Origin of the sequence: Streptomyces sp. NPDC029216, from assembly GCF_040648015.1 — a bacterium.
Lineage (GTDB): Bacteria > Actinomycetota > Actinomycetes > Streptomycetales > Streptomycetaceae > Streptomyces.
This window is the reverse complement of sequence record NZ_JBEZWL010000008.1, coordinates 1-54,971: the sequence shown is the minus strand read 5'-3', so window position 1 is coordinate 54,971 and position 54,971 is coordinate 1. Positions and strand designations below refer to the sequence as shown.

Below are 54,971 nucleotides of genomic sequence, written 5' to 3'. Positions count from 1 at the left end.
TCCGGGACCTCCTCCGGCGTGCCGCCGAAGAGGGTGCGGTCCAGGGACTTCAGCGCCTCCATCTCGTCGTGGTACGCCGTCACGTAGTCGGCCACCGGTACGGCGGCCAGCCCCACCGCCCAGTCGTCGGGCCGCGTGCCGAGGCCCAGCAGGGTCAGGTAGCCGCCCCAGGAGCCGCCGGACAGCACCAGCCGCGCCGGGTCCGCCAGGCCCGAGGACACCGCCCACTCGCGGACCGCGGAGATGTCCTCCAGCTCGATCAGGCCGACCCGGTGCTTGAGGGCGTCCGTCCACTCGCGGCCGTAGCCCGTGGAGCCGCGGTAGTTGACCCGGACCACCGCGAAACCGTGGTCCAGCCAGGCCGCCGGGGTCGCCGCGAAGGCGTCCGAGTCGTGCCAGGTGGGCCCGCCGTGGATCTCGAAGATCGTCGGGAAGGGGCCCTCGCCGTGGCCCTCGGGCCGCTGCGCGAGCGCGTGGATCCGCCCGCCCGGGCCCTCCACCCACACGTCCTCCACCGGCACCGAGCCGGGCGGCCGGAACCCGGGCGGGTCCAGCACCACCCCGCCCGCGGTCGACCGTACGGCGGCCGGCTCGGCGGCCGAGGACCATTGGTACTCCACCGTCCCGTCCGGGCGGGCCGTGGCCCCCGACAGCGAGCCCGGGGGCGTGTCCACCCGTACGAGTTCCCGCGCGGCCAGGTCGTAGCGCCACAGCTCGTCGCGCGCCTCGAAGCTGTGCTCGATGAGCAGCGCCGTCCCGTCCGGGTACCACTCGGCGCTCACGTCGCCCGGGAGGTCGATGGCCAGGTCCTCCTGGGCGCCGGTGGCCACGTCCCACACCATCGGCTCCCAGCGGCCGCGCCGCTGGTGGCCGACCAGCAGCCGGGTGTCCCCCGCGACCGGGGCGAAGCCGAGCACCTCAAGGCCCAGCTCCTCGGTGCCCCCGCGCGAGTCGTCCAGTTCGGCGACGGTGGCCCCGTCGAGGGTGACCACGCGCAGCGCCGAGTGCATCGCGTCGCCGTGCTCGGTGTGCTCGATCGCGATCAGGGTCCCGTCGCGGGAGAGGTCGCCGACGCCCGCCGACTCGCGGTGCCGGTAGATGACGGCCGGGTCCCCGCCGCCGGGCCGGACGACGTGGATCGTGGTGCCCTCCTCGTCGGTGGAGCGGCCGACCACCGCCGTGCCGTCGCGGCCGATGGCCAGCCCGGCGGGGTAGGAGGGCTCCAGACCCGGCGTGGCGGGCTCGTCGGGTCCGCCCGCGAAGGGCTGGCGGACCCAGGTGCCGAACTCGTCGCCGTCGGTGTCGGAGAACCACCAGAGCCACTCGCCGTCGGGCGAGAGGGTCCCGTCGGTCGTGCCGTTCGGGCGGTCGGTGGCCTGGCGCTGCGTGCCGGTGGACCGGTCCCACGCGTAGAGCTCGTAGGTCCCGGTGGCGTTCGAGACGAAGAGCGAGCGGTCCGGGGCGTCCTCGGCCCATTCGGGGAGCCCCACGCGCGGGGCCCGGAACCGCTTCTCCCAGTCGGGCATCTCGGAAGCGGGGGTCCCGCCGGGGGTCAGATCGCTGTCGCTGGTCATGCCGTCCATTCTTGCCCGATGTGCCGCCGGGATGCCGACTGCTCCGAACGGGCGCATGGTGGAGTGCGTACTTCGACGCTTCCCGAGAGGGGTGTTGATCATGGCCAAGAAGGCTCGCACCGGTCACCACAGCCATCAGGACTCCGAGCAGGCGATGGCGAAGAACACGGCGGCCGAGGCACGTGCCAAGGCCGCGGGCAGAGACGCCCAGTCCCTCTCCGCGAAGACGCGCGGCATGCACCAGAAGGCACAGGCCAAGCGCGGCTGAACCCTCGGCACCTACCGTCCGCGTTTCACGTGAAACGTGGAGTGTGTGCGCCTAGCCTGGCGGCATGCGGATGATCGTCCGGGGCGCCCGGCTGTTGCACGAGCACGGCCTCCACGACGTGGAGGCCGCCGAGGACGGCCGCATCGCGCGCGTCCTCCCGTACGACGACCAGAAGGAGCCGCCCGCGACGGGCGTGCTCATCGAGGCTCACGGCGGGCTGCTCAGCGCCCCCTTCGTCGAGCCCCACATCCACCTGGACACCGCCCTGACCGCCGGGCAGCCGCGTCCGAACGCCTCCGGCACCCTCTGGGAGGGCATCGCGTGCTGGAGCGAGCGCAAGCGGACCCTGACCCGCGAGGACGTGATCGCGCGGGCCACGCAGGTGCTGCGCTGGCAGGCGGCCCAGGGCGTCCTGCACGTGCGTACGCACTGCGACGTCACCGACCCCTCGCTGACCGCCCTCGACGCCCTGCTGGAGGTCCGCGACCGGGTACGGGACGTCATGACCCTGCAGATCACGGCCTTCCCCCAGGAGGGCATCGTCTCCTTCCCCGACGGCGAGGCGCTGCTGCGCGAGGCCGTGGCGCGCGGTGCGGACGTCGTCGGTGCGATCCCGCACTTCGAGGACACCCGTGAGGACGGGGTCGCCTCGCTGCGGACCGCCTTCGCACTGGCGGAGGAGCACGGGCTGCGGGTCGACGCCCACTGCGACGAGATCGACGACGAACAGTCCCGCTTCATCGAGGTGCTCGCCACCCTCGCGCTGCGCACGGGGCTGCGCGAGCGCGCCACCGCCTCCCACACCACGGCCATGGGCTCCTACAACGGGGCCTACGCCTTCAAACTCCAGCGGCTGCTGTCACGCGCGGGCATCAACCTGGTCGCCAATCCCTTCGCCAACCTCAACCTCCAGGGACGCTTCGACGCCTACCCCAAGCGGCGCGGCCTCACCCAGGTCAAGGAGATGCTGGGTGCCGGGGTCAACGTGGCCTTCGGCCACGACGACGTGATGGACCCCTGGAACGCGCTCGGCACGGCCAACCCGCTCCAGACCGCCCTCGTCGGCCTGTACGCCGCCCAGCTCACCGGGGCCGACGAGATCCCGCTCGCCTTCTCGATGGTGACGGAGCGCGCGGCCCGCGTCCTCGGCCTGTCCGCCTCCGAGTACGGGATCACGGAGGGCGCCCCGGCCTCCTTCGTCCTGCTGCCGGCCCCGACGCCCGAGGAGGCGATCCGCCGTCAGGTCCGGCCGCGCTACGTGGTCTCGCGGGGCACCGTCCTCGCCGAGACCCCGCCCGCCCCGACCCGGCTGTGGTGGCCGGGGGACGAGGGGCCGTCACCCGTCGACTTCACCCCGTCCCTCTAAGGTGCGGTGCATGACGTGGACCCTTCACAACCTTGACTCCGGCACGGCCCGCCGCGCCTTCGAGATCGCCTCGGAGTACGCGGACGCCGCCCTGCTCAACCACTCCGTCCGCTCCTACGCCTTCGGCGCCGAGTACGCCAGGCAGCACGGCCTCGCGTACGACGCCGAACTCCTGTACGTCAGCGCCCTGCTCCACGACCTGGGCCTGACCGCGCCCTTCGACAGCCACACCCTCCCGTTCGAGGAGGCCGGCGGCCACGTGGCCCGGATCTTCACGGCGGGCCTGGGCTGGGAGCCGGCCCGCCGGGCCCGCGCGGAGGAGGTGATCGTGCTGCACATGCGGGACGACGTCACCGCCGCCGAGGACGTCGAGAGCCACCTCCTCCAGGTGGGCACGAGCGCGGACGTCTCGGGCCTGCGCGTCCCCGACTTCGACCCCGCCTTCATCGCCACCCTGCTGGCCGCCTACCCGCGCCTCGGCTTCGGCCCGTCCTTCCTCGCCCTGGTAGAGGACCAGGCGGCCCGCAAGCCCGCCTGCGCGGCGGCCGGCTACGTCGCGGGCGGCGCGGCGAAGCGCATCGCGGCCAACCCGCTGGACGCCTAGGGGGTGTCCGGTCGAGAGGGCCGCCGGGACGTCACCCGGCGGCCGCCCGTCTAGATCCCCCGCTCGATCATGTCGATCACGCCCTGCCCCGCCTCGTGCGCCTGTTCCGGGGAGACCCCGCGGAGGGGGCCGTCGATGATCAGCGAGGCCAGGCCGTGGACCGCCGACCAGGCGAGGAACTCCGCCCCCGGGCGCCGGCCGGACGGCAGGACGCCGGTGTCGACCAGGCCGTCCAGCGCGGCCCCGAGGAGCTCGAACGGGGTGAGCCCGCCCGCGCCGGCGGCCGTGGCGTCGGCCGCGTAGGTCATGTCGGCCGGGACGTGGAAGGCGGTGCGGAACCAGCCCGGCTCGGTCACCGCGAAGCGGATGTAGCCCGTCCCCACGGCGCGGAAGCGGGCCCGGGCCCGGGCGGCCGGGTCCCCGCCGGCGGGCAGGGCGTCGATCTCCGCCTCCATCGCGAGCGCCACCCGGGCCATCGCGGCCTGCGAGGCCCCGTGCACCAGCTCCCCCCGGTCGGCGAAGTGCCGGTAGGCGGCGTTGGGGGACACCCCGGCGCGCCGGGTGGCCTCGCGCAGCGAGACGGCGTCCGGGCCGCCCTCGCGGGCCAGCTCCAGGGCGGCGTCGAGCAGCGCGTTGCGCAGGTTCCCGTGCCGGTAGGTGCTGCGCTTCGGGGGTGTCGGCGGGTCGGCTTCCGCTGGCATGGGTCCTCGATTCCTCATCACATGTGGACGGCGTCAACTTCCAGGTATAGCCTACGGGGCGATGTGGACGCCGTCCACATGCTGGACCGTGGACCACAGGGGGTTCGTTCATGCAGCAGGCCGTGTCCCGCGACGGGACCGTCATCGCCTACGACCGCACCGGCCGGGGGCCCGCCCTGGTGATCGTCGGCGGCGCGTTCCAGGTGCGCGCTCACCCGAGCTGGGTCGAGCTCGCCGACCTCCTCGCCGAGCACCACACCGTCGTGCGCTACGACCGCCGGGGACGCGGCGACAGCGGCGACACCGCCCCCTACGACGTGGCGCGCGAGGTCGAGGACCTGGCCGCCGTCATGGCCGAACTGGAGGGCCCCGTCCGGGTGATGGGCATGTCCTCCGGCGCCGTCCTCGCCCTGGAGGCGGCCGCCAGGGGCCTGCCGATTGCGGAACTGGCCCTGTACGAGCCCCCGTTCGTCGTCGAGGACAGCCGCCCGCCGCTCCCCGCCGACTACATCGAGCGGCTGGACGCCCTCGTGGCCGAGGGCCGCCGCGAGGAAGCCGTCACGTACATGCTCACCACCGCCGTCGACGTCCCGGCCGAGCACGTCGAGGCCATGCGGCAGGCCCCCCTGTGGCAGCACTTCACGGCCCTGGCCCACACCCTCCCCTACGACGCCCGCGTCGTCGGCGACACCATGTCCGGGCGCCCGCTCCCGCAGGACCGCTGGGCCTCCGTGGACATCCCCGTCCTGGCCATCGGCGGCGGCGCGAGCGACACCTGGCTCCAGGCCGGCGCCCGCGCCCTCGCCGACCTGCTGCCGACCGCCGCGCACCGCACGCTGGACGGCCAGACCCACGACGTGGACCCTGCCGCCCTGGCACCCGCGCTCGCGGAGTTCTTCGGCCGCGCTCAGGCCCGCTGACCCGCCGGCTCCGCCCCCACCCGGCGCCCGCGCCCCATGGGCAGCAGCTCGGCGGTGATCAGCGCGGCCACCGTGGCCAGGATCACCACCGGCGTCATCCCCGGGCTGCCGGTCAGCAGCAGCGCCATCACCGCGCTGCTGACCGGCAGCCGCAGCACGCTGGCCCCGGCCGCGGCCAGCCCCGCCGCCACGGCCGGCACCACGCCCAGACCCGGCAGCGGCGCCGCCAGCACCCCGGCCGCGGCCCCGAGGAACAGGGCCGGGAAGATCGGGCCACCGCGCAGGCAGCCGAGGCACAGCGCGTACGCGACCGTCTTGCACAGCAGTACGGCCACCAGCACGCCGATCCCCCAGGCCCGCGGGTCCCCGACCAGCGAGGCCATCGTGGCCTGGCCGGAGGAGGCCACCTCCGCCGGGTTCCGGCCGGTGACCAGGGCGTAGACCGCCGCGCACACCCCGGCGCCGAGCGCGCACAGCGCCGTACGGGCGACGGTCTGCCGCGTGACGAAGGCCGCGACCCCCTGCCCGGCGGTCACCGTCAGCCTCAGGACCACCGCCACCACCACCGCCAGCAGCAGCCCCCACCCCACGTCCGCCGCGTCCAGACGGGGAACCGCCTCGGGCATCTTGACGGTCAGGCCGCCGGTCTTCAGGCCGGTCCACCGCCCGAACCCGGTGAACACCAGCGCCCCCAGCCCGCTGGACAGCAGCGCGGGCAGCATGACGGCCACCAGCTGCGGCCCGCCCACCCCCACCACCTCGATCAGCAGCACCGCCGCGATCAGCGGGCTCCCGAAGATCGCCGAGATGGCCGCGGCCGCGCCCGCCACCCCCATCAGCACGCTGGCCTGCGGCGTCCCCGGCCCGCGCGCCAGGTCCCGCAGCAGCAGCGCGAGCCCGCCGCCCAGGGCGATCAGCGGGGCCTCGGGCCCGAGCACCGCACCGAGCGGCAGGCTCGCCACCGCGGCCAGCACCACCCCGGGCAGCCCCTTGGTCGAGGCCCCGCCGACGGCCAGCCCGGCCGCCGGAACGTGCCCGCCCGCACCGGGCAGCCGACTCGCCACCCAGCCCACCACGACCCCCGCGACCAGCAGCAGCGGCAGCGGCCACCACCACGGCGGCGCGTCCCGGCCCAGCGCGTGCGGCAGGCTCTCCCACAGCAGGTGCTGCAGCTCGTGCAGCCCGGCCAGGAACCAGAAGCACACCAGCGACACCGGAATGCCGACCAGCGCACACAGCGCCAGCGTCTTGCGGTACGGCGGCGTCTTGAGCAGCCCCCGCAGCAGTTCCGCCTCCCCCGCCTGCGTCGCGGTCATGGCCCACTCCTTTCGGGCTGCCGGGACAGCCCGGTCCGCACCGCGCCGCCCCGTCGGCCGGCGCGATGGCCCCGAACCCCACCGTCGCGAACAGCACGAGGAACAATGGCGTAGCCCATGCCCGCTCCTCTTCGCCGGCCGCCTGACCCCCTCCGGGCATTGCAACACCCCGACGCCCCGCCCGCACCTCGCGCACCACCACACCGGTCGCACGGACACGCACAACAGCGAAGGGCCTGATCCACTGATGTGGATCAGGCCCTTCGCTGTCAAACACTGTCGGGGTGGCGGGATTTGAACCCACGACCTCTTCGTCCCGAAGCAATCCAGGCAGGGGCCGAGTCAGGGGGCGCTGTGCCATTGACCAGCGACGACAGTCCGCGTGTGTCCGTCGTCGTCCGGCGTTGTACGCCTTGGTTGTCACGCAGTTAGACACTCACCGAGGCCGAGCCGTCCCGCCGGCCGGGGCCTCTCTCGCGCCCGCCTACTGCTGTCTGCTTTACGGAGCAGAGGTGCTGCACACGTTCGGACCGCCAACCGACCGCCGCCCCGACCCCGCAATCATCCGGGAGAACCGGGAACCCGATATCACCCCCAGGGCAGGCCGGCAGCTTGCTCCACGCGCACCCACGCGACATCGCTCGTAGGATTATAGATATGAGAATCTTCGAGGATCGCACCCCTAATAAGCGAACTCATGAAGTGTTCGGCATATCTAATAAGGTCCTGCTGGACTCATACGTGGACCGAGGGGAACTCGATGAGGAAATTCAGCGCCTTTTGATGCGCCACACGCATATCGCTCTCCGTGGTGCATCAAAGTGCGGAAAGTCCTGGCTTCGACAGAAAGTGCTCCCTAACGCGATTGTTGTCCAATGTCGACTAGGCGAGACTGTGGATGATATTTATCGCGAGGCTTTGGGTGAGCTTGGCATACGACTGGAGGTTAACAGTACCAGCCACACAAACTTTGTGGGGAAGGCTGAGGCGAGCGGCGAGGTAGGGATCAAGCTGCTAGCGAAGGTGACTGGAAAAGCCGGGATAGAGCGAGGGAGAGGAAAGCAATCCACAACTAAGCCAGTCAGTGCGGATGTAGAAAGCCTGCGCTTCGTTGCCGAGATCCTGCGCGAATCTGGCCGTCGACTCGTGATTGAGGATTTCCATTACTTGCCAATAAAAGAGAAGGCGAGGTTTTCGGGTGACATAAAGGCGCTGTGGGATCTCGGCGTGTTCCTCATAGTGGTGGGAGTGTGGAACCAGCAGAACATGCTGATCTACCTGAATCCTGATCTGTCGGGGCGAGTTCACGAGACATCAATCGTATGGGGTGAGGAAGATCTGGACAAGATATTCCAGTTTGGCGGCAGGGCCCTCAATGTAGAATTCACGCACGCTCTACGCGATCATGCGATCGAAATTTGCCACGGAAATGCGGGAATTCTCCAAGCCTTGATCCTGGGAACGTTGGACAGGGTCGGGGTGGACCGAGCCCAGGAGCATCACCGAGTAATCAGCGATATCGGCGATCTGGAACAGGCAGCCCAGAGCTACGCCGACCAGCTCCACCCGCTCTATCAAGAATTTGCGCGCCGAGTGGCAAATGGAATCAGAGCTCGGAAGAATTCAACGAGCATCTACGCTCACGCTATGGCGGTGATCCTATCGGCGAGCGACCAGGAACTCATCCAAGGCCTGAATCTCAACCATATTTACTTGGACGCTCACGCTCGCGAGTCGCGTATCACAAAGCAGAATCTCCAGCGCGCGCTTGAACGCATCGAGTCTCTGCAAGTGGATGCTTCTGACGGAACACGCCTTGTATTGGCTTACAATGTCGCCACTAAAGACGTCACCGTTGTTGATCGTCAGCTCCTCCTCTACCGCCAATATTCAACTATAGGCTGGCCCTGGGAAGATCTAATATCTGAGGCAAAGGAGACTGGTGAACAGTTTGACGAGGGGGGTGAGCAATCCTAACTCCCAAAGTCGGCCTGGCGTGATCATGCCTTTCAAAGCCAGACGTATCACCAGCCCCAATTGCGCGACGCATTGACCGCGAAAGACGCGCCGCGTCTCCCGCATCACCGGCCTATCTCGCCAGAGGCTCCACGATGGCCCGCTTAACACACCACAACCCCTGGATGTGAAGTACCGGAGGAGCGGTGGTTGGGCCCTGCCGACCCGGCAGTCGCGCCAGCTCTATGTGTTCGTCCACGGGCGTCAAGGTAGCCCGGCGGTTGTCGGAGCGGCTTTGGTGGGAGCAGCCACGGTCACCTGCCCCCTGCCTGCACCACCGCTGCCCTCCCCACGCTCGCCACGACGTACCGGCACCCGCGTACGGCGCCCCCGCCATACCGGAGTCGGAGCCCCCCGCCGGAGGCATCAGTCATGACAGGCAGCCGACCGACCAGGCCCCCCATCAAGCCCTTAGCCATTGGCACGCGGCTGGCGCACCGGGCTGGAGCGGGGCGCAGACAGGAGCGCAGGCCCGGGGTGACGGGCGGAGTAGGGCAACTTTCGGCGCAGCCGCTTATCGCGCAGGAGCAGCGACGAGCCTGCTGGTGAAGCCCTTGTCGCACAGGCGTTTATAGGCGGCGAGCACCGGGGCCGGTACCGGCAGGTGAACCATGAACCCCTGATCCGGGTAGAGCTGGAGTCGCTGGAGGGCGCCGACGAGCATGTCGATGACCAGCTTCGGATCGCCGATTGAATCGACGTACTCCGTAAACGTCATCGGCGTGGACGCGCTGATGACCTCCACCTCCGGCCAGAGCTTCCGCGTAGTGGCGTATGCGCGCCGCTCTTCGTACGGCTTGCTGATCAGCAGTACGGATTGGATGGGGCGGCCGGCGTCCTCCAACAGGGCCCGGGTGAGTCGGATGTTCTCCCCGGTGTTGCGGGCGTTGGGCTCAACGAGGACGTCCTCAGGCGGGACGCCCAGTTCCAGCGCCCGCTCGCGGTAGTGGACGGCCTCACCGCGCGGCATCCTGGCGCGGGTCGTCGGGCTGGTGGCGCCCGTGAACACGATCAGGGGCGCCATGCCGCGCTTGTACAGGTCGACCGTCGTGTCGGCCACGCCGAGGTCGTGGCTGCCGAGGCCGACCGCGACTGAGCAGGGGCGCGGCTCGTGGTGCATCTGGTGGAAGTCCCAGATGAGTTCCGCGTCCGCCCACGCCTGCTCAGAGATCACTTTTGTTCGCCACCCTCAGCCGAGTCCGGGACTTTGAACTCATACTCCCAGGCGAAGCGCGACGCGGCGTGCACTCCTATGGCGAACTCGACGACCGTCCCGTCTGCCGTGTAGGTCGTGCGGTGCAGCTCTACCACCGGCTCGCCCGTGGGCAGCTTGAGCAACTTGATCTCATCGGCCGTGGGGACGCGGGCGAAGATGCGTTCCTTCATGTGGTCGATCTCGTAGCCTGCGTCGTAGAGAACGCGGAAGCCGCCGCCGCGGCCTGCCGGCCCCGGCGTGGGGTCCACGATGCGTGTGCCCTCGACGTGTTCGGGGCGGTAGTAGCTGGTCAGGGTGTGCGTAGGCTGCTCCCCTTCCTTCACCAGGCGGGCACGCGCATATACCTGAGCGCCTGCGGGCAGTCCGTGTGCTTCGGCCACCGGTGCCGGTGCTTCCATGAGGCTGACCGATTGGGTCTGCTCCCCGCGCTGGTAGGCGCGGCCTGATGCGACCCGGTCGGCAATGAACGCGACTTCGTCCCCGTCACGCCACTTTGCTTTGTCGTAGCGACTGATCCCGATGCGCTTCAGGGGCATCTGCGCACGAACCATGGTTCCGACGCCGCGCGACGACGTGACCAGCCCTTCGGCCTCAAGAGCCTTGTAGGCCGCGTGGACGGTTGCCTTGGAGCCTTCGCCTGCCTCTACGAGATCGCGGATCTGAGGCAGCAGTTGGCCAGGGGTGTAGTCGCCGTTCCTGATCTGCTTGGCCAGCTTGTCGGCCAGCTCTCGCCACTTCGGTGCCACCGGGCACTCCTCTCGACATGGCCAGTTTCCCACAGTCCTAGGACATTGACAGTCCTAGGACTGAAGTGTCATGGTCTTCCCAGAGCCGGTCAGTCCTAGGACAGGTGGCTCTTGGGGAGGCCGCTTGGCCTGCCCAAACGATCCACAAGGGGCCCGGGTCAGATCGGGCCGAGGGAGCCGGATCCCTGGTCAACCGGACGGCGGGTCTCTGCCTACAAGCGGGAGCGCGCTCCCGGAAAGAGGCCGCAATGCAAGTGATCAACCCTCCGTCGTGCAACTTGCGCGACGGCCGGTTGCCTCCTCCGCCCGTCTTGTACGGGCGGGGTCGAGGGGAGCCGGAGCACTTCTCCCTGCTTCACCCCAACGCAGTGCAGCCCCGGTGCTGGAACACCGGGGCTGCTGTTGGGTCCCGTTCCTCTACCGAAGGAGCAAGACCCGTGGAGTTCATCGCTGCACTTCAGAGCCGTGTTACCCCGTGGTCGGACGGCCTGGAGCCGTCGGACGAGGAGCTGGACGCGATCGAGGTCGAGATGCCGGTCATCTCGGCCGAGGTCGAGTTGCTCGACGTACAGATTGCCCTGCTGGACCGGCCGGTCTCGGAGCTGGACGAGCGGCGGATCCGCCGGGCCCGCCGGCGCCTGCTCGCCGCCCACCGGGCCCTGGCCGCCAAGACCGCGACCGCCTCCCACCCGGAGGTTGGAGCGTGAAGAACATCCTCCGCCGCCTGGCCGCCCGCTTCCGCTCGACCCCGCCCATTCCGCCTCCTCCGACCGGTCTGCCGGACGAGTGGGGGGAGGACTGGTGGGAGCCGTCGTGGATCTGGGAGCCGGGCGACCTCGACGATGAAGAGGTCGACCGGTGAACGTGGCAGGCAAGCGGCTGCTGGTGCTGGCACTGGTGGCCGTGGTCGGTATGGCGTTCCGGGTCTCCTGGAACGCGCTGCGGGACATCGCCACCGCGATCGGCGCGGACGCTACGGCGGCGACGCTGTACCCGTTTGTGGTCGACGGCCTGATGGCCCTCGCCCTGGTCGCCGCGCTCGTGCTCACCGGTGCTGCCCGCCAGTTCGCGCTGCGGGTGCTGGCCGCGTACACGATCGCCTCACTCGCCCTCAACTACGTGCACGGCCTGGTGCCGGAGCTGCATGGCGGATCGGTCGACTGGGGTCGACTGGCCGACTGGAACCCGGCGAACTGGGCACTCGTCCTGCTCGCCACGTCGTTGCCGGTCGGCTCGATCTACTTCGGCTCCGATCTCGTCGCCAAGGTCCTCCACCACCGGCCCCCGATCGAACCGACTCTGGAGAAATCGGCGCAGATAGATGTAAATCGGTCGATGGCTGAGCAGGGCGAACCCCAGATCGAGGCCACCAGCCCGCCCCCGGAACTGGAACCCGCGCCGGTCGACGCGATCGAGGTGGACGAGCCGATCGAGGTCCCGGTGCCGGTGACTGTTGCGGCGGAAGTGCCGCGCCTGCGTCGGGCGACCGGTCGGGTGCCGGATGCGGCCCGATCGACCCGACCGGTCCGCACCCCGGGTGAGCTCTTGGCTGAGGCGCGCAGCATCACCGAGGCGTGGCCGGTCGAGGACTTGACCGGTGAGCGGATCCGCAAGGCCCTGCGTACGTCCCCGGCCAAGGCCCGGGTGCTGCGGGAGACGTTGAAGGCCGAGCGGGCCAACGATGCTGCCGCTGAGGCGGTGGCCTCATGACCCTGTGCATCGATCCGACCGGCGCCCGGTACGGGCTACCCACCTTCCCGTGGCGCCTGGCCCCCGACGGGCTCGCCACCCGCCGGCAGTTGCGGGCCCTGGGGCTGCGGCCCGGGGGTCAGGACATCGCGGGTCAGGTCCTGCGACCGCGCTACCGGCGCGGGCCGCTGGCCGCGTTCCTGTACCGCGTCGACCGCGCGAAGCCGGTGCGGCCGATGACCCCGGCCAAGGCCGCCGCGCTGGCCAAGGCCAACACCGCGCGCCGCACCTGCCCCGCCTGCCGCACCGATGCCGGATACGTCATCCCGGCCTCGCTCGGCATGTGCGTCCCCTGCGCCTACCCCGATGCCCAGCACACCGCCTGACCCGCTAGCTGGAGGAATCACCGTGTTCGCCGAGATCGCGTTCCTGCTCTACGTCGGGCACCTGCTGGCCGACTACCCCTTCCAGACCGACCACCAGGCCGCCCACAAGGCCGGATGCGGGAGGGAAGGCTGGACGGCCAACCTCACCCATGCCGCCACGCACGTCCTGATCTGCGCCGTGATGCTCACGCTCGGCACCACCGCCCTGGGGTGGCATCTTCCCCTCCTGCCCGCCGCGGCCGCCGTGCTGTGGATCGGCGCCACGCACGGCTTCATCGACCGCCGCTGGCCCGTCGCCGCGTGGATGCGGATCGCCCGCCAGTCCGGGTGGGCCGCGCATGGCGGTGCCGCTCACGTCGACCAGACCGCGCACGTCCTCGCCCTGACCCTCGCCGCGCTCTTCCTCTCCGTCTGACCTCGAAGGGACCCACCATGGCCAGCTACAACCTTCCCGTCCGCTACCGCTCCGAGGGCGGCGCCATCGTCGTCGCCGACATCCTCCACGCCGAATGCGGAGGGTGCGGCGCCACCAACTACCGCAACAGCAGCGAGCGCATCAAGTGGGCCCAGGACCACGCAGAGAAGTGCCGCGCCCTGCCCCGCCGCTGACCCCTGCCGACCCGAGAGGAGCACGCGGGATGAGCCACCTTCCCGAACCGATCCACCCCGCCACCGTGGTCCGGCTCCCGGACGGCACCCACGCCTACGCCGACCAACTCCCCACGGCGTACGCGGGACCGCAGGTCGTGCACCAGCACATCCACCAGGCCCCGCCCGACCGGACCGTCCAGCGCATCGCGCTCGGCTCTGGCGTCGGCGCGGGGGCGGTTGCGGCCGGGGTGTACTTCGGCCCGCTGCTGGTCGGCGCGCTGACCGCGATCGCCGCGAACATCGCGTTCCTGGCCTTCCTTGCCCTGGTGCTGGGCTGGGGCGTCCACACGGTCGTGAAGTCCGTCGGTGACGCCGATGGCACGCAGGCCGCGAAGAACATCCGCACCGCCGCCCGCCGCCGACGCTGACGGTTGCCCGATCCACCCGCCCGCGTGGCGGGTGGTGAGGGGAGCCGGACAGACCGGTCTCCGGAAGGAGCCCCGTGATGGCGCAGGACCCGAAGTTCACCGCTCGTGAGATCGCCCAGATCGGTTGGTACACGGCCCGGATGGCCAAGCGCGGGATTGCCGGGGAGAACGTCTACCTCGGCGACCTGCAGCGCAAGGTCGAGCGGATCATCGACGGCGCTCGCGAACGCGAAGCCCGCGAGATCGCCGACGCGGCGGCCGCCGAGAAGGCCGCCCGCAAGGCCGCCGCGAAGGCGAACGCGCAGGCCAGGAACCGCAAGTAGCTGTGCCCCCGGGGCGGCCGCCCTCTCGCCAAAGAACGCCGGCCGCCCCGGGCCCTACCCACCCGCTTTCCAGCGAGAGCAGGAGTTCTCAGCATGACCGACAACGTCGTCCCCCTCTTCAAAGACCCCCCCACCGGCACCTACACGATGCCCGGCGACAACCCGCCCGGCCCTGCCCCCACCGCACCGGCGAAGGTCCGACCGGCGCGGGTGTGGAAGCGCACCGCTCGCGGCCTGCGTACGGCCATCACTGACGAGCGGACCCGCACGGCCGCACGACTGGTGGCCCGCCACGGCCTGTACGTGGCGGGCGGCACGCGGATCGTGGCCAAGCGGACGTGGGACGGACGCACCGCTTCCCGCTACGAACGGATGATCCGCGCCGCTGAAGCCGCGGGGAACTTCGAGGAGGCCAAGGAGTGGGAGGACCGCCTCACCCGCTACCGGGCCGCCCGCCACCACCGCCGCATGGACCTGATCAAGGCCCCCAAGGACATGGCCATGAGCGCCCTCTACGGGGCGGGCCTCACCGTCGGCGGGCTGCTTCTGCTCGGGATCGTGCTGGCCATAGCCAACAAGGACATCACCTGGGTCGTCGGCCCGATCAGCGCGGTGATCGAGGCGATCCGCTGGGTCGTCTATGTCGGCACCGTCGTCTGGGGACCGGCCGTCACCGTCGGCCCGTGGCTGGCCTTACTCGCCCTGTGGCAGGTCGGCCGACAGAAGCAGACCGCCCCCGCCTGGGCCATGCCCGCCCAGCAGCGCGACACCGCAGGCGCCCCGATCACCCCCTCGATCGTCGTCACCGCCCTGCGCGACCTCGGCATCGCCCCGCTCCGCAACGCCATCAAGGAGATGGGCGACGTCGGAGCGGCGATGCTCAGCCCGATCCGCATCGCCGGATGCGGCGTCGAAGTCGACGTCACCCTCCCCTCCGGCGTCTCCACCGCCGAAGTCCAGGGCCGCCGCCGCAAGCTCGCGGAGAACCTGGCCCGGCATGAGCACGAAGTGTTCATCACCCTTCCGACGGCGGCCCGCACGGTGCGGCTGTGGATCGCCGATTCCGGCGCGCTGGATGAGCCGATCGGCCCGTCCCCGCTGGAGACCGACGACACCCTGACCGCGAACTACCGCACCGGTAAGGCGCCATGGGGTCAGGACCTGCGCGGCGACGGGGCACTGATCAGCCTGTATCAGCGGATGCTGCTGATCACCGGGCTCTCGAACCAGGGCAAGACCGCAGCCCTGCGTGCTCTCGCCCTGTGGCTGGCCCTGGACAAGACCGTCGAGTTCCGCATCGCCGACCTCAAGGGCGTCGGTGACTGGGCCATGTTCGACGGCTTCGCCACCACCCTCATCCAGGGGCCCACCGACGATCACGTCGTCGACGCGACGGAGATGCTGGAGGCCGGCGTCGCGGAGATGGAACGGCGGATCCAGGCCCCGCCCGGCACTGTCTTCCCGCCGCTGGTCCTGATCGTGGATGAGGCGCAGGTCGCGTTCATGTGCCCGGCTGTCGGCGACGACAAGCGCCCGTACGGCGGCTCGAAGGCCACCTCCCGGTACTTCATGGCCGCCCGCAAGATCCACAACCAGGGGCGAGCCGTGGATGTGCTGCTGTGGGAGGGCACGCAGGACCCGACCGACCAGAACCTCCCCAAGCTCGTCCGCGAAGGCGCCCACACCCGCGTCTCCCTCGCTCTGGGCACGGAGTCGCAAGCCCGCATGGCCCTTGGGGACAAGGCAGTCGACGGCGGCGCCGCACCCCACCTGCTCCGCCAGGGCCTGGACAAGGGCACCGTGGTCGTCGCCTCCGACGGCATCACCATCCCGGCCGGTCAGGCGTCCATCACCGTGCGCACCCACTACATCGACACCGACACCGCCGGCGTCATCGCCGACCGGGCCAAGGCCCTGCGGTCGGGCGTCGTCACCGCGCACAGCAGCCCGGACGCGGACGACCATGACCCGCTCGCGGACATCCTCACCGTCCTGGGCACCGAAGCCCGACTCCCCACCCACGACGTGCTGAAGCGGCTCGCCACGCTGAACGGCAAGGCGTACGGCTCGTGGTCGTTCATCGACCTCAAGCGCGTCCTGGACGGCACCGGCGCCGAGGCCTACAAGTCCGACGGGCGCATGGTCATCGGCCGCGAACGCGTCCTGCGCGCTCTCACCAACCGCCCCGACACCGGTTCCGCTTCTGCCGCCGAGTAGAGGGATCCGATCACGCACCGGTCAGGGAGGCAGGGAGAACTCCCTCACCCCCTCCCTGACCCACCTCCCTGTGCCTGACCTGCACAGATGATCTGCCAGGGAGGCAGGGAGGCTCCGCAGGTCAGACCCCCGAAACCCCCCTCCACAGCCCTCCCGCCTGGGGGTGGCCAAGCCTCCCTGCCCAGCAACCAGCAGGGATTCCGCTTCACCGCTGACATGCCGAGAGCGGCCCCCACTCACGCCAATGACTGGGGCCGCTCTCGTCCAGCACGCTCAAGAACTGGAGAGACCAGCATGACCCACCCCACCGACATCCGGCGAGCACACGGCAACGACCGGCCGTTACTCCTGGACCTGTACTCCTGCGCCGGCGGCGCCGGCACCGGCTACTCCCGCGCCGGATTCGACGTCGAGGGCGTCGACATCCGCCCCCGCCCGAACTACCCCTTCACCTTCCGCCAAGGCGACGCGCTGACCGTCCTCGCCGCCCTGATCGACTCCGGCGAGATCCGCCGCTACACGATGGCGCACGCCTCCCCGCCCTGCCAGGCCGGATGCGCGCTGACCGTCGGCACCAACCGGGCCATGGGCTGGGGCGGCGATCACGTCGACCTGGTGGCCGCCACCCGCACCCTGCTCGACGCGTCCGGCCTGCCGTATGTGATCGAGCAGCCCAACGGCAAGGCCGCCATCCGCAAGGATCTGTCCCTGTGCGGGGAGATGTTCGGCCTCGGCGTGCTCCGCCACCGCAACTTCGAACTCGGCGGCTGGACCACCGTTCGACCGACCCACCCCAAGCACCGCGGCCGGGTGCGCGGCTGGCGGCACGGCAAGTTCCACGACGGCCCGTACGTCGCCGCATACGGCGCCGGCGGCGGCAAAGCCACCATCGCGGAGATGCAGGCCGCCATGGGCATCACCTGGACCGACACCCGTGAGGAACTCACCGAGGCGATCCCCCCGGCCTACACCGAATGGATCGGCCGCTCCTTCCTCACCCGCGCGCTGACCGAGGCGGTGGCCGCATGATCACCGCCACCGGACACCTGCGCACCGCGCTCTGGCTCGCCGAACTCGGCCTGCCCGTCCTGCCTCTGCGCGCTGGCAAGCAGCCGTTCGGGAACTGCCGCGCCTGTACCCGCTCCGCGTGCGGCGACCGGCCGCACATGCTCGCCGCCGGACCCTGCGCCTGCCCCGCTCCCTGCCACGGCTGGGGCGCCGCCACCGCCGACCCGGCCGTTCTCACCTCCCCGGCATGGGCCGGAGCCTGGCGGCAGGCCGCGGCCGTCGCCTACCACCCCGGCGGCGCCGGACTCACCGTCCTCGACCTCGACGACGCCGACGCGGTCGCATGGGCCCGCCAGACCCTGCCCGCCACCAAGACCGTCGCCACGACGCGCGGGGAGCACTGGATCTACCGAGGCGCCATGCGCTCGGTCAACGGGGTCCGGAAGGGTGTCGACATCAAGTCCACGCTGGCCTACGCGCAGTGGCGCGGCCCCGGCACCGGGACGATGACCGTGCTGCCGGATGCCGTGCGCGCGCTGGCCGTGAAGGAACCGACCCCCGTCCGGCCGGCGCCCTGCTCCGTCACCATGCCCGCGTTCGCCCGTGCCGGTCAGTGCCCCCATCGCTCGCCCGCCTATCTCGAGAAGGGCATCGCCATGGCGGAGCAGCGCATCAAGGAGGCGTCCGACGGGATCCACAGGGCCGTGTACCGGCTGTTCCTCGCCGTTCTGTCCGCGCATGGCCGGTGCGGATGCCTGACCGAGGCACACGTCGACCGGCTGTTCACCGCCGCGCAGGCCAAGGGCGAGTCCCTGCGGCACTGCGAGACCGCCTGGACCAACGCCCGCACCACACTGGGGATGTAGCGATGCCTGAGGACGAGAAGACCCCGGCCCGCCAGATCATCACCGACTACGCGCAGGCCCATTTCCGGTACTTCCGCACCGGCGACGGCACCGTCTACGCGCAGAAGAACGCCCACCCCGTGGCCCGCCCGATCCGCTCCCAGGGCACCACCGGCAGCCACCGCCAAGAACTCATGGTCGGCCTCTTCAACGACGGCCACGGCGTATTCAACGGCAGCGCACTCAAGGAGGCGTTGGACTTGATCGAAGCACTCGCGCTCCACCAGGACGTACAGCCCACCCACATCCGCGTCGCCCCCGGCTACGACGGCGCCACCTGGCTCGACCTCGGCCGCGACGACGGCCAGTCCGTCCGCATCCACCCCACCGGCTGGGACATCCTCACACCCGACCCACGAGAGGTGTCCTGGCGGCGCACCCAGCTCACCGGCGAACTCCCCCTCCCCGAGAAGGACACCGACGGCAAGGGCATCGACGCCCTGCTGCGGCTGTGCAACTTCGCCGGCGCCGAGAGCGAGTGCCTCGCCATCGCATGGCTGATCGGCTGCCTGGAGCCGTCCGTGCCCGTCCCCGCCCCGTTCCTCACCGGCCCCCAGGGCGCCGGCAAGTCGACCGGCGGACGGATGCTGGTGCGGATCATCGAAGGCATGAGCGGCGACCTGCGCCGCGCCCCGAAGGACGAGGAGAACCTGATCACGGCCGTCGCGGCCGGATGGGTCACCGCCCTCGACAACCTCTCCCACCTGCCCCCGGACCTCTCCGACCTGATGTGCTGCATCGTCACCGGCGCCGAAAGCATCAAACGCGCCCTGTTCACCGACGGCGACGTGGTCCGCTCCCGTTACCGCCGCCCTCTCCTCCTCACCGGCATCGACGTCGGCGTCGTACGCCCCGACCTCGCCGAACGCCTCCTGCCCCTGCGCCTGGAACGCCCCCGCGTCCGCCGGACCGAGGCCGAGCTGTGGGCCGAGTTCGCCCAGGTACTGCCTGTCATCCTCGGCTCGCTCCTCGACCTCACGGTAAAGGTGCGGGCCACCGACGCCGACATCCCCAGCGACCTGCGCATGGCCGACTTCGCCCACCTGTGCGCCCAGCTCGACACCGCCACCGGGCTTGGCGCGCTCGCCGCGTACCGGGCCAGCCTCGACGACCTCAACGACGACGTCATCGAAGGCGACCTCCTCGCACAGACCGTCCTCAAGCACGCCGCCACCCTCGACCCCGGGGCCGAAGTCCGGATGACGTCCACCGAGTGGTTGCATGCCCTCACGCAGCTCTACACGGGCGAGGACTTCCGCGCTCTGCCCAAGGGCTGGCCCACCACCGGGAAGGTCTTCTCCGACCGTCTCAAGCGGCTGCAGCCCACCCTGGCCGCACGCGGCGTCCTCGTCGACTGGGGCCGCACCAGGACCGCCCGCTACATCGAGATCGCCCGACCGGCAGCCGCACCGCCCGCCCAGCAGGAAGCCGTGTTCTAACCGGCGCCACCGCGACCGGTCCCGGTACAGGCAAGAGGAGCACCCGCCACCGGGCGCGCGTGCTCCTCTTGTTGTTCCGGCGGCTTGCCGCCGCCAAGAGGTCGCGCCGCGCAGCGGCTCCCTCTTCACGCTCGAAGACGCACCGCACAACCAACAGACACCACCCCCCTCTTTTTCCTAAGAAGAGAGACGCTGCGTCACCCGAGTCACCACCGCGCCCCAGACGGCTCGTGACCTGCGACAACACCGGTGACGCAGACAGCCGATCGCTACGTCACCACGCGTCACCCGTGTCACCGGCTTGCCTCACGCCGGTGACGGTGACGTAGGCCGATGACACGCGACCGGCCTCTTACGTCACCGAAAACCGCAGGTCAGGCAAGCGAATGACACACACGACGCGATGACGCAGAAATCCGCACCTCGGACAGGAGCGGACGTCCCCCGCCACGGGATCGCTACGCCCACGGCCAGCAGGACACCGTCAGCCGCAAGCCTCGGAGGAGAACCAGTGAGTGCCACGATCACGCCGCCCGTGGAACCCGCCCTGCTCAAGGTTGAAGCCGCGATGCACGCCTTGAGCATGAGCCGCACCGTCATCTACGAGCTGATCCGCTCGGGCCGCCTTCGCGCCGTCAGCGAAGGCCGAGCCCGCTTCATCCCCCGATCCGCCATCAACGAGTACGTCGCGCTCCTGGAGCGCGAGGCAGGAGAGAGCAAGTGACCAAGCGCCGCAGCAGGGGAGACGGCGGTCTCCACTGGGACGAGAAGCGGCAGCGGTGGATCGCCACCGTGACCCTGGGATTTGACGCGAGCGGGAAGCGCGTCGTGCGGAAGGGGAGCGGCAAGACCAAGACCGAGGCCAAGGCCAAGCTCAAGGAGGTGCTCCGCGACCACGAGGACGGGTTGGCCGTCGCACCCACCAACTACACCGTGGCGAACGCGGTGGACGACTGGCTCATGTACGGGCTGGCCGGCCGCGACGCGAAGACCGTGGCCACGTGCACCTCGCTCAGCCGGATCCACGTTGTCCCCGCACTCGGCGCCCGGAAGCTCCGGGAGCTGAGCGGGGAGGACGTCGACAAGTGGCTGGCCGAGAAGGCCAAGACGCTCAGCACGCGCACGCTTCAGGCGATCCACTCGTGCCTGAACCGGTCCGTGAAGCGGGCCATGGTTCGGGACAAGGTGAAGCGGAACATCGTGGACCTGTGTTCCATCCCGACCGGGCAGCCCGGCCGGCCGTCGAAGGCGCTCCGGCTCGCCGAGGCCGAGGCGGTGCTGAAGGCGGCCGAGGGGACGTCCGCGTACGCGTACATCGTGGTGGCCCTGCTCACCGGCGCGCGGACGGAAGAGATGCGGGCGCTCACCTGGGATCACGTCTTCCTGAAGGGGGACCCGGACGCTTCGCCACCCGTCCCGCCACACATCGCGGTGTGGCGGTCGGTCCGCTCCACCGGGGACACCAAGACCAAGAAGTCGCGCCGGACGATCGCCCTGCCGGCCAGGTGCGTGGATGCGCTCTGGCAGCAGTTCGAAGATCAGGGATGGGACCGGCTCGCCGCCGGTGATCAGTGGACGGAGAAGGGGCTCGTCTTCTCTTCCGCGACGGGGACGGAGCTGGACTCCACCAACGTCCGGCGCGCCTTCCGGCAGGCGATCACCGGAGCCGAGGGGGTCGACGCGAAGGATTGGACCCCGCGAGAGCTGCGGCACAGCTTCGTCTCGCTGCTGTCCGACAAGGGGGTCCCGCTCGAAGAGATCTCCCGGCTCGTCGGGCATTCCGGGACGGCTGTCACCGAGGCGGTCTACCGGAAGCAGATCCGGCCCGTGATCCAGACCGGGGCGACGGCCATGGACGAGATCTTCAAGGACGCTCGGAAGCCGTAGTCACTCAGTTAGTCACTCAGTTAGTCACTCAGTTAGTCACCCAGACGCAGAGAGAGCCGGTGCAGATTGCTCTGCACCGGCTCTCACCTGGTACTTCTCTGTCGGGGTGGCGGGATTTGAACCCACGACCTCTTCGTCCCGAACGAAGCGCGCTGCCAAGCTGCGCTACACCCCGATTGTCACCCTCGGCGTTTCCGCCTGGCGACATCGATTACTTTAGCGGACCCGGCGCCGGAGACGAAATCCGGTTTTCACGGCGGGCCGGCCGGGGCCCCGCGGAGGGTGCTAGGCCTTCGGGGCCAGGGTCAGGAGGGTCGCCTCCGGGGGGCAGGCGAAGCGGACCGGGGTGAAGCGGTTGGTGCCGCAGCCCGCCGAGACGTGCAGGTAGGAGCGCTCGCCCTGGGTCTCGTACGTGGACAGGCCCTTCACGCGCTTCGTGTCGAGGTCGCAGTTGGTGACCAGGGCGCCGTAGAAGGGGATGCACAGCTGCCCGCCGTGCGTGTGCCCGGCGAGGATCAGCGGGTAGCGGTCGGCGGTGAAGGACTCCAGCACCCTCAGGTACGGGGCGTGCACGACGGCGATCGAGAAGTCCGCGTCCGCTTCCGGGCCGCCCGCGACCCGCTCGTAGCGGTCGCGCTTGATGTGCGGGTCGTCCAGACCGGTGAACGCCAGCTCCATGCCGTGCAGCTTCAGCCGGGCCCGGGTGTTGGTCAGGTTCAGCCAGCCCGCCGCGTCGAAGGCGTCACGCATCCCCTCCCACGGGTTGTGGACGGCGCCGACGACCGGCTTGTTGCCGTTCAGCCCGTGCCGGCCCTGGGCCTTCTCGATCAGGTAGCGCCCGGGGTTGCGCAGCCGCGGCCCGTAGTAGTCGTTCGACCCGAAGACGTACACGCCGGGGAACTCCATCAGCGGGCCGAGCGCGTCGAGGAGCTCCGGCACGCCCTCGGTGTCGGAGAGGTTGTCGCCGGTGTTGACGACGAAGTCGGGGCGCAGCCCGGCCAGGGACTGGAGCCAGGCGCGCTTCTTGCGCTGCCCGCCGACCATGTGGATGTCCGACACCTGGAGTACGCGCAGCGGACGGGCCCCGGTGGGGAGCACCGGCACGGTGACCCGGCGCAGCCGGAAGGAGCGGGCCTCGAATCCGGCGGCGTAGGCCACTCCCGCGGCCCCCGCCGCAGCGATTCCGGCGGTGACCTTCAGGGGTACTCCGTAACGCGCGCGCATGGCCCCATGGTCGCAGACGCGGAAAACCGATGGGCGCCGCAGCCCCCGCACCTGGCAGACTCAAGGGCATGACCACGCTCAAGGCCAAGCTCCAGGAAGACCTCACCACCGCCATCAAGGCGCGCGACGAACTCGCCTCGTCCACCCTGCGCCTGACCCTCGCCGCCATCACCAAGGAGGAGGTCGCGGGCAAGGAAGCGCGCGTGCTCTCCGACGAGGAAGTCCTCAAGGTGATCGCGAAGGAGGCGAAGAAGCGCCGCGAGGCCGCGGAGGCCTTCGCCCAGGGCGGCCGCGACGAGCAGGCCGCGCGCGAGACCGCGGAGGGCGGGTTCCTCGACACCTACCTGCCCAAGCAGCTCGGCGACGACGAGCTCGCCGCGATCGTGGCGCAGGCGGTCGAGGAGGCCAAGGCGGCCGGGGCCGAGGGGCCGCGGGCCATGGGCGCCGTCATGAAGATCGTGAACCCGAAGGTGGCGGGTCTGGCGGACGGCGGCCGCGTCGCCGCCGCCGTCAAGAAGCAGCTTTCGTAAGTCGTCGAGCACGTGGGAGGGCCCCGGCCGGATGATCCGGCCGGGGCCCTCCCCTTCTTCACGTCCCGCTACTGGGTCTCGTTGCCGCCGATCAGGCCCGGGGTCACGGGGAGTCCCGGGATCGGGTTGGTCGGCGGGTCGATGGTGGTGTCGCCCGCGCCGCCGACGGCCGTGCCGGGGCGGGTGTCGCCGGGCTTGCCGTCGCCGGGCTTGGGCTTGCCGGGCTTGCGCGGGATCGCCGGCGGGGTGTTGCCCCGGCCGCCTCCGTTGTTGCCGCCGCCCGCGACCGAGGGCTCGGGGATGTGGACGTTCGCGAAGGCCGGGGCCTCGCGGCCGGACAGGGCACCGGAGACGGCGTCCTTCCAGATCGGGCCGGGCAGGCCGCCGCCGAAGACCTTCGGGTAGTACTGGCCGCCGATGGTGATGTCCTCCATCGTGATCTTCTTCGCGCCGCCCGAGCCGACCCACACCGCGCCGGACAGGTTCGGGGTGTAGCCCACGAACCAGGCGTTGTAGCGGTTGTCGGTGGTACCGGTCTTGCCCGCGTTGTCGCGGTCGGTCAGACCGGCCTTCTCACCGGTACCGGAGTCGACCACTCCGCGCAGCAGGGCGTTGATCGTGTCGGCGGTGTCCTGGGACATCGCCCGGTCGCACTTGCTCTTCGGCACCGCGAGCGCCTTGCCGTGGGCGTCGGTGATCGACTCCAGGGCGATCGGCGTGCAGTACACGCCCCGGTTGGCGAAGGTGGCGTACGCGTTGGCCATCGTCAGCGGGGACATCTCGGCGGAGCCGAGCGCGATGGACGGCTCCTCGGGGAGCTTGACCCCGCTGGCCGGGACCACGCCGAGCTTCTGCGTCATCTCCGTCACCGGGCACAGCCCGATCTCCGAGATCATCTGCACGAAGTAGGTGTTGATGGACTTCTCCATCGCCGTCTTCAGCGCGTACGGGCCGTACTCGTCGGCGGTCTCGTTCTCGGCGGTCTGCAGCTTGCCGCCGGCCAGCGGCAGGTTCTGCCACGCCGGCGAGCCCTCGCAGCGCGGCACCGGGCTCGGGTACTCCATCTTGTTCGGCGCCGAGTAGACCTTCGTCGGCTCCATGCCCCGCTCCAGGGCCGCGGCGGCGATGAAGGGCTTGAACGTGGAGCCCACCTGGAAGCCGAAGTTGGAGCCGCCCATCCGCTTGTCGACGGAGTAGTTGATCTGCGTCTCGTTCTTCCCGAAGCCGTACGGCTTGGACTGGCCCATCGCCAGGACGCGGCCGGTGCCCGGCTGGACCATGGTCACGGCCGTGGCGATCGAGTCGTCCTGGTTGACGTGGTCGCGGATCGAGTTGTTCGCGGCGTCCTGCGACTGCGGGTCCAGGGTGGTGCGGATCGTCAGGCCGCCCTGGTTCCAGATCTTCGCCCGCTCCTCGCGGGTCTTGCCGAAGACCGTGTCGGACAGGAAGGTGTTGCGCACGTAGTCGCAGAAGAAGCCCGCGCCCTTGACGGCCGTGATGCAGCCGTTCTTGGGGCGGGTCACCTTCAGGGTGACCGGCAGCTTCTTCGCCTCGTCCGCCTCCGCCTGCGAGATGTCCTTGACGTCGGCCATCCGCTGGAGGACGACGTTGCGGCGCTTCATCGCCTCCTGCGCGTCGTTCACCGGGTCGAACCGGCTCGGCGACTGGACGACGCCGGCCAGCAGGGCCGACTCGTCCAGGGTGAGGTCCTTGGCGGGCTTGCTGAAGTAGCGCTGGGCGGCGGATTCGATCCCGTACGCCGCCTGCCCGAAGTAGGTGATGTTGAGGTAGTTCTCGAGGATCTTCTTCTTCCCGAGCTCCTCCTCGACCTGGATCGAGTACTTCAGCTCGCGGATCTTGCGGCCGAGGCTCTTCTCCTGGGCCTCGCGCACCTTCGTCTCGTCGTCGCCGGCCTCCTCGACGAAGACGTTCTTCACGTACTGCTGCGTCAGCGTGGAGGCGCCCTGCGCGGCGCCGCCCTCCTGCGCGTTGCGGTTCACCGCGCGCAGGATGCCCTTGAGGTCGACGGCGCCGTGCTCGTAGAAACGCGAGTCCTCGATCGCGACGATCGCCTTCTGCATGTAAGGCGAGATGGCCGTCAACGGGACGACCTGCCGGTCCCGCGAATAGACCGTGGCGATCAGGCCACCCTCGGCGTCCAGAATGGTGGTCCGCTGGCTCAGCGGAGGCGTTTTGAGATTGGCCGGGATCTCATCGAAGCCCTCGACGGTGCCCTTGGCGGCGAGGCCCAGCGCACCGGCGCCCGGGATCGCGATGCCGGCGAGAACGACTCCGGAGAGAACCGACAAACCGAGGAACCTGGTGGCCTGCTGCGGCCCCGTGAGCCCTGCGCCCGAGCGCTTCTTTCCCATGGAGGGCAGCCTACGTTCTCATTCGCCGGACACGCGCGAATGCCTTGGCCTAAGCTGTCCCCAACTGTCACAGCAGTGTGGTGCGACATCAACCCCTCGGCTTGATTTTCACCCCTCCCGAATGGGGTGGATGCATGTCCGAATCTCGCCCTTCGCTCCGACGGCCGCTCACCGGCGCTTCCCTGATTTCACCCGAATCGTCGGAATGGCCGGGCATGTCGCCGGATCACTCCGTCGGGTGATCTGCCGCTTACCCATAGTCCGTTCGGACCATTCAAGATTGGGCCCGTCGGGGGTGTTGCGCCGTCCCCGCCTTCCGTAACGTCCTCAACTGGCAGCGGTGAATATGCCGCTACCGCCGTGGGGGAGCCTCGATTCGGGAGAGGACGGCACCGGGATGGGCTGGGTAACCGACTGGAGTGCGCAGGCAGCCTGCCGCACTACCGATCCGGATGAACTGTTCGTTCAAGGAGCGGCACAGAACAGGGCCAAGGCGGTGTGCACCGGATGTCCGGTGCGGACCGAGTGCCTGGCCGACGCGCTCGACAATCGTGTCGAGTTCGGCGTGTGGGGCGGAATGACCGAGCGGGAACGGCGCGCCCTGTTGCGCAGGCGTCCCACCGTCACCTCGTGGCGACGGCTGCTCGAAACCGCTCGCACGGAGTACGAGCGCAGTACCGGCATCCTCACCGTGGATGTCGGCGCGGAGATCGACGTGGCGTACGAGACCTACGCGGCAGCCGGGTAACCACCCGGGCGCCGCGCCGGCACCACTCGTACGTACGGTCAAGCTCCGGCCGGAACCTCGGCCGCGAGTCGCTCTCCGATGGCCCGCAGCCCGGCGAGGTCGTGTACATCGCCGGGCAGGGCGGCCACTTCGGCCACCGCCACCTCGGGATGCAGCGAGGTGAAGCGGTCGCGCGTGCGCTGCTCGCGCGCGATCACCTGCATCCGCTCCGCGTGCAGGCGCAGCAGCCCCGCCGTGATGGCGTCCGCGTCGCCCGGACCGTCGGTCTCTTCTGCGTCTTTCGCGTCTTCCGCGCATTCCACGTCGTCCACGGCGGGGGAGCCGTCGCCGGCGGCGTCACGAAGTCCAGCTTTCCCGGACTCCTGATCGACAATGCCGCCTTCTTCAAGATTCTCTGCGGCCGCCAGGGCCCGCTCCGCCGACAGCTGCCGCGCGTCGCTCCCGTGCACCCGGTTCAGCACCAGGCCGGCCAGGGGCATCTTCTCCGCGGCCAGCCGTTCCACGAAGTACGCCGCCTCGCGCAGCGCGTCCGGCTCGGGTGCCGCGACCACCAGGAAGGCCGTACCCGGCGCCTGCAGCAGCCGGAACGTCGCGTCGGCGCGCGTTCGGAAGCCGCCGAACATCGTGTCCATCGCCGCCACGAACGTCTGCACGTCCTTCAGCAGCGAGGCGCCCATCAGCTTGCTGAGCGTGCCCGTCATCATCGACATGCCGACGTTCAGGAACTTCATGCCCGCCCGCCCGCCGACCTTCGCCGGCGCCATCAGCACCCGGATGAACTTCCCGTCCAGGAAGGACCCGAGGCGCTTCGGTGCGTCGAGGAAGTCCAGCGCGGACCGGCTCGGCGGCGTGTCCACGACGATCAGGTCCCAGTCGTCCTTCGCCCGAAGCTGGCCCAGCTTCTCCATCGCCATGTACTCCTGCGTGCCCGCGAAACCGGCCGACAGGGACTGGTAGAAGGGGTTCGCCAGGATCGCCCGCGCCCGCTCGCGGTCCGCGTGCGCCTCGACGATCTCGTCGAAGGTCCGCTTCATGTCCAGCATCATGGCGTGCAGTTCACCGCCGTCGCCGTCCACCCCTTCGACCCTGCGCGGGGTGTTGTCCAGCGAGTCGATCCCCATCGACTGCGCCAGCCTGCGCGCCGGGTCGATGGTCAGCACGACCACCTTCCGCCCCCGCTCGGCCGCCCGTACGCCCAGCGCCGCGGCCGTCGTGGTCTTGCCGACCCCGCCCGCGCCGCAGCACACGACGATCCGGGTCTTCGGGTCGTCCAGCAGCGCGTCGACCTCCAGGTGCTGCGGCGCGTCCAGGCCCATGGTGTTCCCGCCCTCGCTCATTCGGCGTCCGCCTGCTTGCGCAGCTCCGTCGCCAGCTCGTACAGCCCGGCCAGCTCCATCCCCGAGCCGAGCAGGGGGAGTTCGTACGTCGGCACGTCCAGACCCGCCAGCACCGCGCGCTGCTCCCGCTCCAGCTCGACGCGGCTCGCGTGCTCGGCGGCCTGAGTCAGGAGCGGCTCCACCAGCCGCTCGGCCAGCCCGCCCCGCCGCGCCCCGCCGAGCCCGGCCCGGGACAGGGCCTTGGCGATCTCGGGGCGGCGGCCCTCCGCGGCCGTGCGCAGGGTGTCCTCGTCCAGGTGGTGCGGGCGCACCATGTTGACGACGACACGCCCGAACGGAAGTCCGGCCGCGCGCAGTTCCTCGATGCCGTCGGCGGTCTCCTGGACGGGCATCTCCTCCAGCAGGGTCACCAGGTGCACCGCGGTGTCCGGGGACTTGAGCACCTTCATGACGGCCTGCGCCTGGTTGTGGATCGGCCCGAACCGGGCCAGCCCCGCCACCTCGTCGTTGACGTTCAGGAAGCGGGTGATCCGCCCGGTCGGCGGCGCGTCCATGATCACGTGGTCGTAGACGAACCGCCCGGCCTTGTCCTTGCGCCGCACCGCCTCGCACGCCTTGCCGGTCAGCAGGACGTCCCGCAGGCCGGGGGCGATGGTCGTGGCGAAGTCGATGGCGCCGAGCTTCTTGAGCGCCCGCCCGGCCGACCCGAGCTTGTAGAACATCTGGAGGTAGTCCAGCAGCGCCCGCTCCGCGTCGATGGCGAGCGCGTACACCTCACCGCCGCCGCCCGGCGCGACGGCGATCTTCCGCTCCTCGTAGGGGAGCGCTTCCGTGCCGAATAGCTGTGCGATGCCCTGTCTGCCCTCGACCTCCACGAGTAGAGTCCGCCTGCCCTCGCGCGCGAGGGCCAGCGCGAGTGCGGCGGCGACCGTGGTCTTGCCGGTGCCGCCCTTGCCGCTGACCACCTGGAGCCTGCTCACAACCTCCGAGCCTAACCACTCCCGCTCAGGCGTTACGCTCGCCCCCATGACCAAGAAGTTCGAATACGCGACGGTCCCCCTGCTGGTCCACGCCACCAAGCAGATCCTGGACACCTGGGGCGAGGACGGCTGGGAGCTCGTCCAGGTCGTGCCCGGCCCGAACAACCCCGAGCAGCTCGTGGCCTACCTCAAGCGGGAGAAGGCATGAGCGGCGCCGTCGAGGCCCGGATCGCCGAGCTCGGCCTGACCCTCCCCGAGGTCGTCCCGCCGCTGGCCACGTACCAGCCGGCGGTGCGCTCGGGCGCGTACGTGTACACCGCGGGCCAGCTCCCGATGGTGCAGGGCAAGCTCCCGCTGACCGGCAAGGTCGGCGCGGAGGTCTCGGTGGAGCAGGCCAAGGAGCTGGCGGCGACGTGCGCGCTGAACGCGCTGGCCGCCGTGAAGTCCGTGGTCGGTGACCTGGACCGGATCGCCCGCGTGGTGAAGGTCGTCGGCTTCGTCGCCTCGGCCCCCGACTTCACGGGGCAGCCCGGCGTGCTGAACGGGGCGAGCGAGCTGCTGGGCGAGATCCTCGGGGACAAGGGCGTGCACGCCCGCAGCGCGGTCGGCGTGGCGGTCCTCCCGCTGGACGCCCCGGTCGAGATCGAGATCCAGGTGGAACTCACCCCGGACGCCTGACCCCGAACGCCGGCGCGGCCCTGCACGGCCCCGCCGGCGTTTCAGGCGGGGCCCCGCGCAGCGCCCCGGGTCAGGGGGGCCTCGAACATCGGGCCGGATGGCCGTAGCATCCGGCCATGCCGAATGGTCAGCACGGTCAGCCCTCGCCCGAGCCCCCCGCCGGAGGCCAGTGGTACCCCCCGGAGTGGCCCGCCCGCATCCGCGCCCTGGCGGAGGGCACCCTCACCCCGGCGCAGCCCAAGCGTGCCGCCACGGTGATGCTGCTCCGCGACACGCCCGCCGGCCCCGCCGTGCACATGCTGCGCCGCCGCGCCTCGATGGCGTTCGCCGGCGGCGCCTACGCCTACCCCGGCGGCGGGGTCGACCCCCGCGACGAGGACCACCGCATCGGCTGGGCCGGCCCGGACCAGGAGGCGTGGGCGGCCCGCCTCGGCACCGACGCCGCCACTGCCCAGGCCATCGTCTGCGGCGCGGTCCGCGAGACCTTCGAGGAGGCCGGCGTACTCCTCGCAGGGAAGACCCCCGACACCGTCGTCGGCGACACCACCGGGGACGACTGGGAGGCCGACCGCGAGGCCCTCGTCGGCCGCGAGCTGTCCTTCGCCGAGTTCCTCGACCGCCGCGGCCTGCTGCTGCGCTCCGACCTGCTCGGGGCGTGGGCCCGCTGGATCACCCCCGAGTTCGAGCCCCGCCGCTACGACACGTGGTTCTTCGTCGCCGCCCTCCCGGAGGGACAGCGCACCCGCAACGCCTCCACCGAGGCCGACCGGACCGTCTGGATCCGCCCCCAGGACGCCGCCGCCGGGTACGACGCGGGCGAGCTGCTGATGATGCCGCCCACCATCTCCACCCTGCGCTCCCTGGAGCCGTACGGGGCCGCCGCCGACGCCCTCGCGGCGGCCGGCGCGCAGGACCTCACGCCGGTCCTGGCCGAGGCCTCGCTGGAGGACGGCGTGGTCGTGCTCAGCTGGCCGGGCCACGACGAGTTCACCAAGCGCGTCACCCTCGGAGGAGGCCCCGTATGACCGACGCAGCGGCCCTGCCCGGCCAGCCCCGCGGGATGGTCGTCTCCGGACCGGCCACCGCCCGCGCGGTCAACGTCCTGGCCCCCAACCCGTCGGCCATGACCCTGGACGGCACCAACACCTGGCTGGTCTCCGAGCCCGACTCCGAGCTCGCCGTCGTCATCGACCCGGGCCCCCTGGACGAGGCGCACCTGCGCGCCGTCATCGCCACCGCCGAGCAGGCCGGCAAGCGGATCGCGCTGACCCTCCTCACCCACGGCCACCCCGACCACGCCGAGGGCGCCGGCCGCTTCGCCGAGCTGACCGGCACCAAGGTGCGCGCCCTGGACCCCGCGCTGCGCCTGGGAGACGAGGGCCTTGCCGCCGGGAACGTGATCCGCACCGGCGGCCTGGAACTGCGCGTCGTCGCCACTCCCGGGCACACCGCCGACTCCCTCTGCTTCCACCTGCCCGCCGACGGGGCCGTGCTGACCGGCGACACCGTCCTGGGCCGCGGTACGACGGTCGTCGCGCACCCCGACGGCCGCCTGGGCGACTACCTGGACTCCCTGCGCCGCCTGCGCTCCCTCACCGTCCACGACGGGGTGCACACCGTGCTCCCGGGCCACGGGCCGGTCCTGGAGGACGCCCAGGGCGCCGTGGAGTACTACCTGGCCCACCGCGCCCACCGGCTGGCCCAGATCGAGACGGCGGTGGAGGACGGCCTGGTCACCCCCGAGGCCGTCGTGGCCCACGTCTACGCGGACGTGGACCGCTCGCTGTGGCCGGCCGCCGAGTGGTCCGTCCGCGCGCAGCTTGAGTACCTTCGGGAGCACGGACTGATCCCGGGGGGACCTGAATGAACACGCTGTACCTGCTGCTTGCCCTGCTCGCGGTGGCCGGATGGATCACCTCCACGGTGAACCTGCGGATGCGCGCCCTGCAGGACAGGGCCGACCGGCTGGAGCGGCGGCTCGGCCTGGTCCTGGACCACCTGGGCATCGAGGAGCCGGAGCCGGCCGGGCTGGACGGGGTGCGCGCGCTGATGCGCGAGGGCCGGACCGTCTCGGCCATCAAGGCCTACCGGCAGATCACCGGCGCGGGCCTGGCGGAGGCCAAGCAGGCCGTCGAGTCCCTGGACCTGGAGCCCGCCGGCCGCTAGGCCGTGCCTTTCGGATCAGGCCGGATCAGGCCGGGCCCGGTCGCGGGCTCTTCGTGCCGTGCCGGGCCTCGTACTCCCCGGCCAGCCACGGCCCGAGGTCGTCGAGGTAGCGGCGCAGCACGGCCGGGTCCTCGACGGGGGCCAGCGCCACGGAGGCGGCCTCCCGCACCTGTGCGGCCCGCTGCGGGTAGTAGCGGCCGAAGACCTCCGCGGACTCGGCGAGGTCGCTGGTCCAGCCGCCCCACTCGGGCATGACCAGCGTGAAGGCGGTCCGCACCAGGTGCCGGGAGAAGAACCGGCTCATCCTGCGGAACTCGGCGGGCTCCGAGGCCGCCTCGAACCGGGCCCGCCACCGGGGCAGCAGGACGGCGAGGTCGCCGTTGGTCTCCCGGGCGAGCAGGCTGTCGGGCCGGTACCGGGGCAGGTGCTCGGCCAGGTCGGGGCCGAGCAGCGGGGTGCACAGGCAGGCCAGGAACCAGCCCAGGTCGTAACGTTCCTGCTCGCTCAGCAGCAGCTCCTTGCCGTACAGCAGGATGCCGACGCCGTCGATCTGCGGGAAGTCCTGGTCGAGCCCGCGGCCCAGCACCTCGGCCGTGTCCCGGTCCTCCTCGGCGGGCTCCCGGTGCAGGGCGAGCAGCAGGTCGAGGTCGGACCGCCCGGGCCGGGCCGTCCCGCGCGGCACGGAACCGTACAGGTAGGCGCTGTGCAGCCGGTTGCCGTACGCCTCCGCCAGCCGGCCGCGCGCGGCGGCGACGGGCCCCGCGAACTCGGGCTGGATCCGCCCGAGGGACCCCTCCCGCTCGAAGTACCCGTCCGCGTCCAGCCCTCTGTGCCCCATGAGCCCTACTGTGCCCGCCGCACGGCCCGGCGCAGTGCAGGTACGGCTCGCGCGGCGCACACGCGGAGGGGCCCCGTCCGACACCCGGACGGGGCCCCTCCGCGAAGGTTCGTCAGCGCGAGCGCTTGGCGAGCCGCTCGACGTCCAGCAGGATCACGGCGCGCGCCTCCAGGCGCAGCCAGCCGCGGCCCGCGAAGTCGGCGAGGGCCTTGTTCACGGTCTCGCGCGAGGCGCCGACGAGCTGGGCCAGCTCCTCCTGCGTCAGGTCGTGGACGACGTGGATGCCCTCCTCCGACTGCACGCCGAAGCGGCGCGACAGGTCGAGGAGCGCGCGGGCCACGCGGCCCGGGACGTCGGAGAAGACCAGGTCGGACATCTGGTCGTTGGTCTTGCGCAGGCGCCGGGCGACGGCGCGCAGCAGCGCGGTGGCGACCTCGGGCCGGGCGTTCAGCCAGGGCTGGAGGTCGCTGTGGCCGAGGCCGAGGAGCTTGACCTCGGTCAGGGCGGTGGCGGTGGCGGTGCGCGGGCCCGGGTCGAACAGCGACAGCTCGCCGATCAGCTCGCCGGGGCCGAGGACGGCCAGCATGTTCTCGCGGCCGTCGGGGGAGGTGCGGTGGAGCTTCACCTTGCCCTCGGTCACGACGTACAGCCGGTCACCGGGGTCGCCCTCGTGGAACAGGGCGTCACCGCGTGCGAGGGTCACCTCGCCCATGGAGGCGCGGAGCTCCGCGGCCTGCTCGTCATCGAGCGCCGCGAAGAGCGGGGCGCGCCGCAGAACGTCGTCCACGAGTCTCTCTCCTATGTCGACCGGCCAGTGGGGACCGTTCCCCATTTTGCCGGACGGCTCAAACAGTGCGATCAATCACAAGGATGCCGGACGGACGGGCGTGCTGTGCGGCGAGAGGCCGATCGGGGTGGTGTTACCTGAGGTCCGGGCGGGGTGTCAGCGCCCGGGCTTAGGCTGGCCGGGTGTCCAATAAGCCGGTGAGAGCACAGGCCAAGGGGTCCGCGGGAGTGACGGCGGCCCATGATTCAGCCGTGGGCGAACAAGCCCCCGCGGCGGCGTCCGAAAAGGGCCGACCTGCCCCCCAGGGCAAAGCTTCGGCCAAGAAACCGGTGAGGCCCGCCCAGGCCGCCGCCCCTGCCAGGGCCGCCAAGCCCGAGTCCCGCCTCGCGATGGTCCGCCGGGCCCGCCGGATCAACCGCGAGCTCGCCGAGGTGTACCCGTACGCCCATCCGGAGCTGGACTTCCGCAATCCCTTCGAGCTCCTGGTCGCCACCGTCCTGTCCGCGCAGACCACCGACCTGCGCGTGAACCAGACGACCCCGGCCCTGTTCGCCGCCTACCCGACCCCCGAGGACATGGCGGCGGCCGTCCCGGAGGAACTGGAAGAGATCATTCGGCCGACCGGGTTCTTCCGGTCGAAGGCGAAGGCCCTCCTCGGCCTCTCGCAGGCCCTGCGCGACGACTTCGGCGGCGAGGTGCCGGGCCGTCTGGAAGACCTGGTCAAGCTGCCCGGCGTCGGCCGCAAGACCGCGAACGTCGTCCTCGGCAACGCCTTCGGGGTTCCCGGGATCACCGTCGACACCCATTTCGGACGGCTGGTGCGCCGCTTCAAGTGGACCGAGCAGCACGACCCGGAGAAGGTCGAGGCGGAGATCTGCGCGATCTTCCCGAAGAGCGAGTGGACGATGCTCTCGCACCGCGTCGTCTTCCACGGCCGCCGGGTCTGCCACGCCCTCAAGCCCGCCTGCGGCGCCTGCCCCATCGCCCCGCTCTGCCCGGCCTACGGGGAGGGCGAGACGGACCCGGAGAAGGCGAAGAAGCTGCTGAAGTACGAGAAGGGCGGCAAGCCGGGCCAGCGGCTCTCCCCGCCCCCGGACTACCCGGGCCTCCCGGCCGCGCCCCTGGGGGCCCGTACGGAGCCCTGAGCGGGGCGCGGGTGCCACCCGGGGGCGCGGCGCGGCCGCCCCGCGCCCCCTGCGGAACGAATCGGTACCCGGCCCGCGTTCAGCGGACGGGGAGAACACGGACAGGGGTTGCCTATGACGCGCGGTACACAGGACGAGACCACGGCCGCTGCCGGCGGGGCGGAGGAGCTCATGCTCACGGCCGCCGGCCTGCCCGAATGGCTCGGCCCCGTGGCGGAGGCCGCCCGGACGGTCCGGCCCCGCCAGCTCAGCCGTTTCCTGCCCCCCGAGGACGGCCGGGGCCGCCAGTCCGCCGTGCTGATCCTCTTCGGGGAGGGCCCGCGCGGCCCGGAGATCCTGCTCCAGGAGCGCGCCGGCACCCTGCGCTCGCACGCCGGCCAGCCCTCCTTCCCCGGCGGCGCCCTGGACCCGGAGGACGGCGACCCGCACACCACCGGCCCGCTGCGCGCCGCGCTGCGCGAGGCCGAGGAGGAGACCGGCCTGGATCCGGCGGGCGTCCAGCTGTTCGGCGTACTGCCCCGGCTCTACATTCCGGTCAGCGAGTTCGTCGTGACCCCGGTCCTCGGCTGGTGGCGCGAGCCCTCGCCGGTCGGCCCGGTGGACCCGGCGGAGACGGCCCGGGTCTTCACGGTGCCCGTGGCGGATCTCACGGACCCCGCCCACCGGGTCACGGTGGTCCACCCGCGCGGCCACGAAGGGCCCGGATTCACCGTGGAATCGGCCCTGGTCTGGGGTTTCACCGCGGGGGTCATCGACCGGATCCTGCACTTCTCGGGCTGGGAGCGACCGTGGGACCGCTCACGTCAGGTCCCGCTCGACTGGCACGCATGAGACGGTGACCCTCGTGAACGTGCTGGACATCCTGTTGCTGGTCGCCGCCGTGTGGTTCGCGATCGTCGGTTACCGCCAGGGCTTCGTCGTCGGCATCCTGTCGGTGATCGGCTTCCTGGGCGGTGGCCTCATCGCCGTGTCCCTGCTCCCCCTGATCTGGGACCGGGTGACGGACAACGGCACCCAGGTGTCCACCACCGTCGTGGTGATCGCCGTGGTGGTCATCATCGTCTGCGCCTCGATCGGCCAGGCGCTGACGACCCATCTGGGCAACCGGCTCAGACGTCACATCACCTGGTCGCCGGCCCGCGCGCTCGACGCGACGGGCGGGGCGCTGGTCAACGTCGTCGCGATGCTGCTGGTGGCCTGGCTGATCGGCTCGGCACTGGCCGGTACCTCCCTGCCCACGCTGGGCAAGGAGGTCCGCAACTCCAAGGTGCTCCTCGGCGTGTCGCGGGTGCTGCCCGCCCAGGCCAACACCTGGTTCTCGGACTTCAGCTCCACCCTCGCCCGCAACGGCTTCCCGCAGGTCTTCAGCCCGTTCTCGAACGAGCCCATCACCGAGGTGAAGCCGCCCGACCCGGCGCTCGCCCGCAGCGCCGTCGCCCAGCAGGCCAAGCTCTCGATCGTGAAGGTCGTCGGCACCGCGCCCAGCTGCAGCAAGGTCCTGGAGGGCACCGGCTTCGTCTTCGCGCCCGGCAAGGTGATGACCAACGCCCACGTCGTCGGCGGGGTCGTCGAGCCCACCGTGCAGATCGGCGGCGAGGGCAAGCTCTACGACGGCAAGGTCGTCCTCTACGACTGGGAGCGCGACATCGCCGTCCTGGACGTGCCCAAGCTGCGTGCCCCGGCCCTGGAGTTCACCGACAAGGACGCGACGAGCAGCAGCGACGCGATCGTCGCCGGCTTCCCGGAGAACGGCGCCTACGACGTCCGCTCCGCCCGCGTCCGCGGCCGGATCAACGCCAACGGCCCGGACATCTACCACCGGGGCACCGTCCGCCGCGACGTCTATTCGCTCTTCGCGACCGTCCGCCAGGGCAACTCCGGCGGCCCGCTGCTCACGCCCGAGGGCAGGGTGTACGGGGTCGTCTTCGCGAAGTCGCTCGACGACCCGAACACCGGGTACGCCCTGACGGCGGACGAGATCCGGGACGACATCCGCATCGGCAGGATCGCCGACCGGCGGGTCGACACCCAGGGCTGCGCCCTCTGACCCCGGGCCCGGCCCGGGGCCGGGTTCCGCCCGGGGTCCGGGTCGGCCCGGGGGCCGGAGGCGGCGCGCCGCTACATCCGTGGATGGCGCAGCCGCGCCGACACCCAGCGGGCGCGGCGGCGCAGGATGCGCGGGATCCCGAGTCGGGGGTCGTGCCCTTCCCGGGCCGCCCCCCTGTCGTGCGTGCCCGGCACCGTGGCCGAGCGGCGTTCGCGTGCGGTGTCACCGTGGTCGTGCGTCCAGCCCATACAACGAGCTGTGCCCGGCCTCCAAGGTCGGTAACCCCGTCCGGGGCGGCCAATTGGCCTATGCGCCGGGCAATTGAACGACCGTAAGACCGGCGCGCGAATAAACTGCGGGCCGTCAGGAACCGGACACCGTGCCGTCACGTACTGGCCAAAGGCCCGTCAGATGCCGCTGAGAGGCCCTCAGGGGCGGTCGGGCTCCGGGTCCTTGAGCCAGTTCACCAGCTCGGCGGAGAAGGCGGCCGGGTCCTCCTCGTGCGGGAAGTGCCCCAGGCCGTCGAAGAGCCGCCACCGGTACGGGGCCTCGACGTACTCCCCGGAACCGGCGGCGCTCCGCGTCCGCATCACCGGGTCCAGCGATCCGTGCAGGTGCAGCGTCGGCACCCGTACGGGCCGCTTCATCCGGCGGTAGAACTGGAGTCCGTCCGGACGGGCCATCGAGCGCATCATCCAGCGGTAGGGCTCGATCGAGCAGTGCGCGGTGGACGGGATGCACATCGCCCGCCGGTACACGGCGAGCGCGTCCTCGTCCGCGCTGTCCTCCTGGAGCCGCGGCCCGGACCAGTCGCGGATCAGCTGCTCCACGAGGGCGCCGTCGTCGGCGACCAGCTGCCGCTCGGGGATGAACGGCCGCTGGAAGCCCCAGATGTGGGAGCTCGCCCGGGTCTGGCCGAGGTCGCCCATCATGGCCGAGCGCCAGCGGCGCGGGTGCGGCATGGAGGAGACCACCAGCCGGCGCACCAGCTTGGGCCGCATCACGGCGGCCGTCCAGGCGAGGTAGCCGCCCAGGTCGTGCCCGACGAGGGCGGCGTCCGGCTCGCCGAGGGACCGGACGACCCCGGTGATGTCGAGCGCGAGGTTCGCCGGGTCGTAGCCGCGCGGGGTGCGGTCGCTGCCGCCCACCCCGCGCAGGTCCATGGCGACCGCGCGGTACCCGGCGTCCGCGAGGGCGGTCAGCTGGTGCCGCCAGGTCCACCAGAACTGCGGGAAGCCGTGCAGCAGGAGGACCAGCGGCCCGTCGCCGAGCTCCGCGACGTGGAACCGGGCGCCGTTGGCGGCGACGTCCCGGTGGGTCACCGCCCTGCCGTCCGGCAGGTCGATCCGTACCGCCGTGGCAGCGGTGGGCGGAGTGCTGGAGTCCGGCGAGGGGGCTGTCATGAGGACGAGCGTGCCACACCCACGGCCTGGTCACTCAACGGCCGCGGATGCGGCTTGACGGTTCCCACCAGCGCGGCCGTCTGCTTGACGGAGTCCATCGTCTTCACCGGCGGCTTGATCTTCTTGAACTTGGCCACCGCCAGCAGCCCGACCAGGCCTGCCAGCAGCCAGAACGCGCCGCCGACGATGAGGAAGGACCAGGCGAGCCCGAGCCCGAGATTGTGGATGCCGTAGGCCGCGGCGAAACTCAGTACGGGGAGGGAGAAGAGCACGAGCACGCCGGCCGCGATCGCGGCGCCGCTGCCGATGCCCGCGCGCTTGACGTCCTGCTTGATTTCCACCTTGGCGAGCGCGATCTCGTCGTGCACCAGGGCGGACATCTCGGCGGTGGCCGCGGCGACGAGCTGGCCGAGTGTGCGCTCGGCCCCCGGAGCCCCTTGGTCCACTGCGCTCATCTCTGTCTCCCTCTGTCGTCGTCTGCCGGCGGCTGTCCTCCGTCGTCAGTCAGATCATGCCGGACGGTCGGCGCGCGTGCTGGATCCGCCCGCGCCTTCGCTCGCGCCGCCGTCCGGCTCCGGGCCCGCCGCGAGGGCGGCGGCGGTGGCCCGGCGGCGGTGTTCGGCGGCCTTCTCCTCGTGGATCCGTGCCATCCGCAAGTGGTACTCCGGGTTGCCCTCCTCGTAGATGTCCGGGATCCCGTCGCGGTCCTCGTCGCGCTCCTCGGCCTCGGTCAGCGCCCGGTACTTGCGGTCGCGCAGCTTGAGCATGACGCAGGCGATCACGGCCGCGATGAGGGAGCCGAGCAGGACGGCCGCCTTGACCTCGTCGGTGAGCACGGGGTCCTCGGCGAAGGCGAGTTCGCCGATCAGGAGCGAGACGGTGAAGCCGATCCCGGCGAGGGAGGCCACGGCCAGTACGTCGGGCCAGGCGAGGTCCTCGCTGAGCTCGGCCCGGGTGAAGCGGGCGGCCAGCCAGGTGCCGCCGAAGATGCCCACCGTCTTGCCGACGACCAGGCCGAGGACCACGCCGAGGGTCTCGGGACGGGTGAAGACCTGAGCGATCGACTCGTCCGAAAGGGAGACCCCCGCGGAGAACAGGGCGAAGAGCGGCACGGCCAGACCGGCCGACAGGGGCCGGACCAGGTGCTCGATGTGCTCGCCGGGGGAGTGCCGCTCCCCCTCGCGGCGGCTGCAGCGCAGCATCAGGCCCATGGCGACGCCGGCGATGGTGGCGTGGACGCCGCTGTTGTACATCAGGCCCCAGATGACCAGGGCGAGGGGGACGTAGACGTACCAGCCGCGAACGCCGGCGCGCAGCAGGAACCAGAAGAGGACCAGGCCCAGTACGGCCCCGCCCAGGGCCGGGAAGTTGATGCTGCCGGTGAAGAACACCGCGATGATCAGGATGGCGAAGAGGTCGTCGACGACGGCCAGGGTCAGCAGGAAGGCGCGCAGCGCGGAGGGCAGCGAGGTGCCGATGACCGCGAGGACGGCGAGGGCGAAGGCGATGTCGGTGGCGGTCGGGACCGCCCAGCCGGCGGTCGAGCCGCTCCCGAGGGTGTTGACCAGCAGGTAGACCAGCGCGGGTACGGCCATACCGCAGAGGGCGGCGACGACGGGGAGGGCGGCGGCCTTGGCGTCGCGCAGGTCGCCCGCGACGAGTTCGCGTTTGAGCTCGATGCCGGCGACGAAGAAGAAGACCGCGAGGAGGCCGTCGGCCGCCCAGTGCTGGAGCGAGAGGTCCAGGCCGAGGGCGGCGGGGCCGATGTGGAACGAACGGACGCTGTCGAAGCTGTCCGTGAGGGCGGGGATGTTGGCCCATATGAGGGCGGCTATCGCGGCGACCAGCAACAGGACGCCGCCGACGGTCTCGGTGCGCAGCGCGTCCGCGACGAAGCGGCGCTCGGGGAGCGAGAGCCGTCCGAGGAGCTTGCGGCGGGGTGCGGGCGTGGCCACGGGGGGAACCTCCGGTCGGTCGACGGCATGACGCATGCAGTTGCCGACCAGACTTCCCGGCGCACCCAGAGACTTCAGTGAGACTTTTAGAGCGTCAAATCTTGACGCTTCTCATATTTTACAGGGCCCGTTCCGCTGTATCGGGTGATCTTCACCTTAAACGGGCGGAGGGCGCCCGGCGCGCTGTGCGCCGGACGCCCTCGGGGGCCGTTTCGATCGGTCGCCGGTCAGTCCTCGTCGGAGGCGCTGGGCAGCTTCGTCTGGATCAGGTCCATCACGGAGGAGTCCGCGAGCGTGGTGACGTCACCGACCGCGCGGTTCTCCGCCACGTCGCGCAGCAGACGGCGCATGATCTTGCCGGAGCGGGTCTTCGGCAGCTCCTGGACCGGCAGGATCCGCTTCGGCTTGGCGATCGGTCCGAGGGTGGCGCCCACGTGGTTGCGCAGCTCGCCGACCAGACCCTCCGTCTCCGAGGCGCTGCCGCGCAGGATGACGAAGGCCACGATCGCCTGACCGGTGGTCTCGTCGGCGGCGCCGACCACGGCGGCCTCGGCGACGGAGGGGTGCGAGACGAGCGCGGACTCCACCTCGGTGGTGGAGATGTTGTGGCCCGACACCAGCATCACGTCGTCGACGCGGCCCAGCAGCCAGATGTCGCCGTCGTCGTCCTTCTTGGCGCCGTCGCCCGCGAAGTAGCGGCCCTCGAAGCGGGACCAGTAGGTGTCGATGAACCGCTGGTCGTCGCCCCAGATGGTGCGCAGCATCGACGGCCACGGCTCGGTGAGGACCAGGTAGCCGCCTCCGCCGTTCGGGACCTCGTGGCCCTCGTCGTCGACGACGGTGGCGCCGATTCCGGGCAGGGCGCGCTGGGCCGAGCCCGGCTTGGTGGCGGTGACGCCCGGGAGCGGGGAGATCATCATGGCGCCGGTCTCGGTCTGCCACCAGGTGTCCACGATCGGGCAGCGGTCGCCGCCGATGTGCTTGCGGTACCAGATCCAGGCCTCGGGGTTGATCGGCTCGCCGACCGAGCCGAGCACGCGCAGGCTCGACAGGTCGAACTTCGCGGGGATGTCGTCGCCCCACTTCATGAACGTGCGGATCGCCGTGGGCGCGGTGTAGAGGATGGTGACGCCGTACTTCTGCACGACCTCCCAGAACCGGCCCTGGTGCGGGGTGTCCGGGGTGCCCTCGTACATCACCTGCGTGGCGCCGTTGGCCAGCGGGCCGTAGACGATGTAGGAGTGCCCGGTGACCCAGCCGATGTCGGCGGTGCACCAGTAGACGTCGCTCTCCGGCTTGAGGTCGAAGACGGCGTGGTGGGTGTACGAGGCCTGCGTGAGGTACCCGCCGGAGGTGTGCAGGATGCCCTTGGGCTTACCCGTGGTCCCCGAGGTGTAGAGGATGAACAGCGGGTGCTCGGCGTCGAAGGCCTGCGGGACGTGCTCGGTGGACTGGCGGCCGACCAGGTCGTGCCACCACAGGTCGCGGCCCTCGGTGAAGGCGGTGTCCTGGCCGGTGCGGCGGACGACGAGGACGTGCTCGACCTGCGGGCACTTGGCCACGGCCTCGTCGATGGCGGGCTTGAGGGCGCTGGGCTTGCCGCGGCGGTAGCCGCCGTCGGCGGTGATCACCAGCTTGGCGTCGGCGTCCTGGATGCGGGAGGCGACGGCGTCGGCGGAGAAGCCGCCGAAGACCACCGAGTGGGCGGCGCCGACGCGGGCGCACGCGAGCATCGCGACGACCGCCTCGGGGATCATCGGGAGGTAGACGGCTACCCGGTCGCCCGCCTGGACGCCGAGCTCGGTGAGGGCGTTCGCGGCCTGCGAGACCTCGTCCTTGAGCTGGGCGTAGGTGATCGAGCGGCTGTCGCCGGGCTCGCCCTCGAAGTGGATGGCGACGCGCTCGCCGTTGCCGGCCGCCACGTGCCGGTCGACGCAGTTGTACGCGACGTTCAGCTTGCCGTCGGCGAACCACTTCGCGAAGGGCGGGTTGCTCCAGTCGAGCGTCTCGGTGGGCTCGGTGTCCCAGGTCAGCCGTCGGGCCTGCTCGGCCCAGAAGCCCAGCCGGTCCGCGTCGGCCCGCGCGTAGGCGGCCTCGGTCACATTCGCGGCGGCGGCCAGATCGGCGGGCGGTGCGAACCGCCGCTCCTCTTTCAGCAGGTTGGCCAGGCTTTCGTTGCTCACGACATCTCCCTTTCCCAGGGGTTCCGTTGTCCCCCGGGCATAGCTGAGTCCCCGGGGGACAGCTCATCAGTCAGACGCCCAGGTGACAAGGGGTTGCCGAAAATTGGTTTAGACCTATACCACGACTGGGCCCGTGCCCGGCCCCGTACGCACGGCGTGTCGGCGTCGGCCGGCGGCGTACGGACGGCCCCTTCCCGCCACAGGGGTGCGGGAAGGGGCTGACGGCTTGCACGGATACGGGAGGGTATCGGTTCGGACGGGCCTCCGGTCAGGCGTTCTGGCCGACGCTGTCGAAAACGCGACAGTCGAAGAAGTCCTCGCCGGAGGACAGGAGATAGGCCTGGGCCTCACCCACGTGGAAGTACATCCCGTGCAGTTCCAGCGTCCCGTCGGCGAGCCGCCGGGCCACCGATTCGTGGGCCCGCAGGTGCTCCAGCTGCTGCACCACGTTGGTCAGGCAGAGCTGCTCCACCGCGTCGGCCGGGAGCCGTCCCGAGATCCGGGCCCAGGCGTGGTGCCGGCTGCCCATCCGCTCCAGGCTGGGCAGGCCGTGCCGCAGCCAGCGGCTCAGCGGGGTCACCGGGGCGCCCGGGCGGGAGTTGAGCAGGGCCTGCATGGCCCCGCAGCCCGAGTGCCCGCACACCGTGATGCTGGCGACCTGGAGCACGTCCACGGCGTACTCGATGGCCGCCGCGACCGAATCGTCGCCGGACTCGGCGCCGGGCAGCGGGACGAGGTTGCCCACGTTGCGCACGGTGAACAGGTCACCCGGGCCGCTGGCGGTGATCATGCTGGTGACCAGGCGGGAGTCGGCGCAGGTCAGGAAGAGCTGCGAGGGGCGCTGGCCCTCGCGCGCCAGCCGGGCCAGCTCCTCCCGCACGTGCGGGGCGGTGTCCCGCTGGAAGGCGCCGATCCCGCTGACGAGTTGGCCCGCCCCGCGCCGCCTGGGGGCGGCCGCCGGGGATCCGGGGGCCCCCGCCGCGCTGGGAACCTTGGGCAGGGCAGCGCCCTCGGCGCCGCCGTGTCCCGCCTGGGGGGCGGGGACGGACTGGGCGGCCCGGTGGTCGCAGTGGTTCTGCCAGGGCGTCCAGGGGCGGCAGCACTGGTGCGCCCCCCGGCCCGCCTCGGCCCGGTGGCCGCCCGCCACCGCGCTCCCGCCCTCGCGAGCACCCTCGCCGGGGTGCTCGTCCCCGCCGGAGCGGGAGTCGCCGGACGCACCCCGAGCCCCGCCGGAGATCGCCGCGCCGCCCCGGCCGGTGAGTTCGAGCGAACCGCCGTGCGCCAGATGTGACTCCTGCCAGTCCTGCAGGGTCTCGTAGGCGGCGTGGTCCATGAACGAACCGTCCAGCTCGACCACCGCGTGCCCGCCGTGCGGGACCTGGTTCAGCACCCGGCTGAGCCGGGGCACCGCCAGGAAGGTCAACTGCCCGCGCGCCGTGACCCGGTGGACGCTCTCGTGCTCCACGGCCGTGATCCGGGTCCGGGCCAGCCGGCGCAGGGCCAGGGCCACGGCCACCGCGATCCCGACGGCCACGCCCTCCAGCACCCCGCCCAGTACCACGGCCGCGATCGTGGTCGCGTAGACCAGGATCTCGCGGTGCCGGCTGACCGTCCGCAGGTGCGTGATGCTGACCATCTGGATCCCGACGGCCATCACCAGGGCGGCCAGGGCCGCGAGCGGGATCAGGTCCAGGACCGGGACGAGCAGACCGGCCGCGAGGACCACCCACAGGCCGTGGAACATGGCCGATTTCCGGCTGACGGCTCCCGACTTGACGTTCGCCACGCTGCGCACGGCCACACCCGTGATCGGCAGCCCGCCCAGCAGCCCGGAGACGATGTTCGCCGCGCCCTGGCCGCGCAGTTCGCGGTCGAGGTCGGCGCGGGGCGGGCGGTTGTCCGTACCGCGCTCGGAGGCGATCAGCTTGTCCGTGGCGACCGAGGACAGCAGGGACTCCACGCTGCCGACCAGCGTGATGGTCAGGACGGCGGCGATCAGTCCGAGCACCGGCCCCTCGGGCAGTTCGGGCAGCGCGTGGCTGCTCCAGGACGGCAGGTCGACCCGGGGCAGGGCGAGCCCGGCGAGGGCCGCGAACGCCGTGGCCGAGGCGACGGCGGCCAGCGCGGCCGGCACCTTCCGCAGGGCGCGGCCCGCCCGCCCGGGCAGCCGGTTCCAGCCGAGCAGGACGCCCAGCGTCAGCGCGCTCACCGCCAGCGCGGCCGGATGCGGATCGGCCAACTGGGCGGGCAGGCCGCGCACATTGGCCACGGCAGAGCTCTGCGGGGTGCCGCCGAGCACGATGTGCAGCTGGGCGAGCGCGATGGTCACGCCGATGCCCGCGAGCATCCCGTGCACGATCGCCGGACTGACCATCAGCGCCGACCGGGCCGTGCGCAGGAGGGCGAGTCCGAGCTGGCAGCAGCCTGCCAGCACCGTGATGGCGCAGGTGGTGCGCCAGCCGTAGTGCTGGATCAACTCGGCGGTCACGACCGTGAGTCCGGCGGCGGGGCCGCTCACCTGGAGGGGCGCGCCGCCGAGCCGTCCGGCCACGATCCCGCCCACGGCCGCGGCCACCAGCCCGGCTTGCAGGGGGGCGCCGGTGGCGAGTGCGATGCCGAGGGAGAGCGGCAGGGCGATCAGGAAGACGGCTGCGGATGCGGAGAGGTCGGCCGGGAGGTCCTTGCGGAAGCTCCTCCCGCCCGATGGCTGCCGGACGGTGGATGAGGCTGGTGCGGTGGCTGTCATGGGGTCCCGTCTCCTCTGGGGAGGGATGAAGCGGCGGGAGTCTCAACACTCGGTAAATGGATGGTAATGGAGAGTAAAGAAGAGCGGGAGGTAATACGGGCAAATGGCCTAGAAGCCCACCCGAGAGAGTGATTAAGCATTTTGTCTGGCTTGTCACACCTTCCTAAAACCGCACCGCGTGGGACGTTGCGTCGCGAACGTCCTGCTTCGGAACTGCGAGGGAGAGGTGTGCGGATGATGGCCGCCACGAAGAAGATCGCCGGCGGGCTGGTCGCCACGGCCCTGGTCCTGTGCGCCGCCGGGTGCAGCGGTTCGGGGTCTCCGGGGCGCGGGTCCCCCGGCGCGCCGAACGGGAGGAAGGGCGCCGCCGCCCCCGAGGCGCCCGGCAGCGTCAACCGGCCGATCGGCGACGGCTCGACCGCCTACACCGGTGCGCAGCCGAACGTGCAGAAGCCGGAGAAGCTCAAGCCCGGCGAGAAGCCGCCGCAGTTCGTGGTGTTCTCGTGGGACGGGGCCGGCGAGGACAGCCAGAAGCTCTTCTCGCACTTCCGCGAGGTCGGCAAGGAGTACAACGCGCGGATGACCTACTTCCTCAGCGGCGTGTACCTGCTGCCGGAGGAGAAACGTTCCCTCTACACCGCGCCGCAGCACTCACCCGGCCGCTCCGACATCGGCTTCGGCGACCTCCAGGGCATCAAGGACACCGCCACCCAGGTCCGTGCGGCCTGGCTGGAGGGCAACGAGATCGGCACCCACTTCAACGGCCACTTCTGCGGTCCCGACGGCGGCGTGGGCACCTGGTCCGTCGAGGAGTGGAAGAGCGAGATCAACCAGGCCAAGTCCTTCGTCAAGAACTGGAAGACCAACGCCGGCCTGAAGGAGATGGACCCGCTCCCCTTCGACTACGACAAGGAGCTCATCGGCGCCCGCACCCCCTGCCTCGAAGGCCAGAAGAACTTCATGCTGGCGGCCAGGGACATGGGCTTCCGCTACGACTCCAGCGGGATCAGCAAGCAGGTCTGGCCCAAGAAGACGGACGGGCTCTGGGACCTCCCGCTCCAGCTGGTGCCGATGCCGGGGCGGGCCTTCGACACCCTGAGCATGGACTACAACTACATGGTCAACCAGTCCGGGACGACCACCCAGGGCGACCCCTCGCAGCACCAGTACTGGGGCGACCAGATGCGCGACGGCCTGAAGCAGGCCTTCGACCGGGCCTACGAGGGCAACCGCGCACCGCTGATCATCGGCAACCACTTCGAGTCGTGGAACGGCGGCACCTACATGCGGGCCGTCGAGGAGTCCATCAAGACCATGTGCACCCAGAAGGAGGTCCGCTGCGTGCCCTTCCGGGAGCTGGCCGACTGGCTGGACGCCCAGGACCCGAAGACGCTGGACTGGCTGCGGTCCCTGGAGGTCGGCCAGGCGCCGAAGGAAGGCTGGACGAAGTTCCTCACCGCGGGGCCGCCGGCCGCTCCGGCCGCCCCGCACGCGGGCAAGGTCAAGCCGGCTGAGGGGCCGGCCGGCGAGCCGGAAGAGGACTGACCAGACCCTCGTGGAGGACGAAGCCGGGGTCGACCTGCTCCGCCAGGTCGACCCCGGTCTTGGCGTTGCCCCAGCTCTCGGCGTTGCGCAGGTGGAAGTGGACCATCTGGTCGGTGTACCTGCCCCAGTCCCGCCCGGAGTAGGAGTCCTCCGTCGCATTCTGGAGGGCCCGCAGGGCCAGCCGGTTGGTGGCCTCCAGCAGGTCGAAGGCGGCAGGGCGGCCCCGCTCCATCGCCCGCACCCAGTCGGAGTGCCCGAAGGTGACCAGCAGGTCCTCGCCCACCTCGTCCTGGAGGAACTCGATGTCCTCCGGCCCCTGCACCTTGTTGCCGACCACCCGCAGCGAGATCCCGAAGTCGCGGGCGTACTCCTTGTACTGGCGGTAGACCGAGACGCCCTTGCGGGTCGGCTCGGCGACCAGGAAGGTCATGTCGAAGCGGGTGAACATGCCCGAGGCGAAGGAGTCCGAGCCGGCCGTCATGTCGACGACGACGTACTCGTCCGGGCCGTCGACCAGGTGGTTGAGGCAGAGCTCGACCGCGCCGACCTTCGAGTGGTAGCAGGCCACCCCGAGGTCCGATTCGGTGAAGGGGCCCGTCGCCATCAGCCGCACGGGGTCCCCGTCCAGCAGCAGCGTGCGCGCGCAGGCCTCGTAGACCGGGTTGTCCTCGTCCACCCGCAGCAGGCGGGAGCCGGGCCCTGGCGGCGTCGTCTTGATCATGCTGTCGGCCGAGGCGATGCGCGGGTTCGAGCCGCGCAGATACTCCTTGATCAGGGGCAGGTGCGCGCCCAGCGCGGGCAGTGCGGCGGCCTCGTCCTCGGTGAGCCCGAGGGCGGCTCCCAGGTGCTGGTTGATGTCGGCGTCCACCGCGACGACGGGGGCACCACTGGCTGCGAGGTGGCGGATGAAGAGGGAGGACAGCGTGGTCTTCCCGCTGCCTCCCTTTCCCACGAAAGCGATCTTCATGTTCACCAAGAGTAGTGGCTCGACCGCGGAGTGTGGTCAAGGTGAGTGAAGAAGACCACTCCAAGGAGGGGTCGGTGCTATGGGGGCGCAGTGCGTAGGCTCCCTACTTATGAGTAGTGCTTCTGACCCGCTGGCGGCCCTGGGCGCCCTCCCGGGTGTCGCAGAGTCCGTGGAATCCGTACGCAAGGCCGTGGACCGGGTCTACGGGCACCGGGTCATGCGCCGGCGCAGCGGGGAGATCACTTCGGAGGCCGCGCTGCGCGCCGCCCGGGGGAGCGCGGCGCTGTCCGGGGCCGACTGGGCGCTGGAGGAGGTCCGCCGCCGCACCGACTTCGGCGCGGATCCGGAGGCGCTGGTGGTGGGTGCGGCCCTGCGCCTGACGGCGGAGGCCGGCCAGCTGCTGAGCATCTGGCGGCAGTCGCCGATGCGGGTCCTCGCCCGGCTGCACCTGGTCGCGTCCGGTTCGGCCGAGGAGGGGGACGTGGTGGGCCGCCCCCGCCTGGCCGGTGAGCCGGTGGACGAGCCGCTCGTGGACCTTCCGCTCCCGGCCGCCGACGAGGTCGCGGGGCGGCTCGACGGCCTGTCCCGGGTGGTCATCGCGGGCGGGTCGGCTCCGGCCCTGGTCACGGCGGCGGTGGTGCACGGCGAGCTGATGGCGCTGCGGCCCTTCGCCTCGCACAACGGACTGGTCGCGCGGGCCGCGGAGCGGATCGTGCTGATCAACAGCGGTCTCGACCCGAAGGCGATCTGCCCGGCCGAGGTCGGTCACGCCGAGCAGGGGCCGGAGGCCTACCTGGAGGCGTTCAAGGGCTACGTCTCGGGGACTGCCGAGGGGATGGCGGCCTGGATCGCGCACTGCGGGCGCGCGGTCGAACTCGGTGCGCGCGAGTCGACGGCGGTGTGCGAGGCGCTCCAGCGCGGCGCGGCGTAGGGCGCGGCGCAGGGCGCACAGGGTTGCGGCGACACCATACTGCTCTGGTGTCGCCGCTGGCATTTACGCCCAGTTACCAAGCGTCCTCGATGGTGCCCATCAGGCCGGGTACTTTGCCCGTGGCCTGGTGCGGCTGGCCCGTAATCGACGGGTCGACGTCGCGTGGGTGCTCGGCGTTCATGCTTCGGTCCGTGGGCCTTACTGCGTTTTAAAGATGATCCTCTCGGATGTTCTTTGGTCTCGCGGGCCGTGACTCATTTGTACCTCTCTTCGGAGCGGAGTGAAACCCCTGGCCCGAGTTCTTTACTTTCCCGGCGAAACTGGGTGATTCGGACACCCCGTATCGCCCCAGGTCAGGACAAGACTCCTGCCTCCGGAGGGGCCGCGGATCAGGCCGAGGCGAGGGCGGCGGCGGCCCTGCGGCGGCTCGCGTACCAGACCAGCCCGGCGGTCGCCGCGGCCGCGCCGACCGCCGCCGCGGCGACGAGCGCGGGCCGTGCGGGCACGGACAGGCCGGGCAGCCGCTGCTTGAGCCGCACCGGCTTGCTGAACACCAGCACCGGCCACTCCCGTGCGACGGCCTCGCGCCTCAGGGCCCGGTCGGGATTGACCGCGTGCGGATGCCCGACCGCCTCCAGCATCGGTACGTCGGTGACGGAGTCGCTGTACGCGTAGCACCGCGCGAGGTCGTAGCCCTCGGACTCGGCGAGCTCCCGCACGGCTTCCGCCTTCGTGGGCCCGTAGGCGTAGTACTCGATCTCCCCGGTGAAGCAGCCGTCCTCGCCGACCACCATGCGGGTGGCCACGACCCGGTCCGCGCCGAGCATCTCGCCGATGGGCTCGACGACTTCGGCGCCGGAGCTGGACACGATCACCACGTCACGGCCCGCGGTGTGGTGGGCCTCGATGAGGGACGCGGCCTCGTCGTAGATGATCGGGTCGATCAGGTCGTGCAGCGCTTCGGCGACGATCTCCCGCACCTGCCGGACGTTCCACCCCTTGCAGAGGGCGGACAGGTACTCGCGCATCCGCTCCATCTGGTCGTGGTCGGCGCCGCCGGCCAGGAAGATGAACTGGGTGTACGCGGTCCGCAGCACGGCCCGCCGGTTGATCAGGCCACCCTGGTAGAAGGACTTGCTGAACGTCAGGGCGCTCGACTTCGCAATGACCGTCTTGTCCAGGTCGAAGAAGGCGGCGGTCCGAGGCGAGGAGTGCGGCAAGGGCTGATTTTCCACGCACCGAGCATATGCGCCCACCATTCGGCGTAAGGTGTGGCGCGTGGGTTTGCCTGAGAAGGCTCTCGGGTACACCATGGAAGTCACGGATCGTTCGCGACCGTGCTAACCCGGTCTGGCTCCTCCCCCCCCGAGTCGGACCGTGGGGACGACCCCCGCTCTCCCCCCCGGCGGGGGTCGTCGCATGTCCGGACGCGGTTTGCGCCCCACTCCTTCGGCTTCCGACGGACATCTGCGCGACCCCTCCCCTTCGACGGGCCCGCACGGCACCGGCCCTCACCCCCTCCGACGCGTGACTCTGCGTAGTTGTTCCGGCGCGCTCCGGAACTCACCTGATGGGGTGGCGAAGATATTCACAAGTGGCTTCTTGTCCACAGTTTTCCAGCAAGATCCACTTCTTTTTCCGGATCCCTGCACCGTGATTCCAGCCGCGAAGTCCGCGGCGTGTGGATTTGCAGTGAGAAGGGGGCGGAGATCATGGCTGGATCGAAGTCGTGCGAAGCGCCGGAGCCCGTCGTGGCGGGTGGGAGCGGGCTGCCCGCCCGTGTGGCGGGGGCCGTGCCGGGCGGCGGGCGGCCGCTGATCATCACCGAGGACCCGCTGCTGCTCGACGATCTGCTGCGGCTGTGCGCCGCGGCGGGCGCCGAGCCGCATGTGCACCACGCGGTGCCGGAGCAAAGCGGGGCCGGTGGTGACCCCGGTGGCGGGGGTGACGCGAGCGGCGCCGGAGGCCGCGCGGCCGTCGGCTGGGACACCGCCCCGCTGGTCCTGGTCGGGGACGACGTCGCGCGCCGGGTGCGCGGGGCACCGCGCCGGGACGGGGTGTTCCTCGTCGGCCGCGACCTCGACGACCCCTTCGTGTGGCAGCGGGCGGTGGAGATCGGCGCAGAGGAGGTGCTGCGGCTGCCCGACGCCGAGCACCGGCTCGTCGACCGCCTCGCCGATGTCGTCGAAGGGGCCGGGAGGCCCGCCCTGACCGTCGGGGTCATCGGCGGCAGCGGCGGGGCCGGGGCCTCCACCCTCGCCTGCGCCCTCGCGCTGCGGGCCGCCCGGTCCGGGGAGCGCACCATCCTCATCGACGGTGACCCCCTCGGCGGGGGCATGGACGTCCTGCTCGGCGGTGAGGGCGCCGAGGGGCTGCGCTGGCCGGACCTCGCCGCCTCGCGCGGCCGGGTCGGAGCCGGGGCGCTGGAGGAGTCCCTGCCCGAACTGCACGCCTTGCGCGTGCTGAGCTGGGACCGGGGCGACCGGGTGGTGGTGCCGCCCGCCGCGATGCGGTCGGTCGTGGCCGCCGCCCGCCGGCGGGGCGGGGTGGTCGTGGTCGACCTGCCCCGCCGGGTGGACGAGGCCGTGGCGGAGGTACTGGCCCAGCTGGACCTCGTCCTGCTCGTGGTCCCCGGCGAACTGCGCTCGGTGGCCGCGGCGGGCCGGGTCGCGGCCGGGGTGCGGATGGTGGCCCGGGACGTCCGCGTGGTCGTACGGGGCCGCTGTCGGCAGGGGCTCGACGCCGAAGCGGTCGCGGCGCTGCTGGGAGCGCCGCTGGCCGGGGAGGTGCCCGTGGAGGTGGGGCTGCCCGGCCGGGTGGCCGAGGGGGAACCGCCGGGCGCGCGGGGTGCGTTGGCCCGCTTCTGCGACGGCTTCTGGCGGCGGGCGCTCGGCTCCGCGCAGGGGGTGCCGGCATGAGCGCGGTCCTGCTGGACGCCGTACGCCGGCGCCTCGCCGAGGACGGCGCGGAGCCCACGCCCGCCCGGGTCGCGGCGGCCCTGCGGGCGCAGGGCCGGTTGCTCGGGGACGCGGAAGTGCTGGGCGTGGCCGCCGAGTTGCGGTCGGAGCTGGTCGGGGCGGGGCCGCTGGAGCGGCTGCTCGCCGACCCCGGGGTCACCGATGTGCTGGTGGCCGCCCCGGACCGGGTGTGGGTGGACCGGGGCGGCGGGCTGGAGCTGACGGGGGTGACCTTCGCCGACGCCGAGGCCGTGCGCAGGCTGGCCCAGCGGCTGGCCGCGGTCGCGGGGCGGCGGCTGGACGACGCCCGGCCCTGGGTGGACGCCCGGTTGCCGGACGGCACCCGGCTGCACGCCGTCCTCCCGCCGGTGGCCGTCGGATCGGCGTGCCTGTCGCTGCGGGTGGTCCGGCCCAGGGCGTTCACGCTCGACGAGCTGGTCGCCGCCGGGACCCTGCCGCCGGGCGGTCAGCGGCTGCTGCGGGCGATGGTCGAGGCCCGGCTGTCCTTCCTCGTCTCCGGCGGGACGGGGACCGGGAAGACCACCCTCCTCAGCGCCCTGCTCGGACTGGTCGGGCCGGCCGAACGGATCGTGCTGGCCGAGGACTCCGCCGAACTGCGGCCGGACCACCCCCATGTGGTGCGGCTGGAGACGCGGCCGGCGAACCAGGAGGGTGCGGGGCTGGTCACCCTGGCCGACCTGGTCCGGCAGGCCCTGCGGATGCGCCCCGACCGGCTGGTGGTCGGCGAGGTGCGGGGCGCCGAGGTGGCCGATCTGCTGGCCGCCCTCAACACCGGGCACGAGGGTGGCTGCGGCACGGTGCACGCCAACGCCGCCGAGCACGTGCCCGCCCGGCTGGAGGCCCTCGGGACCGCCGCCGGTCTCGACCGGGCCGCCCTGCATAGCCAGTTGGCGGCCGCGCTGACCCTGGTGGTCCATCTGGTCCGGGACCGCTCGGGGCGCCGGAGGGTGGCCGAGGTCCATGTGCTGGAGCGGGACCCGGCCGGACTGGTGGTGACCGTCCCGGCACTGCGCTGGGGTGCGCGCGGCTTCGTACGGGAGCGGGGCTGGGAGCGGCTCGGTCCGCTGCTGCGGGGTGCCCGGTGAACGCCGGGGCGTTCGGGTCGGTGCCGGTGTTCGCCGGGGCGCTGTGCGCCGGGGCGGCCGCCTGGGGACTGGCCGGGGGCGACGGGCCGTCCCGCCGGGCCCGGCTGGTCCTGGCGGGGGGAGTTGCGGCCCTGCCGGGCGGGCCGCCGCCCGGGCTGCGGCTGGCGGCCGCGGTGCGCGTGCGGGCCTCGCGGTGGCGGGAGGGGGCCGTGCTCGCGGCCGGTCTGCTGGTCGCCGTCCTCGGTGGGTCGCCGATCCCGCTGCTGCTGGGGGTGGCCGCGGTGCCGCTGGTGCGCCGGTGGCTGCGGGCCCGGGAGCGGGAGCGGGCACGGTCCGCCAGGGCGGCGGAGGTGGTGGCGCTGTGCGGGGCCGTGGTCGGGGAGTTGCGGGCCGGCGCCCAGCCCGGGCAGGCGCTGACGGCGGCGATACGGCGTACGGCGGCCGGCCCCGGCGGCCCGGGTCCGGCGGAGGCGGCGGTGCTGGCGGCCGCGGCGTTCGGCGGCGACGTGGCCTGCGCCCTCCGTGAGGCGGCGCGGGAGCCGGGCGCCGAGGGGCTGGCCGGGATGGCGGCCTGCTGGCTGGTCTCGGTGGACGGCGGGGCGGGGCTCGCGGCCGGGCTGGACCGGCTGGAGGGGGCCCTGCGGGCCGAGCGGGACCGGAAGGAGTCCTTGCGGGCCCAGCTGGCGGGGGCCAGGTCGACGGCGGTGGTGCTCGCGCTGCTGCCGCTGGTGGGGCTGCTGATGGGCACCGGGCTCGGGGCCGACCCGCTGCGGGTGCTGCTGCACTCGCCGGTGGGCTGGGGCTGCCTGGCGGCGGGCGGGGTGCTGGAGGCGCTGGGGCTGCTGTGGTGCCGCCGGATCGTACGGACGGGGGAGCGGTGATGGGCGGGGCGGTGGTCCACAGGCTGGGGACGGTCCTGTGCGTGGCGGTGGCGGTGTGGGGCCTGGCGTCGGCGGTGTCGGCGCAGATAGGGCGGCGGGCGGCGCGGCGCAGGCTCGCCGCCGTCTTCCGGGCGGCGGAGCCCGTACGGAGGGGGCCGCTGCGGGGCCGCCGGGTGCGGGAGGCGGTGGTCGCCTGGGCGGTGCCGGCCGGGGTGCTGCTGGCGGGCTGGTTGCTGGTCGGCGGGGTGCCGGGGCTGCTGGCCGGGTGCGGTGCGGCGGCCGGTGTGCGGTGGTGGTCGGCCCGGCCCCGGCCGCCCGCCGGGGTGGATCCGCGGGAGGCGGAAGGGCAGTTGCCGCTCGCGGCGGACCTGCTGGCCGCCTGTCTGGCGGCGGGTGCGGGGCCGGTGGAGGCGGCCGAGGTGGTGGGGGAGTCGCTGGGCGGGCCGGTGGGCGAGCGGCTGGCGCTGGCGGGGGCGGAGCTCCGGCTCGGCGGCGAACCGGGCGCGGCGTGGGGGAGGTTGGCGGGCATACCCGGGGCCCGGGGCCTGGCGGAGTGCCTGGAGCGGGCCGCGCGGACGGGGGCGCCCGCGGCGGAGCCGGTCTCCCGGCTGGCGGCGGCCCTGCGGGCGGACCGTTCCCGGCAGGCGGCCGCCCGGGCGCAGCGGGCCGCGGTTCTGGTCACAGCGCCGGTGGGGCTGTGCTTCCTCCCCGCCTTCCTCGCGGTCGGGGTGGCTCCGGTGGTGATCGGAATGGCCTCCGGTCTGCTGTCGGCCGGCTGAAATCCCGAAGTCCCCCGAGGCTGCGGCGGGACTCCGAATCAAAACCTGAAATCACATCAAGAACGTAATCCCACAGGAGGTTGTCATGAGGATCATCTGGTTTCGTCTGCGGACGGCTGTGAGCGGTCGCGGGAGCGACGCGGGAATGTCGACTTCGGAATACGCCATGGGCACGATCGCGGCCTGTGCGTTCGCCGCGGTTCTGTACAAGGTGGTGACGAGTGACGTGGTCTCGACGGCCCTCCAGTCGACCATCGGGAAGGCGCTCGATGCGCCCTTCTGAGGTAAAGCCGCGGGCCCTCGCGGACCGGGGCTATGTGACGGCGGAGGCGGCACTCGTCATTCCGGCCCTGGTGCTGTTCGCGGCGCTCCTGGTGTGGGCGCTGATGGCGGCGGCTGCGCAGATCCGGTGTGTGGACGCCGCCCGGGCGGGGGCCCGGGCGGCGGCCCGGTCGGAGCCGGCGGAGGCGGTGCTGGCGGCGGCCCGGCAGGCCGCCCCGCCGGGGGCGGAGGTGGAGCTGGAGCGGTCGGGCGATCTGTGGCGGGTCCGGGTGGCGGCGCCCGCCCCGGGTCCGGCGGGGCTGCCCGTACGGATCGGGGCGCGGGCGGTGGCCCTGGCCGAGGACAGCGTGGGGCCGCCGCCGTGAGCCGGGACCGGGGCTCCGCGACGGTGTGGGCCACCGTGGTGGCCACGGTGCTGGTGGCGGTGTTCGGGGGTGTGCTGCTGCTCGGGCAGGCGGTGGTGGCCCGGCACCGGGCGGGCGCCGCGGCTGATCTGGCGGCCCTCGCGGCGGCGGCTTCCTGGGCGCACGGCCCGCAGGCCGCCTGTGCGGCGGCCGGGCGGGTGGCGGGGGCCCAGGGGGCGGTGGTGGCCGGGTGCCGCGTCGGGGGCGAGGTGGCCGAGGTCACCGCGGTCGTCCGGGCCGGCCCCTTCGCCCCCGCGGTCCGGGCCCCCGCCGGGCCCCCCCCCGCCCCCCCCCCCCCCCCCCCCCCGGCCAGCGGGGGGGTGGGGCACAGTGTAACCTATAACGGGGTTTACAAGGTGGGGGGCGGGTGAAGAAAAAAA

The 54,971-nt window shown here is 71.7% G+C and carries 56 protein-coding genes and 1 tRNA gene (1 of these 57 running past the window's edge); 38 read left to right on the top strand and 19 right to left on the bottom strand.

What is annotated here, in order from left to right; all coding sequences use genetic code 11:
- On the bottom strand, window positions 1-1,574 hold the 5' portion of the coding sequence (locus tag AB0F18_RS05390) for a prolyl oligopeptidase family serine peptidase (RefSeq protein ID WP_362055212.1). The gene continues 262 nt to the left of window position 1, outside the view; 1,574 of the gene's 1,836 nt are visible here — the first part of the coding sequence; its start codon is at window positions 1,572-1,574; its stop codon lies off the left edge, out of view.
- Window positions 1,575-1,674: 100 nt separating this feature from the next.
- Here AB0F18_RS05390 and AB0F18_RS05385 point away from each other — a divergent pair, with 100 nt between their 5' ends.
- The 3 genes from AB0F18_RS05385 to AB0F18_RS05375 all read left to right on the top strand — a co-directional run bounded on the left by AB0F18_RS05385 (window position 1,675) and on the right by AB0F18_RS05375 (window position 3,812).
- A complete protein-coding gene (locus AB0F18_RS05385) occupies window positions 1,675-1,842 on the top strand; it encodes a hypothetical protein (RefSeq protein WP_362055210.1) in 168 nt (55 codons plus the stop codon).
- A 64-nt stretch (window positions 1,843-1,906) separates the two neighbouring features.
- The gene (codA, locus tag AB0F18_RS05380) at window positions 1,907-3,208 is read left to right on the top strand and encodes a cytosine deaminase (RefSeq protein ID WP_362055208.1); all 1,302 of its coding nucleotides are present in this window, start codon (window positions 1,907-1,909) and stop codon (window positions 3,206-3,208) included.
- 10 nt (window positions 3,209-3,218) lie between these two features.
- On the top strand, window positions 3,219-3,812 hold the full coding sequence (locus tag AB0F18_RS05375) for an HD domain-containing protein (RefSeq protein ID WP_362055206.1): 594 nt from the start codon (window positions 3,219-3,221) through the stop codon (window positions 3,810-3,812).
- A gap of 50 nt (window positions 3,813-3,862) precedes the next feature.
- Here AB0F18_RS05375 and AB0F18_RS05370 read toward each other — a convergent pair whose 3' ends face one another.
- The gene (locus tag AB0F18_RS05370) at window positions 3,863-4,513 is read right to left on the bottom strand and encodes a TetR/AcrR family transcriptional regulator (protein ID WP_362055204.1); all 651 of its coding nucleotides are present in this window, start codon (window positions 4,511-4,513) and stop codon (window positions 3,863-3,865) included.
- A 110-nt stretch (window positions 4,514-4,623) separates the two neighbouring features.
- Between AB0F18_RS05370 and AB0F18_RS05365 the strand changes: the two genes are divergently transcribed.
- Window positions 4,624-5,433, top strand: coding sequence for an alpha/beta hydrolase (locus tag AB0F18_RS05365; protein WP_362055202.1), 810 nt, complete (start codon window positions 4,624-4,626; stop codon window positions 5,431-5,433).
- On the opposite strand, the gene AB0F18_RS05360 is transcribed toward AB0F18_RS05365, so the two are convergent.
- Window positions 5,421-6,749: a chloride channel protein gene (locus tag AB0F18_RS05360; RefSeq protein ID WP_362055200.1), complete on the bottom strand. Its 1,329-nt coding sequence runs from the start codon at window positions 6,747-6,749 to the stop codon at window positions 5,421-5,423. The two genes, AB0F18_RS05365 and AB0F18_RS05360, sit on opposite strands and share 13 nt — an antisense overlap.
- Window positions 6,750-7,406: 657 nt before the next feature.
- Here AB0F18_RS05360 and AB0F18_RS05355 point away from each other — a divergent pair.
- Window positions 7,407-8,726 (top strand): hypothetical protein, encoded by a 1,320-nt coding sequence (locus tag AB0F18_RS05355; RefSeq protein ID WP_362055198.1) that lies wholly within the window; start codon window positions 7,407-7,409, stop codon window positions 8,724-8,726.
- 553 nt (window positions 8,727-9,279) lie between these two features.
- Here the strand turns inward: AB0F18_RS05355 and AB0F18_RS05350 are convergent.
- Together AB0F18_RS05350 and AB0F18_RS05345 are read right to left on the bottom strand one after the other, a co-directional pair.
- Window positions 9,280-9,939 (bottom strand): YdcF family protein, encoded by a 660-nt coding sequence (locus AB0F18_RS05350; protein WP_362055196.1) that lies wholly within the window; start codon window positions 9,937-9,939, stop codon window positions 9,280-9,282.
- Window positions 9,936-10,727: a GntR family transcriptional regulator gene (locus AB0F18_RS05345; protein WP_362055194.1), complete on the bottom strand. Its 792-nt coding sequence runs from the start codon at window positions 10,725-10,727 to the stop codon at window positions 9,936-9,938. The genes AB0F18_RS05350 and AB0F18_RS05345 overlap by 4 nt, the downstream gene beginning before the upstream one ends.
- 437 nt (window positions 10,728-11,164) lie before the next feature.
- Between AB0F18_RS05345 and AB0F18_RS05340 the strand changes: the two genes are divergently transcribed.
- The 14 genes from AB0F18_RS05340 to AB0F18_RS05275 all read left to right on the top strand — a co-directional run bounded on the left by AB0F18_RS05340 (window position 11,165) and on the right by AB0F18_RS05275 (window position 21,600).
- On the top strand, window positions 11,165-11,434 hold the full coding sequence (locus AB0F18_RS05340) for a DUF6284 family protein (RefSeq protein WP_362055192.1): 270 nt from the start codon (window positions 11,165-11,167) through the stop codon (window positions 11,432-11,434).
- Window positions 11,431-11,589 carry a hypothetical protein gene (locus AB0F18_RS05335; protein ID WP_362055190.1) on the top strand — a complete coding sequence of 53 codons (159 nt, stop codon included), beginning with the start codon at window positions 11,431-11,433 and terminating at the stop codon, window positions 11,587-11,589. Before AB0F18_RS05340 ends, AB0F18_RS05335 begins: the two co-directional genes overlap by 4 nt.
- Window positions 11,586-12,437, top strand: a complete 852-nt coding sequence (locus AB0F18_RS05330; protein ID WP_362055188.1) for a DUF2637 domain-containing protein — start codon at window positions 11,586-11,588, stop codon at window positions 12,435-12,437. The genes AB0F18_RS05335 and AB0F18_RS05330 overlap by 4 nt, the downstream gene beginning before the upstream one ends.
- The gene (locus AB0F18_RS05325) at window positions 12,434-12,802 is read left to right on the top strand and encodes an RRQRL motif-containing zinc-binding protein (protein ID WP_362055186.1); all 369 of its coding nucleotides are present in this window, start codon (window positions 12,434-12,436) and stop codon (window positions 12,800-12,802) included. The genes AB0F18_RS05330 and AB0F18_RS05325 overlap by 4 nt, the downstream gene beginning before the upstream one ends.
- Before the next feature lie 22 nt (window positions 12,803-12,824).
- Entirely contained in the window at window positions 12,825-13,217 is a 393-nt protein-coding gene (locus AB0F18_RS05320) for a DUF3307 domain-containing protein (protein WP_362055185.1), read from the top strand.
- 17 nt (window positions 13,218-13,234) lie between these two features.
- The gene (locus AB0F18_RS05315) at window positions 13,235-13,411 is read left to right on the top strand and encodes a hypothetical protein (protein WP_362055184.1); all 177 of its coding nucleotides are present in this window, start codon (window positions 13,235-13,237) and stop codon (window positions 13,409-13,411) included.
- 29 nt (window positions 13,412-13,440) lie between these two features.
- A complete protein-coding gene (locus AB0F18_RS05310; protein ID WP_362055182.1) occupies window positions 13,441-13,821 on the top strand; it encodes a DUF6251 family protein in 381 nt (126 codons plus the stop codon).
- A 77-nt stretch (window positions 13,822-13,898) separates the two neighbouring features.
- Complete coding sequence (locus AB0F18_RS05305) at window positions 13,899-14,144, top strand: DUF6257 family protein (RefSeq protein ID WP_362055180.1); 246 nt, start codon at window positions 13,899-13,901, stop codon at window positions 14,142-14,144.
- A gap of 93 nt (window positions 14,145-14,237) precedes the next feature.
- Complete coding sequence (locus AB0F18_RS05300) at window positions 14,238-16,361, top strand: ATP-binding protein (RefSeq protein ID WP_362055178.1); 2,124 nt, start codon at window positions 14,238-14,240, stop codon at window positions 16,359-16,361.
- 294 nt (window positions 16,362-16,655) lie between these two features.
- Window positions 16,656-17,390, top strand: a complete 735-nt coding sequence (locus AB0F18_RS05295; RefSeq protein ID WP_362055176.1) for a DNA methylase — start codon at window positions 16,656-16,658, stop codon at window positions 17,388-17,390.
- A complete protein-coding gene (locus AB0F18_RS05290; protein WP_362055174.1) occupies window positions 17,387-18,235 on the top strand; it encodes a bifunctional DNA primase/polymerase in 849 nt (282 codons plus the stop codon). Before AB0F18_RS05295 ends, AB0F18_RS05290 begins: the two co-directional genes overlap by 4 nt.
- A gap of 2 nt (window positions 18,236-18,237) precedes the next feature.
- Entirely contained in the window at window positions 18,238-19,713 is a 1,476-nt protein-coding gene (locus AB0F18_RS05285; RefSeq protein WP_362055172.1) for an ATP-binding protein, read from the top strand.
- A gap of 511 nt (window positions 19,714-20,224) precedes the next feature.
- A complete protein-coding gene (locus tag AB0F18_RS05280; RefSeq protein ID WP_362055170.1) occupies window positions 20,225-20,437 on the top strand; it encodes a helix-turn-helix domain-containing protein in 213 nt (70 codons plus the stop codon).
- Window positions 20,434-21,600 (top strand): site-specific integrase, encoded by a 1,167-nt coding sequence (locus tag AB0F18_RS05275; RefSeq protein ID WP_362055168.1) that lies wholly within the window; start codon window positions 20,434-20,436, stop codon window positions 21,598-21,600. The genes AB0F18_RS05280 and AB0F18_RS05275 overlap by 4 nt, the downstream gene beginning before the upstream one ends.
- Window positions 21,601-21,701: 101 nt before the next feature.
- On the opposite strand, the gene AB0F18_RS05270 is transcribed toward AB0F18_RS05275, so the two are convergent.
- Together AB0F18_RS05270 and AB0F18_RS05265 are read right to left on the bottom strand one after the other, a co-directional pair.
- Window positions 21,702-21,775, bottom strand: a tRNA-Pro gene (locus AB0F18_RS05270).
- Window positions 21,776-21,885: 110 nt separating this feature from the next.
- On the bottom strand, window positions 21,886-22,824 hold the full coding sequence (locus AB0F18_RS05265) for a metallophosphoesterase (RefSeq protein WP_362055166.1): 939 nt from the start codon (window positions 22,822-22,824) through the stop codon (window positions 21,886-21,888).
- Window positions 22,825-22,892: 68 nt separating this feature from the next.
- Between AB0F18_RS05265 and AB0F18_RS05260 the strand changes: the two genes are divergently transcribed.
- On the top strand, window positions 22,893-23,354 hold the full coding sequence (locus AB0F18_RS05260; RefSeq protein WP_362055164.1) for a GatB/YqeY domain-containing protein: 462 nt from the start codon (window positions 22,893-22,895) through the stop codon (window positions 23,352-23,354).
- A 68-nt stretch (window positions 23,355-23,422) separates the two neighbouring features.
- On the opposite strand, the gene AB0F18_RS05255 is transcribed toward AB0F18_RS05260, so the two are convergent.
- Window positions 23,423-25,726 (bottom strand): transglycosylase domain-containing protein, encoded by a 2,304-nt coding sequence (locus AB0F18_RS05255; RefSeq protein ID WP_362055162.1) that lies wholly within the window; start codon window positions 25,724-25,726, stop codon window positions 23,423-23,425.
- 397 nt (window positions 25,727-26,123) lie between these two features.
- On the opposite strand from AB0F18_RS05255, the gene AB0F18_RS05250 reads away from it, so the two are divergent.
- The gene (locus AB0F18_RS05250; protein WP_052713450.1) at window positions 26,124-26,474 is read left to right on the top strand and encodes a WhiB family transcriptional regulator; all 351 of its coding nucleotides are present in this window, start codon (window positions 26,124-26,126) and stop codon (window positions 26,472-26,474) included.
- A gap of 38 nt (window positions 26,475-26,512) precedes the next feature.
- Here AB0F18_RS05250 and AB0F18_RS05245 read toward each other — a convergent pair whose 3' ends face one another.
- Complete coding sequence (locus tag AB0F18_RS05245) at window positions 26,513-27,811, bottom strand: ArsA family ATPase (protein ID WP_362055160.1); 1,299 nt, start codon at window positions 27,809-27,811, stop codon at window positions 26,513-26,515.
- Complete coding sequence (locus tag AB0F18_RS05240) at window positions 27,808-28,791, bottom strand: ArsA-related P-loop ATPase (protein ID WP_362055158.1); 984 nt, start codon at window positions 28,789-28,791, stop codon at window positions 27,808-27,810. The genes AB0F18_RS05245 and AB0F18_RS05240 overlap by 4 nt, the downstream gene beginning before the upstream one ends.
- A 46-nt stretch (window positions 28,792-28,837) precedes the next feature.
- Between AB0F18_RS05240 and AB0F18_RS05235 the strand changes: the two genes are divergently transcribed.
- From AB0F18_RS05235 to AB0F18_RS05215, 5 genes are all read left to right on the top strand, one after another.
- Window positions 28,838-28,999 (top strand): DUF4177 domain-containing protein, encoded by a 162-nt coding sequence (locus AB0F18_RS05235; RefSeq protein WP_007264966.1) that lies wholly within the window; start codon window positions 28,838-28,840, stop codon window positions 28,997-28,999.
- On the top strand, window positions 28,996-29,469 hold the full coding sequence (locus tag AB0F18_RS05230) for a RidA family protein (protein WP_362055157.1): 474 nt from the start codon (window positions 28,996-28,998) through the stop codon (window positions 29,467-29,469). Before AB0F18_RS05235 ends, AB0F18_RS05230 begins: the two co-directional genes overlap by 4 nt.
- Before the next feature lie 116 nt (window positions 29,470-29,585).
- Window positions 29,586-30,494, top strand: coding sequence for an NUDIX hydrolase (locus tag AB0F18_RS05225; RefSeq protein ID WP_362055155.1), 909 nt, complete (start codon window positions 29,586-29,588; stop codon window positions 30,492-30,494).
- Window positions 30,491-31,336 carry an MBL fold metallo-hydrolase gene (locus tag AB0F18_RS05220; RefSeq protein ID WP_362055153.1) on the top strand — a complete coding sequence of 282 codons (846 nt, stop codon included), beginning with the start codon at window positions 30,491-30,493 and terminating at the stop codon, window positions 31,334-31,336. Before AB0F18_RS05225 ends, AB0F18_RS05220 begins: the two co-directional genes overlap by 4 nt.
- Window positions 31,333-31,635: a hypothetical protein gene (locus AB0F18_RS05215; protein WP_362055151.1), complete on the top strand. Its 303-nt coding sequence runs from the start codon at window positions 31,333-31,335 to the stop codon at window positions 31,633-31,635. Before AB0F18_RS05220 ends, AB0F18_RS05215 begins: the two co-directional genes overlap by 4 nt.
- Before the next feature lie 25 nt (window positions 31,636-31,660).
- On the opposite strand, the gene AB0F18_RS05210 is transcribed toward AB0F18_RS05215, so the two are convergent.
- Together AB0F18_RS05210 and AB0F18_RS05205 are read right to left on the bottom strand one after the other, a co-directional pair.
- A complete protein-coding gene (locus AB0F18_RS05210) occupies window positions 31,661-32,473 on the bottom strand; it encodes a nucleotidyltransferase domain-containing protein (RefSeq protein WP_362055149.1) in 813 nt (270 codons plus the stop codon).
- A gap of 112 nt (window positions 32,474-32,585) precedes the next feature.
- Window positions 32,586-33,260 carry a Crp/Fnr family transcriptional regulator gene (locus AB0F18_RS05205; RefSeq protein ID WP_042811540.1) on the bottom strand — a complete coding sequence of 225 codons (675 nt, stop codon included), beginning with the start codon at window positions 33,258-33,260 and terminating at the stop codon, window positions 32,586-32,588.
- Between the two features lie 389 nt (window positions 33,261-33,649).
- Here AB0F18_RS05205 and nth point away from each other — a divergent pair, with 389 nt between their 5' ends.
- The 3 genes from nth (at window position 33,650) to AB0F18_RS05190 (ending at window position 36,452) form a co-directional block, all read left to right on the top strand.
- Window positions 33,650-34,405, top strand: a complete 756-nt coding sequence (gene nth, locus AB0F18_RS05200; RefSeq protein WP_362055338.1) for an endonuclease III — start codon at window positions 33,650-33,652, stop codon at window positions 34,403-34,405.
- 171 nt (window positions 34,406-34,576) lie between these two features.
- Window positions 34,577-35,236, top strand: a complete 660-nt coding sequence (locus tag AB0F18_RS05195; RefSeq protein WP_362055336.1) for a CoA pyrophosphatase — start codon at window positions 34,577-34,579, stop codon at window positions 35,234-35,236.
- Between the two features lie 13 nt (window positions 35,237-35,249).
- Entirely contained in the window at window positions 35,250-36,452 is a 1,203-nt protein-coding gene (locus tag AB0F18_RS05190; RefSeq protein ID WP_362055334.1) for a MarP family serine protease, read from the top strand.
- Window positions 36,453-36,880: 428 nt separating this feature from the next.
- Here the strand turns inward: AB0F18_RS05190 and AB0F18_RS05185 are convergent, their stop codons facing one another.
- The 5 genes from AB0F18_RS05185 to AB0F18_RS05165 form a co-directional block, all read right to left on the bottom strand.
- On the bottom strand, window positions 36,881-37,855 hold the full coding sequence (locus tag AB0F18_RS05185) for an alpha/beta hydrolase (protein ID WP_362055146.1): 975 nt from the start codon (window positions 37,853-37,855) through the stop codon (window positions 36,881-36,883).
- Window positions 37,852-38,310 carry a phage holin family protein gene (locus tag AB0F18_RS05180; RefSeq protein ID WP_344169478.1) on the bottom strand — a complete coding sequence of 153 codons (459 nt, stop codon included), beginning with the start codon at window positions 38,308-38,310 and terminating at the stop codon, window positions 37,852-37,854. Before AB0F18_RS05180 ends, AB0F18_RS05185 begins: the two co-directional genes overlap by 4 nt.
- 54 nt (window positions 38,311-38,364) lie before the next feature.
- Window positions 38,365-39,810 carry a Na+/H+ antiporter NhaA gene (gene nhaA / locus AB0F18_RS05175; protein WP_362055144.1) on the bottom strand — a complete coding sequence of 482 codons (1,446 nt, stop codon included), beginning with the start codon at window positions 39,808-39,810 and terminating at the stop codon, window positions 38,365-38,367.
- Window positions 39,811-40,037: 227 nt separating this feature from the next.
- A complete protein-coding gene (gene acs, locus AB0F18_RS05170; protein WP_362055142.1) occupies window positions 40,038-41,993 on the bottom strand; it encodes an acetate--CoA ligase in 1,956 nt (651 codons plus the stop codon).
- A gap of 268 nt (window positions 41,994-42,261) precedes the next feature.
- Window positions 42,262-44,739, bottom strand: a complete 2,478-nt coding sequence (locus tag AB0F18_RS05165; RefSeq protein ID WP_362055141.1) for a SulP family inorganic anion transporter — start codon at window positions 44,737-44,739, stop codon at window positions 42,262-42,264.
- Between the two features lie 234 nt (window positions 44,740-44,973).
- On the opposite strand from AB0F18_RS05165, the gene AB0F18_RS05160 reads away from it, so the two are divergent.
- Complete coding sequence (locus AB0F18_RS05160) at window positions 44,974-46,284, top strand: hypothetical protein (RefSeq protein ID WP_362055139.1); 1,311 nt, start codon at window positions 44,974-44,976, stop codon at window positions 46,282-46,284.
- Here the strand turns inward: AB0F18_RS05160 and AB0F18_RS05155 are convergent.
- Window positions 46,241-47,251, bottom strand: coding sequence for an ATP-binding protein (locus tag AB0F18_RS05155; protein ID WP_362055138.1), 1,011 nt, complete (start codon window positions 47,249-47,251; stop codon window positions 46,241-46,243). The two genes, AB0F18_RS05160 and AB0F18_RS05155, sit on opposite strands and share 44 nt — an antisense overlap.
- 109 nt (window positions 47,252-47,360) lie before the next feature.
- On the opposite strand from AB0F18_RS05155, the gene AB0F18_RS05150 reads away from it, so the two are divergent.
- Window positions 47,361-48,182 carry an oxidoreductase gene (locus AB0F18_RS05150; RefSeq protein WP_362055136.1) on the top strand — a complete coding sequence of 274 codons (822 nt, stop codon included), beginning with the start codon at window positions 47,361-47,363 and terminating at the stop codon, window positions 48,180-48,182.
- A 389-nt stretch (window positions 48,183-48,571) separates the two neighbouring features.
- Here AB0F18_RS05150 and AB0F18_RS05145 read toward each other — a convergent pair whose 3' ends face one another.
- Entirely contained in the window at window positions 48,572-49,441 is an 870-nt protein-coding gene (locus AB0F18_RS05145; protein ID WP_362055134.1) for an HAD-IB family hydrolase, read from the bottom strand.
- 453 nt (window positions 49,442-49,894) lie between these two features.
- Between AB0F18_RS05145 and ssd the strand changes: the two genes are divergently transcribed.
- The 7 genes from ssd to AB0F18_RS05110 all read left to right on the top strand — a co-directional run bounded on the left by ssd (window position 49,895) and on the right by AB0F18_RS05110 (window position 54,962).
- Window positions 49,895-51,100, top strand: a complete 1,206-nt coding sequence (gene ssd / locus AB0F18_RS05140) for a septum site-determining protein Ssd (protein WP_362055132.1) — start codon at window positions 49,895-49,897, stop codon at window positions 51,098-51,100.
- Window positions 51,097-52,245, top strand: coding sequence for a TadA family conjugal transfer-associated ATPase (locus AB0F18_RS05135; RefSeq protein ID WP_362055131.1), 1,149 nt, complete (start codon window positions 51,097-51,099; stop codon window positions 52,243-52,245). The genes ssd and AB0F18_RS05135 overlap by 4 nt, the downstream gene beginning before the upstream one ends.
- Entirely contained in the window at window positions 52,242-53,126 is an 885-nt protein-coding gene (locus AB0F18_RS05130; protein WP_362055130.1) for a type II secretion system F family protein, read from the top strand. Before AB0F18_RS05135 ends, AB0F18_RS05130 begins: the two co-directional genes overlap by 4 nt.
- Window positions 53,126-53,905: a type II secretion system F family protein gene (locus AB0F18_RS05125; RefSeq protein WP_362055129.1), complete on the top strand. Its 780-nt coding sequence runs from the start codon at window positions 53,126-53,128 to the stop codon at window positions 53,903-53,905. Before AB0F18_RS05130 ends, AB0F18_RS05125 begins: the two co-directional genes overlap by 1 nt.
- 85 nt (window positions 53,906-53,990) lie before the next feature.
- Window positions 53,991-54,188, top strand: coding sequence for a DUF4244 domain-containing protein (locus tag AB0F18_RS05120; RefSeq protein WP_362055128.1), 198 nt, complete (start codon window positions 53,991-53,993; stop codon window positions 54,186-54,188).
- The gene (locus tag AB0F18_RS05115) at window positions 54,175-54,552 is read left to right on the top strand and encodes a TadE family type IV pilus minor pilin (protein WP_362055127.1); all 378 of its coding nucleotides are present in this window, start codon (window positions 54,175-54,177) and stop codon (window positions 54,550-54,552) included. Before AB0F18_RS05120 ends, AB0F18_RS05115 begins: the two co-directional genes overlap by 14 nt.
- A complete protein-coding gene (locus tag AB0F18_RS05110; RefSeq protein ID WP_362055126.1) occupies window positions 54,444-54,962 on the top strand; it encodes an Rv3654c family TadE-like protein in 519 nt (172 codons plus the stop codon). The genes AB0F18_RS05115 and AB0F18_RS05110 overlap by 109 nt, the downstream gene beginning before the upstream one ends.
- The last annotated feature ends 9 nt before the right edge of the window (window positions 54,963-54,971 follow it).

Bases quoted from the DNA above. Each gene is read 5' to 3' on its own strand.
- AB0F18_RS05215 (WP_362055151.1), top strand. From the start codon at position 31,333: ATGAACACGCTGTACCTGCTGCTTGCCCTGCTCGCGGTGGCCGGATGG.
- AB0F18_RS05285 (WP_362055172.1), top strand. From the start codon at position 18,238: ATGCCTGAGGACGAGAAGACCCCGGCCCGCCAGATCATCACCGACTAC.
- AB0F18_RS05290 (WP_362055174.1), top strand. From the start codon at position 17,387: ATGATCACCGCCACCGGACACCTGCGCACCGCGCTCTGGCTCGCCGAA.
- AB0F18_RS05145 (WP_362055134.1), bottom strand. From the start codon at position 49,441: ATGGTGGGCGCATATGCTCGGTGCGTGGAAAATCAGCCCTTGCCGCAC.
- codA (WP_362055208.1), top strand. From the start codon at position 1,907: ATGCGGATGATCGTCCGGGGCGCCCGGCTGTTGCACGAGCACGGCCTC.
- AB0F18_RS05300 (WP_362055178.1), top strand. From the start codon at position 14,238: ATGACCGACAACGTCGTCCCCCTCTTCAAAGACCCCCCCACCGGCACC.
- AB0F18_RS05305 (WP_362055180.1), top strand. From the start codon at position 13,899: ATGGCGCAGGACCCGAAGTTCACCGCTCGTGAGATCGCCCAGATCGGT.
- AB0F18_RS05155 (WP_362055138.1), bottom strand. From the start codon at position 47,251: ATGAAGATCGCTTTCGTGGGAAAGGGAGGCAGCGGGAAGACCACGCTG.
- AB0F18_RS05360 (WP_362055200.1), bottom strand. From the start codon at position 6,749: ATGACCGCGACGCAGGCGGGGGAGGCGGAACTGCTGCGGGGGCTGCTC.
- AB0F18_RS05185 (WP_362055146.1), bottom strand. From the start codon at position 37,855: ATGACAGCCCCCTCGCCGGACTCCAGCACTCCGCCCACCGCTGCCACG.
- ssd (WP_362055132.1), top strand. From the start codon at position 49,895: ATGGCTGGATCGAAGTCGTGCGAAGCGCCGGAGCCCGTCGTGGCGGGT.
- AB0F18_RS05115 (WP_362055127.1), top strand. From the start codon at position 54,175: ATGCGCCCTTCTGAGGTAAAGCCGCGGGCCCTCGCGGACCGGGGCTAT.
- AB0F18_RS05235 (WP_007264966.1), top strand. From the start codon at position 28,838: ATGACCAAGAAGTTCGAATACGCGACGGTCCCCCTGCTGGTCCACGCC.
- AB0F18_RS05315 (WP_362055184.1), top strand. From the start codon at position 13,235: ATGGCCAGCTACAACCTTCCCGTCCGCTACCGCTCCGAGGGCGGCGCC.
- AB0F18_RS05180 (WP_344169478.1), bottom strand. From the start codon at position 38,310: ATGAGCGCAGTGGACCAAGGGGCTCCGGGGGCCGAGCGCACACTCGGC.
- AB0F18_RS05375 (WP_362055206.1), top strand. From the start codon at position 3,219: ATGACGTGGACCCTTCACAACCTTGACTCCGGCACGGCCCGCCGCGCC.
- AB0F18_RS05160 (WP_362055139.1), top strand. From the start codon at position 44,974: ATGATGGCCGCCACGAAGAAGATCGCCGGCGGGCTGGTCGCCACGGCC.
- AB0F18_RS05255 (WP_362055162.1), bottom strand. From the start codon at position 25,726: ATGGGAAAGAAGCGCTCGGGCGCAGGGCTCACGGGGCCGCAGCAGGCC.
- AB0F18_RS05260 (WP_362055164.1), top strand. From the start codon at position 22,893: ATGACCACGCTCAAGGCCAAGCTCCAGGAAGACCTCACCACCGCCATC.
- nth (WP_362055338.1), top strand. From the start codon at position 33,650: ATGGTCCGCCGGGCCCGCCGGATCAACCGCGAGCTCGCCGAGGTGTAC.
- AB0F18_RS05120 (WP_362055128.1), top strand. From the start codon at position 53,991: ATGAGGATCATCTGGTTTCGTCTGCGGACGGCTGTGAGCGGTCGCGGG.
- AB0F18_RS05245 (WP_362055160.1), bottom strand. From the start codon at position 27,811: ATGAGCGAGGGCGGGAACACCATGGGCCTGGACGCGCCGCAGCACCTG.
- AB0F18_RS05385 (WP_362055210.1), top strand. From the start codon at position 1,675: ATGGCCAAGAAGGCTCGCACCGGTCACCACAGCCATCAGGACTCCGAG.
- AB0F18_RS05250 (WP_052713450.1), top strand. From the start codon at position 26,124: ATGGGCTGGGTAACCGACTGGAGTGCGCAGGCAGCCTGCCGCACTACC.
- AB0F18_RS05210 (WP_362055149.1), bottom strand. From the start codon at position 32,473: ATGGGGCACAGAGGGCTGGACGCGGACGGGTACTTCGAGCGGGAGGGG.
- AB0F18_RS05325 (WP_362055186.1), top strand. From the start codon at position 12,434: ATGACCCTGTGCATCGATCCGACCGGCGCCCGGTACGGGCTACCCACC.
- AB0F18_RS05220 (WP_362055153.1), top strand. From the start codon at position 30,491: ATGACCGACGCAGCGGCCCTGCCCGGCCAGCCCCGCGGGATGGTCGTC.
- AB0F18_RS05135 (WP_362055131.1), top strand. From the start codon at position 51,097: ATGAGCGCGGTCCTGCTGGACGCCGTACGCCGGCGCCTCGCCGAGGAC.
- AB0F18_RS05195 (WP_362055336.1), top strand. From the start codon at position 34,577: ATGCTCACGGCCGCCGGCCTGCCCGAATGGCTCGGCCCCGTGGCGGAG.
- AB0F18_RS05150 (WP_362055136.1), top strand. From the start codon at position 47,361: ATGAGTAGTGCTTCTGACCCGCTGGCGGCCCTGGGCGCCCTCCCGGGT.
- AB0F18_RS05230 (WP_362055157.1), top strand. From the start codon at position 28,996: ATGAGCGGCGCCGTCGAGGCCCGGATCGCCGAGCTCGGCCTGACCCTC.
- AB0F18_RS05365 (WP_362055202.1), top strand. From the start codon at position 4,624: ATGCAGCAGGCCGTGTCCCGCGACGGGACCGTCATCGCCTACGACCGC.
- AB0F18_RS05355 (WP_362055198.1), top strand. From the start codon at position 7,407: ATGAGAATCTTCGAGGATCGCACCCCTAATAAGCGAACTCATGAAGTG.
- AB0F18_RS05310 (WP_362055182.1), top strand. From the start codon at position 13,441: ATGAGCCACCTTCCCGAACCGATCCACCCCGCCACCGTGGTCCGGCTC.
- AB0F18_RS05225 (WP_362055155.1), top strand. From the start codon at position 29,586: ATGCCGAATGGTCAGCACGGTCAGCCCTCGCCCGAGCCCCCCGCCGGA.
- AB0F18_RS05370 (WP_362055204.1), bottom strand. From the start codon at position 4,513: ATGCCAGCGGAAGCCGACCCGCCGACACCCCCGAAGCGCAGCACCTAC.
- AB0F18_RS05295 (WP_362055176.1), top strand. From the start codon at position 16,656: ATGACCCACCCCACCGACATCCGGCGAGCACACGGCAACGACCGGCCG.
- AB0F18_RS05125 (WP_362055129.1), top strand. From the start codon at position 53,126: ATGGGCGGGGCGGTGGTCCACAGGCTGGGGACGGTCCTGTGCGTGGCG.
- AB0F18_RS05165 (WP_362055141.1), bottom strand. From the start codon at position 44,739: ATGACAGCCACCGCACCAGCCTCATCCACCGTCCGGCAGCCATCGGGC.
- AB0F18_RS05265 (WP_362055166.1), bottom strand. From the start codon at position 22,824: ATGCGCGCGCGTTACGGAGTACCCCTGAAGGTCACCGCCGGAATCGCT.